The sequence below is a fragment of the Streptomyces krungchingensis genome, from assembly GCF_054729265.1.
This window is the reverse complement of record NZ_JBPUKY010000001.1, coordinates 3,769,735-3,827,405: the sequence shown is the minus strand read 5'-3', so window position 1 is coordinate 3,827,405 and position 57,671 is coordinate 3,769,735. Positions and strand designations below refer to the sequence as shown.

Annotated in this window: 40 protein-coding genes and 1 pseudogene (2 of these 41 only partly in view); 11 read left to right on the top strand and 30 right to left on the bottom strand. The window is 72.9% G+C overall.

What is annotated here, in order from left to right; genetic code table 11:
- The 10 genes from fxsBH to ACSYGO_RS16950 form a co-directional block, all read right to left on the bottom strand.
- Positions 1 to 1,687, bottom strand: the 5' portion of a protein-coding gene (fxsBH, locus tag ACSYGO_RS16995; RefSeq protein ID WP_432186585.1) for a radical SAM/SPASM protein FxsBH, inactivated beta-hydroxylase extension form. 470 nt of this gene lie to the left of the window's left edge; only the first 1,687 of its 2,157 coding nucleotides appear in the window; its start codon is at positions 1,685 to 1,687; its stop codon lies off the left edge, out of view.
- Positions 1,688 to 1,830: 143 nt separating this feature from the next.
- Positions 1,831 to 2,013, bottom strand: coding sequence for a hypothetical protein (locus ACSYGO_RS16990; RefSeq protein ID WP_028800985.1), 183 nt, complete (start codon positions 2,011 to 2,013; stop codon positions 1,831 to 1,833).
- A 222-nt stretch (positions 2,014 to 2,235) separates the two neighbouring features.
- The gene (locus ACSYGO_RS16985; protein WP_460386999.1) at positions 2,236 to 2,652 is read right to left on the bottom strand and encodes a hypothetical protein; all 417 of its coding nucleotides are present in this window, start codon (positions 2,650 to 2,652) and stop codon (positions 2,236 to 2,238) included.
- A gap of 65 nt (positions 2,653 to 2,717) precedes the next feature.
- Positions 2,718 to 3,203 carry a hypothetical protein gene (locus ACSYGO_RS16980; protein ID WP_432186583.1) on the bottom strand — a complete coding sequence of 162 codons (486 nt, stop codon included), beginning with the start codon at positions 3,201 to 3,203 and terminating at the stop codon, positions 2,718 to 2,720.
- Positions 3,204 to 3,673: 470 nt separating this feature from the next.
- Complete coding sequence (locus ACSYGO_RS16975) at positions 3,674 to 5,251, bottom strand: GAF domain-containing protein (protein ID WP_460386998.1); 1,578 nt, start codon at positions 5,249 to 5,251, stop codon at positions 3,674 to 3,676.
- A 24-nt stretch (positions 5,252 to 5,275) separates the two neighbouring features.
- Positions 5,276 to 6,313, bottom strand: coding sequence for a rod shape-determining protein (locus ACSYGO_RS16970; RefSeq protein ID WP_426680519.1), 1,038 nt, complete (start codon positions 6,311 to 6,313; stop codon positions 5,276 to 5,278).
- A gap of 138 nt (positions 6,314 to 6,451) precedes the next feature.
- Positions 6,452 to 11,311 (bottom strand): SAV_2336 N-terminal domain-related protein, encoded by a 4,860-nt coding sequence (locus ACSYGO_RS16965; RefSeq protein ID WP_460386997.1) that lies wholly within the window; start codon positions 11,309 to 11,311, stop codon positions 6,452 to 6,454.
- Positions 11,301 to 12,314, bottom strand: a complete 1,014-nt coding sequence (locus ACSYGO_RS16960) for an AAA family ATPase (RefSeq protein WP_435223016.1) — start codon at positions 12,312 to 12,314, stop codon at positions 11,301 to 11,303. Before ACSYGO_RS16960 ends, ACSYGO_RS16965 begins: the two co-directional genes overlap by 11 nt.
- A gap of 43 nt (positions 12,315 to 12,357) precedes the next feature.
- Positions 12,358 to 14,145, bottom strand: coding sequence for a VMAP-C domain-containing protein (locus ACSYGO_RS16955; RefSeq protein WP_460386996.1), 1,788 nt, complete (start codon positions 14,143 to 14,145; stop codon positions 12,358 to 12,360).
- Positions 14,142 to 14,495 (bottom strand): CU044_2847 family protein, encoded by a 354-nt coding sequence (locus ACSYGO_RS16950; RefSeq protein ID WP_432176897.1) that lies wholly within the window; start codon positions 14,493 to 14,495, stop codon positions 14,142 to 14,144. The genes ACSYGO_RS16955 and ACSYGO_RS16950 overlap by 4 nt, the downstream gene beginning before the upstream one ends.
- 276 nt (positions 14,496 to 14,771) lie before the next feature.
- Between ACSYGO_RS16950 and ACSYGO_RS16945 the strand changes: the two genes are divergently transcribed.
- Positions 14,772 to 18,392, top strand: coding sequence for a S8 family serine peptidase (locus tag ACSYGO_RS16945; protein WP_460386995.1), 3,621 nt, complete (start codon positions 14,772 to 14,774; stop codon positions 18,390 to 18,392).
- A 95-nt stretch (positions 18,393 to 18,487) separates the two neighbouring features.
- Here the strand turns inward: ACSYGO_RS16945 and ACSYGO_RS16940 are convergent, their stop codons facing one another.
- The 4 genes from ACSYGO_RS16940 to ACSYGO_RS16925 form a co-directional block, all read right to left on the bottom strand.
- On the bottom strand, positions 18,488 to 19,828 hold the full coding sequence (locus ACSYGO_RS16940; protein ID WP_426675558.1) for a carboxyl transferase domain-containing protein: 1,341 nt from the start codon (positions 19,826 to 19,828) through the stop codon (positions 18,488 to 18,490).
- Positions 19,821 to 21,314 carry an acyl-CoA synthetase gene (locus tag ACSYGO_RS16935; protein WP_460386994.1) on the bottom strand — a complete coding sequence of 498 codons (1,494 nt, stop codon included), beginning with the start codon at positions 21,312 to 21,314 and terminating at the stop codon, positions 19,821 to 19,823. Before ACSYGO_RS16935 ends, ACSYGO_RS16940 begins: the two co-directional genes overlap by 8 nt.
- 162 nt (positions 21,315 to 21,476) lie before the next feature.
- Positions 21,477 to 22,688 (bottom strand): MAB_1171c family putative transporter, encoded by a 1,212-nt coding sequence (locus tag ACSYGO_RS16930; protein WP_426675560.1) that lies wholly within the window; start codon positions 22,686 to 22,688, stop codon positions 21,477 to 21,479.
- 6 nt (positions 22,689 to 22,694) lie between these two features.
- On the bottom strand, positions 22,695 to 23,306 hold the full coding sequence (locus ACSYGO_RS16925; RefSeq protein ID WP_426675561.1) for a toxin-antitoxin system, toxin component family protein: 612 nt from the start codon (positions 23,304 to 23,306) through the stop codon (positions 22,695 to 22,697).
- A 310-nt stretch (positions 23,307 to 23,616) separates the two neighbouring features.
- On the opposite strand from ACSYGO_RS16925, the gene ACSYGO_RS16920 reads away from it, so the two are divergent.
- Positions 23,617 to 24,510 (top strand): ATP-grasp domain-containing protein, encoded by an 894-nt coding sequence (locus ACSYGO_RS16920; protein ID WP_426675562.1) that lies wholly within the window; start codon positions 23,617 to 23,619, stop codon positions 24,508 to 24,510.
- On the opposite strand, the gene ACSYGO_RS16915 is transcribed toward ACSYGO_RS16920, so the two are convergent.
- From ACSYGO_RS16915 to ACSYGO_RS16875, 9 genes are all read right to left on the bottom strand, one after another.
- On the bottom strand, positions 24,494 to 25,087 hold the full coding sequence (locus tag ACSYGO_RS16915; protein WP_426675563.1) for a hypothetical protein: 594 nt from the start codon (positions 25,085 to 25,087) through the stop codon (positions 24,494 to 24,496). The genes ACSYGO_RS16920 and ACSYGO_RS16915 overlap by 17 nt on opposite strands.
- Positions 25,088 to 25,126: 39 nt before the next feature.
- Complete coding sequence (locus ACSYGO_RS16910) at positions 25,127 to 25,354, bottom strand: Trm112 family protein (protein WP_095934094.1); 228 nt, start codon at positions 25,352 to 25,354, stop codon at positions 25,127 to 25,129.
- On the bottom strand, positions 25,351 to 26,256 hold the full coding sequence (locus ACSYGO_RS16905) for a hypothetical protein (RefSeq protein WP_426676036.1): 906 nt from the start codon (positions 26,254 to 26,256) through the stop codon (positions 25,351 to 25,353). The genes ACSYGO_RS16910 and ACSYGO_RS16905 overlap by 4 nt, the downstream gene beginning before the upstream one ends.
- A 15-nt stretch (positions 26,257 to 26,271) precedes the next feature.
- Complete coding sequence (locus ACSYGO_RS16900) at positions 26,272 to 27,006, bottom strand: class I SAM-dependent methyltransferase (protein ID WP_095934093.1); 735 nt, start codon at positions 27,004 to 27,006, stop codon at positions 26,272 to 26,274.
- Positions 27,003 to 28,715: a condensation protein gene (locus ACSYGO_RS16895; protein ID WP_426675565.1), complete on the bottom strand. Its 1,713-nt coding sequence runs from the start codon at positions 28,713 to 28,715 to the stop codon at positions 27,003 to 27,005. Before ACSYGO_RS16895 ends, ACSYGO_RS16900 begins: the two co-directional genes overlap by 4 nt.
- On the bottom strand, positions 28,712 to 33,307 hold the full coding sequence (locus ACSYGO_RS16890) for an alpha-(1->3)-arabinofuranosyltransferase (RefSeq protein ID WP_426676037.1): 4,596 nt from the start codon (positions 33,305 to 33,307) through the stop codon (positions 28,712 to 28,714). Before ACSYGO_RS16890 ends, ACSYGO_RS16895 begins: the two co-directional genes overlap by 4 nt.
- Positions 33,304 to 34,011: a class I SAM-dependent methyltransferase gene (locus ACSYGO_RS16885; protein ID WP_426676038.1), complete on the bottom strand. Its 708-nt coding sequence runs from the start codon at positions 34,009 to 34,011 to the stop codon at positions 33,304 to 33,306. The genes ACSYGO_RS16890 and ACSYGO_RS16885 overlap by 4 nt, the downstream gene beginning before the upstream one ends.
- A gap of 329 nt (positions 34,012 to 34,340) precedes the next feature.
- Positions 34,341 to 35,492: a glycosyltransferase family 4 protein gene (locus tag ACSYGO_RS16880; RefSeq protein ID WP_426675566.1), complete on the bottom strand. Its 1,152-nt coding sequence runs from the start codon at positions 35,490 to 35,492 to the stop codon at positions 34,341 to 34,343.
- 269 nt (positions 35,493 to 35,761) lie between these two features.
- The gene (locus ACSYGO_RS16875; RefSeq protein WP_426675567.1) at positions 35,762 to 36,739 is read right to left on the bottom strand and encodes a PorA family protein; all 978 of its coding nucleotides are present in this window, start codon (positions 36,737 to 36,739) and stop codon (positions 35,762 to 35,764) included.
- A 264-nt stretch (positions 36,740 to 37,003) separates the two neighbouring features.
- Here ACSYGO_RS16875 and ACSYGO_RS16870 point away from each other — a divergent pair, with 264 nt between their 5' ends.
- The 8 genes from ACSYGO_RS16870 (at position 37,004) to arfA (ending at position 45,209) form a co-directional block, all read left to right on the top strand.
- Entirely contained in the window at positions 37,004 to 37,156 is a 153-nt protein-coding gene (locus ACSYGO_RS16870; protein ID WP_199791397.1) for a hypothetical protein, read from the top strand.
- A gap of 41 nt (positions 37,157 to 37,197) precedes the next feature.
- A complete protein-coding gene (locus tag ACSYGO_RS16865; RefSeq protein ID WP_460389725.1) occupies positions 37,198 to 38,442 on the top strand; it encodes a PucR family transcriptional regulator in 1,245 nt (414 codons plus the stop codon).
- A 224-nt stretch (positions 38,443 to 38,666) separates the two neighbouring features.
- Entirely contained in the window at positions 38,667 to 39,440 is a 774-nt protein-coding gene (locus tag ACSYGO_RS16860) for an IclR family transcriptional regulator (RefSeq protein WP_460386993.1), read from the top strand.
- A complete protein-coding gene (locus tag ACSYGO_RS16855; protein ID WP_460386992.1) occupies positions 39,437 to 40,288 on the top strand; it encodes an SMP-30/gluconolactonase/LRE family protein in 852 nt (283 codons plus the stop codon). Before ACSYGO_RS16860 ends, ACSYGO_RS16855 begins: the two co-directional genes overlap by 4 nt.
- Before the next feature lie 232 nt (positions 40,289 to 40,520).
- Complete coding sequence (locus tag ACSYGO_RS16850; RefSeq protein ID WP_432186572.1) at positions 40,521 to 41,870, top strand: extracellular solute-binding protein; 1,350 nt, start codon at positions 40,521 to 40,523, stop codon at positions 41,868 to 41,870.
- Positions 41,867 to 42,808 (top strand): carbohydrate ABC transporter permease, encoded by a 942-nt coding sequence (locus ACSYGO_RS16845; protein WP_426675571.1) that lies wholly within the window; start codon positions 41,867 to 41,869, stop codon positions 42,806 to 42,808. Before ACSYGO_RS16850 ends, ACSYGO_RS16845 begins: the two co-directional genes overlap by 4 nt.
- Positions 42,805 to 43,668, top strand: a complete 864-nt coding sequence (locus tag ACSYGO_RS16840) for a carbohydrate ABC transporter permease (protein WP_426675572.1) — start codon at positions 42,805 to 42,807, stop codon at positions 43,666 to 43,668. Before ACSYGO_RS16845 ends, ACSYGO_RS16840 begins: the two co-directional genes overlap by 4 nt.
- Positions 43,669 to 43,703: 35 nt before the next feature.
- A complete protein-coding gene (gene arfA / locus ACSYGO_RS16835) occupies positions 43,704 to 45,209 on the top strand; it encodes an arabinosylfuranosidase ArfA (RefSeq protein ID WP_426675573.1) in 1,506 nt (501 codons plus the stop codon).
- Between the two features lie 90 nt (positions 45,210 to 45,299).
- Here the strand turns inward: arfA and ACSYGO_RS16830 are convergent, their stop codons facing one another.
- Positions 45,300 to 48,284 carry a beta-galactosidase gene (locus ACSYGO_RS16830; protein ID WP_426675574.1) on the bottom strand — a complete coding sequence of 995 codons (2,985 nt, stop codon included), beginning with the start codon at positions 48,282 to 48,284 and terminating at the stop codon, positions 45,300 to 45,302.
- An 877-nt stretch (positions 48,285 to 49,161) separates the two neighbouring features.
- On the opposite strand from ACSYGO_RS16830, the gene ACSYGO_RS16825 reads away from it, so the two are divergent.
- Positions 49,162 to 50,070 carry a sulfite exporter TauE/SafE family protein gene (locus tag ACSYGO_RS16825; protein ID WP_460386991.1) on the top strand — a complete coding sequence of 303 codons (909 nt, stop codon included), beginning with the start codon at positions 49,162 to 49,164 and terminating at the stop codon, positions 50,068 to 50,070.
- 73 nt (positions 50,071 to 50,143) lie between these two features.
- On the opposite strand, the gene ACSYGO_RS16820 is transcribed toward ACSYGO_RS16825, so the two are convergent.
- The 6 genes and pseudogenes from ACSYGO_RS16820 to ACSYGO_RS16795 form a co-directional block, all read right to left on the bottom strand.
- On the bottom strand, positions 50,144 to 51,862 hold the full coding sequence (locus ACSYGO_RS16820; protein WP_426675576.1) for a pyridoxal phosphate-dependent aminotransferase: 1,719 nt from the start codon (positions 51,860 to 51,862) through the stop codon (positions 50,144 to 50,146).
- A 161-nt stretch (positions 51,863 to 52,023) separates the two neighbouring features.
- Entirely contained in the window at positions 52,024 to 53,178 is a 1,155-nt protein-coding gene (locus tag ACSYGO_RS16815) for an aldose epimerase family protein (RefSeq protein WP_435227498.1), read from the bottom strand.
- Positions 53,179 to 53,304: 126 nt separating this feature from the next.
- Positions 53,305 to 54,549 (bottom strand): multiple monosaccharide ABC transporter permease, encoded by a 1,245-nt coding sequence (gene mmsB, locus ACSYGO_RS16810; protein WP_426675578.1) that lies wholly within the window; start codon positions 54,547 to 54,549, stop codon positions 53,305 to 53,307.
- Positions 54,546 to 56,096 carry a multiple monosaccharide ABC transporter ATP-binding protein gene (gene mmsA, locus ACSYGO_RS16805; protein ID WP_426675579.1) on the bottom strand — a complete coding sequence of 517 codons (1,551 nt, stop codon included), beginning with the start codon at positions 56,094 to 56,096 and terminating at the stop codon, positions 54,546 to 54,548. The genes mmsB and mmsA overlap by 4 nt, the downstream gene beginning before the upstream one ends.
- Positions 56,097 to 56,138: 42 nt before the next feature.
- On the bottom strand, positions 56,139 to 57,245 hold the full coding sequence (gene chvE, locus ACSYGO_RS16800) for a multiple monosaccharide ABC transporter substrate-binding protein (RefSeq protein WP_432175314.1): 1,107 nt from the start codon (positions 57,243 to 57,245) through the stop codon (positions 56,139 to 56,141).
- A gap of 141 nt (positions 57,246 to 57,386) precedes the next feature.
- A pseudogene (locus tag ACSYGO_RS16795) lies at positions 57,387 to 57,671 on the bottom strand (hypothetical protein) (it continues 688 nt past the right edge of the window).

Below are 57,671 nucleotides of genomic sequence, written 5' to 3'. Positions count from 1 at the left end.
CGTCGAGCCGGCCGGGGCCGAGCGGCGGCGCGACGGGCACGGGGAAGCAGTCGCGCAGCGGATCGGCGTCGTCGAGGAGCAGGACGGTGCCGTCCGTCAGCGTGGTGGCGGGCAGCGGGCGCCATACCGAGGGGCCGTCCTCGGGCGCGCGCTCCTCGCCGGTGTGGGTGCGCACCCGCAGCCGGCCGGCGGTGACGGAGACCTCGATGCGTCCCGGTTCGGGGAGGGCGAGGGTGCCCAGGGTGGGCAGATGCAGCTCGCGGGTGCCCTGGTGCCAGCGGAGTTTGAGGTCGGTGCCGGCGCGGACGGCGACGGCGGCGATCGCCGAGGCGAGCGGCGCCGGGCCGTCGAGCCGGTCGTGCAGGCTCTCCTTGAGCGCGGTGGACAGATAGGGGTGGGCGAGGACGTCGTCGACGTGGGCCGGGCCCTGCGGGCTGCCGTCGAGGTCCAGCAGGGCCCGCCACATCTCGTCCCAGTCCTCTTCCCCGGTGTGCCGGGCCACCGCGCGGGACAGCGCGTGCCGGATCGACTCGCCCTGCGCGAACCACAGCTCGCCGCTGTCGTGGACGGCCGGGCTCAGCGCGCGGTCGGTGGTCCGCTCGGCGATGCCGTCGACGAGCGCGCGCAGGTCGGCGCAGAAGACGGACGGATTGTCGAAGCCGCGGCCGGTGCTGTACCGGTGGGCGTAGAGCCCGCCGCCGCACGACTCGACGACCGGGCAGCGCCTGCAGGTGGAGCTGATCCCCGCCAGGCCGAGCTGTCGCGCGCGTACGCCGTGGTGCCGGGCGAGCTCCCCGAAACTGTGCTCGAACACGTCGTAGCCCGTGGCGGGCGCTCCGGCGTAGGCCGTCTTCAGCGAGTCGGCCTGCTCGAAGCTGCCGTCGGTCTCCACCACCGCCAGGTCGCTGGGCGCGAGCCCCATGGCCTCCGTCAGGCTCGGACCGCCCCGCAGGGTGCTGAGGACCGACTCGAAGGTGCGCACCGCCACGGTGCGGCCCTGTTCGTCCCACCGGTCGAAGATCCGGAGCAGCCACCGGGCGTACGCGGTGGGCGAGTCGACGGGTCTGTGCGGTGGGCTGTCCCAGGTCGAATGGGGCAGCAGGTAGTCGATGCGCGGCGGCTCCAGCGCGACCAGCGCGTCGTGCACCGCCACGGGGTCGTTGGCCACGTCCACGGTGCACAGCAGGCCGCTGTAGAGGTGCCGGTACTCGGGTCTGCGTAACAGGGCCAGCGCGCGCAGCACCCGGTCGTAGCTGCTGCGGTGCCGGCGGTCGAGCCGGTGCCGGTCGTTCGCGGCGCGGTCTCCGTCGAGCGAGACACTGACCTTGACGCCGAATTCCCTGAACACGTCGAGATGCCGGGTGTTCAGCTGGACGCCATTCGTGTGAATGCGGAGATCGAGTTCCGTGACCTCGCTGAGAGTGCGTGTGAGTTCCGCACAGATGTTTCTCATGCGAACGGGTCCCACGAGAAGCGGTTCGCCACCGTGAAGGATCACGGAAACGGACGGGAGTTTCTGCTCCTCGGCATACTCCGCGAATCTTTGGGCGACAATCCCGAGTGTTTCCTCGGAAATAAAGGTGGGTCGCCCTTTCCAGCTCTGGTCCGCATGCTCGTACACATAACAGTGATCACAGGCGAGGTCGCATCGACTGTGGATCTTGAGAACCAGCTGCTGAAGCTTCACTTGGTGAAGGGTAGTGCCGACGGCGGGCCGCTTGTACCGCGAACTCCCAGATCTTTCAAGCCGGTTGACGCCTCCGGCGCACGCGGACGGGCGCACCGGGCGGCTTCTGCGCCGCCGGATGCGCCCGTCCGAAGTCTGTGGGGCTAGAGAGCCGAGTCGAAAGTGATCGGCTTGGTGGGGCGCCGCCCGGGGATGTCCGTCACTCGTCCGGCCGACCTCACCGCGGCGGTGCCGAGCGGGTCGATGGCCGACAGGGGGGTGTGCTGCTTGCGCACGGGCCGGGCGGCGACGGGGCGGCGCGTCGTCGGCATCACCGAAACGTTCATTTGAGGATTGTCCACTCTTGGATAGGGGAATACTGCGTCCACCGCGGACCCTACCTGAGATCGGCGGACCCTACCTGAAAAGAACGACAAGAGACCAGCACTTCGTCGCAAGCGGCCTAAAAACGCCTTGGCCGGTCGGGACGTATGCGCCGCGACAAGTCGTAGCGGGCGGTTGGGCCGTCCGGGGCATTCGAGGACGTCAGTTCGCCGGGTGCCAGGCCGTCACAGTGGTGACTGCCAGGTGACGGTGGTACCCGCCCCGTCCCCGCCCGCGCCGCGCCCACCGGCCGCGGCCTCGCCGCCACCCTCCTCGCCGCCGCCCCGGCCCTCCCCGCTCGTGCGGTCCGTGCCTGGGGGGAAGCCGTGGGCGGCTTCCGTGGGGGTGCCGTGGTCCGCTCCCGTGGGGATGCCATGGTCCGTAATCGTGGGGGAGCCGTCCTCGTCGACGCGCTGGCGGCGGTAGGCCACGATGAGGGGGACCAGGGTGGCTGTACCGGCGATGATGCCGAAGGAGAGCTTGGCCAGGTCGAACAGGGTTTCGAAGTCGATGCGTCGTTCGGACTCCACCTCGCGGGCGCGCCGAGGGAGGTCCCAGCCGGTGGAGAGCCCCCCAGCCATCTGGGTCCGCTGCCAGGCCAATGCCTAAAGGATGGGGGAGGGGTGGTCCCGTTCCGGATTTCCGCCCCTCGGCCGGGAAAATCGAGCTACCGGCTTCGCAGTTCGCGGACTCGTTCCCTGGCGGCATGTGCAGCCTTCCTGATGGCGCCGGCGCAAGCGCCCAGTTGCTGTTGGCGTTGGTCGCGCTCACGCCCGTTGCGGAGGGCTAGGGCCGCTCGCGCAGGCTCCTGTGCGGCTTCCAGCGTGCGGCAGAGCTCTGCGAGCAGTTCCCGCAGCTTCCGCTCGTTCCTGCCCGCCGTCTCGAACACGGGCTTGGTATCAACGGCCTGCTGCAGATCGCCGGTTGTGATGGGGCGTGCTGGATGTGGTGTGACGGTCGCCAGAAGCGATGTCAGTTCGTCCTCCAGGGCTCCGAGTCGATGGCGTGCTCGTCGGGCGACTGTGCTGTGGACTGCCAAGGCGAGACCAATCGTGCCCGCTGACGTGCCTACGACGCTGATGAGCACGGTTCCTGTCTCGGTGATCGCCGTGATCGACTGATTCGCCAGGCAGACGGGAATGCTGGGGCTCATTTTGCGGTTCCTCCCCTGGATCGGTGCAGGGACTCCTGTGGCTTGCCGGCTCGGTGTCCCTTGAACGGTTCGTCAGGCACGCCGGGCGCTGGAACGTCGCGGTGTGCGTCAGGCCTGTGGTCCTGAGGGTGGCTTCTCAGGACCGCAGGTCGTTCTGGGGTCCGCGCTCCCGTTTTGGGCATGGAGGTGCCGTGGCATCGGGTAGCTCCATGAGTGGTAGGGGAAGTTGGACCCCTGAGGCGTGGACAGGCTGCGAGTCGCTAGCCGATGTTGCACATGCTCCTTTCAGACCAAGTGGACAGCTGCTAGCTCTCATTCAGGCTCAGCCTGCGTGAGCGTAGCGCGTCCTGTCCTCACTCTGAATTTTATCGTTCCGGCCGTTGCCTGCCCCGAAAGAAGCGCAAGGCGGGGCACTTCGATTGACTCGGCCTGAAAACGAGGAGGCCTGTGGTTCGCCCGGTGCCAGGCCGTCACAGTGGTGACTGCCAGGTGACGGTGGTACCCGCCCCGTCCCCGCCCGCGCCGCGCCCACCGGCCGCGGCCTCGCCGCCACCCTCCTCGCCGCCGCCCCGGCCTTCCCCGCTCGTGCGGTCCGTGCCTGGGGGGAAGCCGTGGGCGGCTTCCGTGGGGGTGCCGTGGTCCGCTCCCGAAGGGGCGCCGTCGTCGCACACGGTCAGCCGGACCCCGGGGCGGCCGTCGGGCAGCCTCGCCGTCACGTCGACCGTCACCTCGATCCACGACACCCCGGTACGGCGCGTGGCCGCCGCCAGCGCCCGGCGCAGCGCGGCCAGGAGCTGACCGGCCACCGGCTCCGTGAGCCGGCTCTCGACGGGACCGGTGAACCGCGCGGACGGCTGGAAGCCGACCACCGCCGCCGCGCCGGCGGCCTCGCGCAGCACCTTTCCGCGGAACGTGGTGGGGGCGTCGGCGGGCGGCTGCTGCAAGGCGAAGATGGCGGTCCGGACCTCCTGGACGGTCGCCTGCAACTCGTCGACCGCCCGGCCGAGCATCACGGACACGTCCTCGCCGCCCGCCGCCGCGCTCCTGCGCCGCGTGGACTCCAGCATCATTCCGGTGGCGAACAGCCGCTGCACGACCAGATCGTGCAGATCCCGGGCGATGCGGTCGCGGTCCTCGTACACCGCAAGCCGCTGACGGCGGTGCCGGGCGTCCGCGAGGACCAGTGCCAGCGCGGCCTGCGAGGCGAACTGCGTGGCGAGCAGCCGGTCCACCGGGGAGTACGGCCGGCCGCCGCGCGTGCGCGGCAGGGCCAGCGTGCCGATCAGGCGGCCCTCCGCCTGGAGGGGGAGCATCATGCTCGGCCCGAACCGGGTGCGCACGTGCGTCGTCATCCGTGGGTCCGTCGCCGAGTCGTCGATGAACACCGCCTCACCGCTCAGGAGCTGGTCCAGCACGGGGCTGCCGGGCGCGATGGTGGCGCCCACGATGTTCCCGGGATCGCCGAGCATGGACGCGGTCACGATCTCCATGCCGCCCGCCCTGTCGGGCTGGAGGATGACGCCCGCCGTGGCGCCGGCGAGGACCCGGGCCCGTTCGGCGACGATCGCCAGCGCGTCCGACGCCTCGTCGGCCGTCAGCAGCGCGGTCGTCACGGCGGCGGCACCCTCGATCCAGCGCTCGCGCTGCCGTGCCGTCTCGTACAGGCGGGCGTTGGCGATCGCGATACCGGCCTGGGTGGCGAGGACCCGCAGCAGTTCCTCGTCCTCCTCGGTGAACGGCCCGTCCGGCTTCCCGGCGAGCCAGAGGTCGCCGAACACCTCGTCGCCGATGCGCAGCGGAACCTCCAGGCGGTCACCGGCCGGGACCGCGGGACCCTTCTCGGTGCCGGGCGCGTAGGGACGCGCCGCACGGATCTCGACGAGCCCGTCGCGGCCCGGATCGGTCATGCCCAGCACCGCGTAGCGCGCGCCCGTCAGCTCCGCCGCGCCGTCCACGATGCGCTGCAGCGTCGCGCGCAGATCGAGGTCGGTGCCGACGCTGAGGACGGCCTCCAGCAGGGACGGGAGGCGGGGGACCGGGTCGGTCATGCGGCGCCCTCGGCCGTCGGGCCGTCAGCCCGCCAGCGGGTCCAGGACCATCGGCTGGATCATGCCCTCCAGCATGTAGCCCAGCCCCTGCACGGCACAGACGTCCGGCCTCTCCGCGATGTGGACGGGCATCCCCGTCGCCTCCCGCAGCATCTGGTCCAGCCCGGGGAGCAGCGCGCTTCCGCCGACCATCATGATGCCGCGGTCGGCGAGGTCGGCCACCAGGTCCGGCGGGCACACGCGCAGCACCTTGCCGATGCCGTCCAGCACGGCGGTCAGCGGGGTCTGGATGGCGTCGCGCACGGCGGCGGTGTCGACCCGCACGGAACGGGCCAGGCCGGTCGCCACGTCCCGGCCGTGGATCTCCGTGGACGTCGGGCCCTGCGCGGTGAGCCCGTTGCCCGAGAGGGCCAGCTGGAGGGGGCGTACGGCCTGGCTCGGCAGCATCAGCTCGTGCTGGTGACGCAGGTGCTGCACGATCGCGTGGTCGACGGCCTCGCCGCCCACCGGGACCCGCTCGGCGGTGACGATCGAGCCCAGCGACAGCACCGCGAGCTGCGTCGCGGCGGCACCGCACACCATGACCATGGTGGCCTCGGGCTGCTCCACGGGCAGTCCGCAGCCCACGGCCGCGGCGATCAGCGTGTCGACGAGCTCGACCCGCCGTGCGCCCAGCCCGACCAGCGTCTCCACGGTGGCGCGCTGCGCCAGCGGGTCCGCGTCGTGCGGGGTGCACGCGGCGGCCCGCAGCCGCGGCTTGCGGCGCAGCGTGCGGCGGACCTTGTCGCCGAGCAGCTGGCGCAGCATCCGCTGGGCCATCTCGATGTCGACGACCGTGCCGCCCGACACCGGCCGCACCACACGGATGTAGTCGGGCGTACGGCCCGTCATCTTCTCGGCGAACTCGCCCACCGCGATCAGCGCGCCCGTCTTCGTGTTGATCGCGGCGACACTCGGCTGGTCGACGACCAGGCCCGCGCCCTTCACGTACACCCGGGTCCGCGCGGCGCCCAGGTCGACGGCGAAGTGACAGCGGCGCAGCTGCTCCAGACTGGCGGTCATGGCAGGTCCTCCGTGAGCGCAGAGCGTGGGCCCCGCCGGGCGGCGGTCCTCCTTCGCATCGTGCGCGGGCCGCCGGGGCGTCGCCTTCTGTGGGGGGCCGGGCGGGGTGCCGCTGGACGGGTGACTCGGGGGACGGTCTCAGTCGGCGCGGACGGCGTCGAGGACCGGTTCCAGCGAGGTCACCGCCTGCTCGCACCCGGCCCGTGCGAGCTCCGACCTGAGCCGTGCGTCGGGGGCGTAGCCGAGCACCGGCAGGCCGATGGCCACAGCCGCGCCGACCTCGGCGACGGAGGAGGTGACGAGCAGCGCGTCCGACGGAGCCGTGCCCAGACTGTCCAGGGCGCGCCGCAGGCAATCGGGGGCCGGCATGAGGAGGGCGAGGTCGTCCGCGCGGCCGTGGGACCCGCCTGCCACCGAGTCGGTGAGGCCCCGTTGCGCCAGGTACGCGGTCAGGGCGCGCGGGGAGAGATCCGAGACCACGGCCGCCCGCGGACCGAGATCACCGAGTGCGTGGAGAAGGGCGTCGGCGTGCCGAGTGGGCCGCGCCGTACGGACGGCCCGCTCCTCGATCAGGTCGAGTTCCCGGCGCAGGTCGTCGCTCAGCCGGTGCCGCGCCAGTGCGCGCAGCAGGTCCAGCGGATTGGCCGCCGTGTGCAGAGGCGTCTCGCCCGACAGGAGTCGCTGTCCGCCCAGAGCCTCGTCCGGATGGCGGAGTTCGACGAAACGCGCGACGAGGTCACGGGTGACCTGCTTCGCCGTCTCCGTGGAGTAGAGCCGGACGAGGGGGCCGTCGAACCCGAGCAGCAGTGTTTCGGCGGCGTCGACGGCGGACGACGTCCCGGCGGTCGTCGGCGCCTTTGCGGCCGGCGTGGGCGTCGGCCCGGCCGGCGTGTGGGAGGAGCGCGGCCCGGACGGCGGCGCCGCCGGTTCGCCCTCGGGGGTCAGCGCGACGGACCACGTCACCGACAACCCCGGCACCGGCCATCTGCGCAGCGCACTGTGCACCGCGTGCTGTGCCGCGCCGGCCCGGCGCAGTGGGTGGCGCCGCGTGATCCGCCCGGCCTCCTTGAGGAAGTGGGCGAGCAGGCGAGCGGACACGTCGGTCGTCCTGCCGCGCACGAACGCGACCGGGTCGCCCACGTGCCAGGACAACCAGAGCGACGCGGCGAAGGCGCCGCCGCCCGAGCTGGGCAGGGACAACTCGTGGGCGGCCTGGTGCACGGCGAGATCGACCTCGTAGTACGTGACGATCGGCCACAAGGCGCGTCGGCCCGGCGGCCGGTGGAGCTGGACCGGATCCAGGAGGGCCAGTGCCCCGTCCGGCCGGCCGTTGTGCACGATGGCGGTGAGGGAGGACTCCGCGGTGACGACCTCCTCCAGATTGCGCGTGGTGAACGGGCCGCGCACCAGGTCGCGTCGCTCGGGCTCGGTCTCCGGCGCCCGCTCCGGCAGGTCCAGCGGGCAGTACCAGGCCACGGGCGGGCCCGATCCCTCCCAGCGCAGGGGGAGGAAGGAGGCGTCGGTGACGGCCGTGTCGCCGCCCATCAGCTCCTCGTGCAGCGGAGGGGACAGGACGATGACCACGTCGCGGCCGGAGCCGACCTCGGCGGTCAGGGTCGCGGCACGGTCCGCGGGCGTGAACTGCGCGGTGTGCCAGAAGGTGACCGACAGCCGCGGCGGATCCTCCATCTCCAGCAGGGCGCCCGGCAGTTCACGCATGACGGCGTGCAGCGCGGTCAGTACGGACGCCTCGGGCTCGGTGATCACGAGGTAGCCGTTGTCGCGGGCCAGCAGCTCGTAGTCGCGGGGGGCCATGTCGCTCAGCGAGAGCAGCCAGGCCAGGGTGCGGCCGACGGCGCTGTGACTCCGGGGCTGCAGGGCCTGCTCGCCGGGATCCAGGTACTCGACGACGATGGTGGGCCGGGCGCGTTCCGGGGCGCCGCGCAGCTCGCGGTACAGCTCCAGCATGGTCGCGCTCGGCTCGCCGTAGGGCTCGCTCGCCTCCTCGAACGCCTCGTACGACTCGATGGCCTCGGCGATCCGGCCCTGGCCCTTGAGCGCGAGGATGTGCAGCCGCCGGAAGTCCTCCCGCCGGGGGTGGGACCGGAGCAGTTCGGTGAGGTCGGCCGCCGCGCGTTCGAAGCGGCCGAGCTCCAGGTCGAGTTCGGCGCGGGTGGCGCACAGCGTGAGGCGCAGGGCGCGCAGCCGGCCGCGGGTCGTCTCGGCGGCGGGTCCGGGCACGCCGTCGACGGGCTGGCCCTGCCACAGGGCCAGCGCCTCCCGGACGGCGGCGCGCGCTCCCGCCGGGTTCTGCTCGTCCCGGAGGGCCTTCGCGCGGGCGATCAGCTCCTCGCAGCGGTTCAGGTCGACGCCCCCGGGGTCCGCGAGGAGGGCGTAGCCGTCCGCGGTGGTGGCCAGCACGCCGGGGCCCAGGGTCTTGCGCAGACCGGCCGCGTACGTGGACAGCAGCCGTGCCGCGCGCTGCGGGCGCCGGCGCCCCCACAGGCCCTGGATCAGTTCCTCGTGCGTCACCGTCCGCGCGCGGCGCAGGAGCAGCATGCACAGCAGCGCCTGTTCCCGGGGCGCACCGGCGGCCAGGGGGCGGCTGCCCTGGCTGACCCGCACGGCGCCCAACAGGCGGAACCGGAACCGGGAGGCCTCCCCGGCCTGGAGGACCTGGGCGAAGGAGGGGGTGAGGAAGAGGTCCCTGCCGCGTCGCTGGGCCTCCAGGTCCGAGGAGGTGAGCGGGGTGAGGGCGTCGTCGAAGAATGCCCTGAACTCGCCGGGGATCGCGCCGAGTTCGGGTGCCGAGTCGCCTCCGGCCAGCCGCCGCAGCAGATGGCCGAACCGGCGCAGGTCCTGCGACTGGTCGGGAGGCTGTTCCGCGTCCAGCGCGAAGTGGGTGATCTTCACGGTGCCGTCCGGGGCGACGAGCAGCGCGTTCGGGGTGAGCCGGCCGTGGGCGACGCCCTTCTCGTGCGCGGCCCGCAGCCCGTCCGCCACCTGCTGTGCCAGGGGCGCGAGGAGCGAGAAGGGCAGCCCGAAGCCGCCCTCCGCCGTCAGCTCGGCGACGGTGAGTCCCTCGACGAACTCCGTGACAAGACAGGGCAGTCCGTCGTCGATGCCGTAGTCGCGCACGGCGATCACATGGGCGTGCCCGACGCCGGCGAGGGCCCGTGCGCGCTCCAGGAAGAGCTGGTGCCGTGCGGGAGGCGCGGGGTACTGGTGCACCGTCACGGTCCGGTCCGCCTCGGTGTCCAGCGCCTGCCACAGCGCGTGCCCGCCGCTCGTCCCGAGCCGCCGCACCAGCCGGTACCGGCCGAGCGCCAGACCTCCGGAGCGCGCCGGCGTCGCACCGCCCAGCCTCCTGAGACTCTCCTCCCGCACCGTCGCGATCGGCTCGCCGCCGCCCCGCTCGTCCCCGCGCCCCGGGGCGAGCACGGGGAACTCCCCGGCGGCCACCCCGGCCCGGACGTCGATCAACGCGCCGACCCGGGAGAGGAGTTCGGCCGTGCGGGTGTGTGCGGTGCGCGGCAGCGTGCCCAGCAGGAGCTCACGGACGCCGGGGCGGAAGGCGTACGAACCGGGCGGACCCGGTGTGCTGCTGAGCACTCCGCTGAGGATGACCTCCGCCAGGTGCTGCGGCTGCGGGCTGGGCTCGATCGCGGCCTGCACCAGCCGCATGACGGGCAGTTCGGCCCGCCCGACGGCGAGATGCCCGGCGAGGCGGAAGGCCTCGGGCGACGCGATGGACCGGAAGCGGAGGACCAGTTCCTCCGGGGAGAGCTGCTCGACGTCGCCGCGGCCCTGCTCGTCCAGCGGGGCGGGCGGGGGAGCGGCGTCCAGCAGCGCCACCGAACCGGGGAGCTGGCCCGAACCGGCCACCAGCGCCGACCAGTTCGCCAGCCAGGGCGCCGAGGGTTCCAGGACGGGCAGCGGCAGCGGCGCGGAGCCGTGCGGGTCCGCGACGGCGTAGGAGTCCACGGAGTAGGCCGAGTTGGGGGCGGCGGGCCACGGGGCGGAGATCCGGGCGGCCGTCGCCGGGAGGGCGGTGGTGCGCCACAGGCGTTCGGGCAGCGGCTGGAGCACGGCCACCGGCATCCGGGCCGCCCAGCGGCGCAGCGTGCGGTACCAGCGGGTGCCCGGCGGCCCGCCCCGCCACTGAGGGCCCATGCAGTCGCTGACCAGCAGGGTGACCGTGCGCCCGTCGGCGTACGCCTCCTGCGAGCCCGGCCGCCGTACCGTCCCGCCGGCGGTGAGCCGGTGCAGCTCCACCGTGCGGAAGACGCCCGACTGGGCCAGTGCGGTGTGCAGTTCGCGGACGAGCGGGCGCCAGACGGGCATGGTGGGGCCGGTGTCGTGCACCAGGTGCAGGGTCAGCCAGCGTTCCGTCGCCGGGCGCAGCACGGGCATCCACCAGGGCGGTGCGGCGCCGAGCCGGGCGATGCGGTGCGCGGTCTCCTCCTCGTCGAGTTCCTGGCCGACGGGCGCGGGCACCCGGCGCTTGAGGGGCCGCAGGGTGCGCTGGAGCGCGAGCGGGTGGGCCAGCATCGGGGGCGCGGGGGCGAGGAGCGTGGTGTGCGGGCCGTCGTCGTCGCCGGGTCCGCCGCTGCCGGCCGCGTCGCCGCTGCCGGGCAGCAGGAGGGGGACACGGCCCTCGGAGTGCCCCGGCCCCGCGGGCGGTTCGGCCCCCGGGCCCGCCGGAGGCGCGGGCGGCGGCGGGCCGGCCGGCGGGGGTGCCCCCGGCGTGGCCGGGGTGCCGGAGGGCTCGCGTCCGGCGGACTGCGGCCGGGGCGCGCGCACGGGCGCCGAGTCCCCTTCGGCATGCCCCGCGAGCCACAGCAGTTCGGCCAGTTCCACGGAGCCCGGCGGCTCCCCGCCGGTGACCTCCCCGAGCAGCCGGGCGAGCGCGGCGGGTCCCGCCGCGGGCCCCTCGCCGGCGGCCGTGCCGTCCGGGGCGCCCGGCGTGCCGGTCGCGTCGGCGGGGTCAGAACTCATCGTCGTCCTGGGTGCGGCTCAGGTACGGCATCAGCTGCTCCGCCAGGTCGTCCCGTGACGCGGCGTCGATGCCCGCGGCCCCCGTCAGGTAGATGGCGTTCAGGAGCTGGTCCGTGGCGAGTTCACCGCCGGTGCCGCGGGAGAGGAAGCGGGTGATCAGCTCCCGGGCGTAGGCGTCGGGCTCGCCGAGGTGGGCACGGACGATGGCTTCCAGGTGGGCGTCGCGCGGCTGGTGGAGTTCGAGGCGGACGCAGCGGCGCAGGAAGGCGGGCGGGAACTCGCGCTCGCCGTTGCTGGTCAGCACCACGAAGGGGAAGGCCCGGCAGCGGACCCGGCCCCGCAGGACCGGGACACGGTCGTCCGTACCGGCGATCATCACCTCGGCGGCGGGTGTGTGCCGGGCCGCGCGGACCAGCTCGGGGATCTCGTACTCGCCCTCCTCCAGGATGTTCAGCAGGTCGTTCGGGAGGTCGAGGTCGCTCTTGTCGATCTCGTCGATGAGCAGCGCCCGGGGGCGGCGGTAGGGCAGGAGGGCGGTGCCGAGGGGGCCGAGGCGCAGATGGTCCTGGAGTCCCTCGTCCGCGGACGGTTCGTGCGCGGCGGCGCGGCCCGCGGCGTACAGGCGGGACAGCGGATCGTACTGGTAGAGCCCGTCGCGCAGGGTGGTGCGGCTGGTGATGTTCCAGCGCAGCACGGGCCCGAGCCGCAGCTCGCGCGCCACCGCGTACGCGAGGCTCGACTTCCCGCTGCCCGGCGGGCCGGTCACCAGCAGCGGCCGGCGCAGGTACAGGGCCGCGTTGACGAGCTGGACGGCGCGGTCCGTGGCGCGGTACGTGCGGGCGCGGTGCCTGCGGTCCGGGGAGGCCGCCGAGGTGTCGTCGTCCACGGCGGGCGTGTCCAGCTCGGGGCCACCGTCGAAGTCGCGCCACGGCGGCGGCGCCGGCAGCTTCGCGATGCCGTCGTGGGGCTCGCTCCCACCCGTGTAGACGGGCCACAGGGACATGGTCTCTCCTCGTTAGCGGGCCGGCCGGACGGCGGGCGGGTGCTCAGCCGACGGGCGAGTGCAGATAGCCGACGGGGTCGGGCAGGCATCTGGGGTCCTCCCACAGCAGCGCCAGGTCGTACGCCCAGTGCGGTTCGGGCGCGTCGGAGGCGTACGCGGCCTCGCGCAACTCATGGATGTGCGACGGCAGTTCGGACGGCGGAAGGTCCGCGAGGTGTTCCGCGAGCCGGTCCAGGAACGCGGCGCCCGTGCAGTCCTCGTGCGCCGCCCCGCGATGGTCCCCGCGGCACCCGGTGCGGGGCCAGAACATCACCGGCACCGCCGCGTTCAGGCTCGCCTGGAACAGCCGCCGGGTGCCGCCCGCGCGCGGCGGGGCCGCGAACCCCACCATGTCCGCGCCGCGCCGCAGCCCGATCGTCAGCCGTACCGGGTCCTGGCCGAGGGCCCCGCAGCCGATGCGGTGCAGGCGTGCCGCGGGCTGCGCGTCGAGGCGCTGCCACTTCTGCAGCAGCTTGTGCTGGAGTCCGCCGCTGCGCCGCCGCTCCAGGTCCATCACGACGAGCGGGGCGAAGGAGCCGAGCGGACTGTCGTCGTCGGCGCTGCGCTGCCAGTGCGCCACGTCCGTGTTGAGCCAGCGGCGGGGCAGGACGAACGCGATCAGCTCCCGGGCCTCCGGCTCCAGTTCGTGGTAGGCCTCGTCGATGCGCTGGAGGGCGTAGCCGCGGACCCGGTCGGCGGGCAGCGCGCGCGAGCCGACGACCCGGCGGTGCCGGCCGGTGTACGCGGACACCTCGACCAGGAAGTGGTGGTCGCCCGAGCCGCTCGGCGCGATCTCGACGAGGATCGGCGACCAGGGCTGCCGGTCCGCCGCCGGGCGGTGCGCCGCCCGGGGACCGGGCAGCGGGGGCCGGGGGTGACGGTCGTGCGGCCGGGACGGCCAGGCCCGCAGCGCGCCGCGGGCCGGCGCGTCCTCCACGAAGTCGGCGAGCCGCGCGGCGAACCGGGCGACGGCGCCGGTGTCGGGGACCTCGGAGAGCAGGTACCAGGCCGCGTCCCACAGCGAGCCGAACCGCCGGGCCGGCAGCGGCGGCCCGAACGGCCCCACCGCGTCGCTGTAGAGCCGCTCGGGGCTGCACTCGGGGCGGCCCTCGAACTCCGGGCCGCGCCCCTGCACCAGTTCCCGCAGGCGTTCCTTGTCCGCCCGCCCGTACTCCGGCGTCGGGATCAGCTCGCCGAGCCGCGGCCAGTAGCGGGCCATGACGTGCGCGGGCAGCATCCGCCCGTTGCGGACCTGGGGATCCCGCGCGGCGGCGGAGACCATGCCCACCACCCGGCCGGTGTCCGCGAGGGTGACCGCGGCGCCGCTGAACCCCGGTACCAGGGGCTGGCCGTGGGCCGCCCACGCCTCCAGCTGGACCCACTCGCCCGCGATCAGCTGGTCGGCCGTGGCCCGGTACTCGGCGAGCGTCCCCTCCTCGTACCGCTTGGGGAAGCCGTACGCCAGGAGCCTGCGCGGCGGGTCGCCGTACGCGTCGGCGGGGGGTGCGAACCGCGCGGGCTCGACGGTCATGGCGCGGTCGAGTTCGAGGACGGCGACGTCGCCGGGGTCCGTGTCGCGGCCGTCCCAGCCGCCGTGCGCGACGACCTTCGCGGGCAGCCCGTCGCCGTCGTGCCCGTCCGGCACGCCCGGTCCGAAGCGGACGCGCACCTCCTCGGTGCCGCTCCGCGCGACCACGTGCGCGCAGGTCAGCACGTGCCGCTCGGTGACGAGGAAACCGGCACCCGTCTCCCGCCCGCAGCTGATCCTGACGTGCCACGCGGCGCTGCTCATGACTGTGCGGCGGTCTCCGCGGAGCCGGAGCCCCCGGACTGTCCCGGCGACCAGGAGAGCTTGACGACGAGATGGCCCTCGACGGCGCTCTTGGCGATCAACGCGCCCGCTTCCGCGGTGAGTTTGACGCCGAACTCGATCTCCACGGCATCGGGGTTCAGGCCGTCGCGGAACACCCGCAGCGCGGAGCGGGCGGCGGCCCGTACGCCCTCCAGAGAACCCTCGAAGGTGCGGGCCGCCTGCACGGTCCCGTCGTCCCGCGCGACCAGCCGCGATCCGGTCTCGTCGTCGACGCCCTCGACGACGACCAGCGCGCCCTCTTCCGTCTTGAACTCCACCAGTCCGTCCATGGCGTCGGCTCCCCCGTCCGTCGTGACCCCCGGCCGTCCCCATTGTTACGGACGGTGCTCGGGGCTGTCCCGGTTTCTGCGGCTCGTACCCGCCTGTCCTGGCGGGAAGCCGCCAGGGCGCCTTCCCGCCAGGTCGCGTCAACTCCCCCGCAACACAAGCCCCCTGACACTCTTCGCAACGCCCGCCCCGCACGGGGAGGCAGAGCGGGGGCGGCGCCGGGCACAGCGGAAGCGGAGTACGGACCCAGCCGGAGCAGAGCCGAGGAGAGGGCAGAGATGACGACCAGAGGACCAGCGAGACGCGGGGCGGCGCTGTTGTCGGCCGGGCTCGTGCTCGCCCTGCTGCCCGCGGGGCGGGCGGGCGCGCTCGGCACCGGGAGCGCCACCCCCGAGCCGGCGAAGGCGGCGTCCGCCGCCCGCACCGTCACCCTCGTCACCGGCGACAAGGTGACCGTCACCGACCTGGGCGGCGGGAAGAAGACCGTGTCCGTCGAGCGCCCGCGGGGCGCGACCGGCGCGGTGCGTACCCAGGTGGCGAACGGCGGCGTCACGGTCGTACCGGACGAGGCGCTGCCCTACCTGCGGGCGGGCACCCTGGACCGGCGCCTGTTCGACGTGAGCGAGCTGATACGTCAGGGGCTGACCGACCGGCAGACGCACGAACTGCCGCTCATCGTGACCTACGACCGCAAGGCCCGCGCGGCCACCCCGTCCGGCGCGGAGCGGACCCGGGAGCTGCCCAGCATCCGCGGCGCGGCCGTCGACGCGGACAAGGGCCGCACCTTCTGGCGGTCCGTGACCCGGCAGGCGGGCATCGGCAAGGTCTGGCTCGACGGGCGCGTGAAGGCCGACATGGCCGAGAGCAACGCCCAGATCGGCACCCCGAAGGCCTGGGAGGCGGGGCTCACCGGCAAGGGGGTCACCGTCGCCGTCCTCGACACCGGTGTCGACGCCGACCATCCCGATCTGGCCGGGCGCGTCTCCCGGAGCAAGAGCTTCATCGAAGGGCAGGAGGTCGCCGACCGCAACGGGCACGGCACCCATGTCACCTCGACCGTCGGTGGCAGCGGAGCCGCCTCCGACGGCAAGGAGCAGGGGGTCGCACCCGGCGCCACGCTCGCCGTCGGCAAGGTCCTCAGCGACCAGGGCTCAGGCAGCGAGTCGCAGATCATCGCGGGCATGGAGTGGGCCGCGCGTGACGTGCACGCGAAGGTGATCTCCATGAGCCTCGGCTCGACCGAGGCCAGCGACGGCACCGACCCCATGGCCGAGGCCGTCGACACCCTCTCCGCGGAGACCGGCGCGCTGTTCGTGATCGCCGCGGGGAACACCGGCGCGCCCTCCTCCATCGGGTCGCCCGGCGCCGCCGACTCCGCGCTCACCATCGGCGCGGTGGACTCCGCGGACGAGGCCGCCTACTTCACCAGCGCGGGACCGCGCTACCGCGACAACGCGCTCAAGCCCGACCTCTCCGCCCCCGGCGTCGACATCCTCGCGGCCCGCTCCGGGCTGGTCGAAGGCAGCGGCCCCTACACCTCGATGAGCGGTACGTCGATGGCGACACCGCACGTCGCGGGCGTGGCCGCACTGCTCGCCGAGAAGCACCCGGACTGGTCCGGCGCCCGGCTCAAGGACGCGCTGATGTCGACGTCGGAGCAACTGGACGCGTCCGCCTACGTGCTGGGCGCGGGCCGGGTCAGCGTGCCGGACGCCGTCGACGCGGAGGTCACCGCCACCGGCAGCGCCGACCTCGGCTTCCACGGCTGGCCCTACGAGGACGACAAGCCCGTCACGAAGACCCTGACCTACGCCAACTCCTCGGACCAGCCTGTCGAGTTGACACTCGCCGTGCAGGGCGGCCCCGACGGCGTGGCCTCCCTCGCCGACCGGGCGCTCACCGTGCCCGCGCACGGCACCGCCTCCACGACGGTGACCGGCGACGCAGGCAAGGCGCCCGTGGGCAACACCTCCGGGCAGATCGTCGCCTCGGCCGCCGGAACCCCCGTCGCCCACACCGTGTTCGGGCTGGTCAAGGAGGAGGAGCGGTACACGCTCACCGTCCACGTCAAGGACCGCGACGGGGCGCCCACGGCGGCCGACCTCGCGGTGCAGCAGCTGGCGCAGGGCGTCGACCCCTATCCCGTGACGGTCGGCGACTCCGGCACCCTGGAACTCCGCCTGAAGCCCGGCACGTACAGCCTGACGTCCTTCCTCGACGTGCGCGGCAGCCGCGGCGCCGACTCCCTCGGCCTCGGCTTCCTCGCCGCCCCCCAGATCCAGCTCGACCGGAACCGCGAAGTCACCCTGGACGGACGGCAGCTGAAGGAGATCAGGGCGAAGGTCGACCGGCGCACCGAGACCCGGCAGCTGCTGATGGAGTACGACCGCAGCGGCGGCGGCTCCGACCTGTTCGGCGCGGTCCAGGTGCCCGTCAAGTACGACAGCGTGTTCGCCGCGCCGACCGGGAAGGTCACCGAAGGCGGCTTCGAGTACCGCACGGTGTGGCGGCTGGGCAAGCCGCTGCTGGAGGTCGACGGCGTCCGCGAGGCGGTCGTCCAGCCGGGCGGCACGCTGATCGAGGGACGCAGCAGGCTGCCGCTGACCGACGTGGGGACCGGGCCGTTCACCGGTGTGCGCGGCAAGGCCGTGCTCGCCCGCCTCGCCGACGGGGTCGAACCCGCCGCCCTCGCCCAGGCCGCCCAGGACGCGGGAGCCGCGGCCCTGTTCGTCACCGACGACACCGCCGGACGCCTCAACGCCTGGTTCGGCACGGACGACAACACGGACCGGCCGCTGCAGATCGCCACGGTCGACGCCGCGGACGCGGCACGGCTGCGCGCGGCCGGCCGGGTCGACATGACCGGGACGCGCAACACGCCGTACGTGTACGACCTCGCGCAGGGCCACCCGGGCGGCGTCCCGCGCGGAGACCTCACCTACGAGCCCGGCGCCGGTGAACTCGCCACGCTGAACACCCGGTTCCACGCCGCGAAGCCCGTGTCGGGCAGCGAGTACCGCTACTCGATCACCGGCACCTTCCCCATCGGCATCGGCTTCCAGGAGCGCATCGACTACCCGGCCGAACGGACCGACTACGTCTCCACCGGGACCGGGCAGCTCTGGCACGAGTCGGTGAACGCCGGCGCGGGCGCGCTGGAGGAGCGCAGCGGAGTCATCGCCTACCGGGGCGGCACCCGGACCCCGCTCGACTGGTTCAAGCCGGTCTGGCACCCGTACCTGGGCACCGGGCTCGGCTGGGGGCAGCAGCGCTCGGGCAACGTGATCCAGTTCAACACGCCCGGCTGGGGCGACTCCGGCCCCGACCACACCGGCTTCGGCGACGTGTGGAGCGACGACAGCGGGATGACCCAGTTCACCGAGGTGTACCAGGACGGCACGCTGGTCGACCGCAGGACGAGTTCCGGCGCCTACGTCTGGGACGCGCCCGCCGACGAGCACACCTACAAGGTCGTCACGGACACCACCCTCGACCCCGACCGCTGGAAACTGTCCACCAAGGGCCACTCCGAGTGGACCGTACGGTCGGCGGCCACCCCCGACGACCGCTGGACCTTCCTGCCGCTCCTCAACCTCGGCTACGACATCGACACCGACCTCGCGGGAGACGTGCGCGACGGCCGGGTGCCGGTCGGCCTGCACGCGGAGTACGTGAAGGGCGCGCCGGACACCGGGACCATCGGCGGCGCGAAGCTGGAGGTGTCGTACGACGACGGCCGGACCTGGAGGACGGTCCCGCTGTCGGGCGGCACGGCGTCGTGGAAGGGGACGTTGAACGTGCCGCGCGGCACCGCGTACGTCTCGCTGCGGGCCTCCGCCGCCGACGACCGGGGCGGTTCCGTGAGCCAGGAGATCATCCGCGCGACCGGGGTGCGCTAGGGGGTTTCGCCACGACCGGGTTGCGCCGGCCGCCACCACCCATGCACGGGCGGCGCCGGCTCCCCTCGGAGGGGAGCCGGCGCCGCCGTGTCCGCTCAGACCGCCGCGCTCTCCACGATGCCGCGGACCACACCGAGCTCCAGCAGATCCTGCGGACGCACGCGGAGCTGGTCCGCGGTGCCGCGCACCTCGTCCGGGGACCGCTTCAGGATGGCGGCCGCGAGCTCCGGGGCGATGACGGAGAAGTAACTGTCCGGCGTGGCCCAGGTGTTGCCGGGCGCCGCCAGCGCGAGCGCACCGCCGGATCCGCCCTCGCCGATCACCAGCGTGGTCACCGGCGTCCGTGCCGTCGCCACCGCGGCGAACAGATCCGCGATGGCGGCACCCGCGCCCTGCCGTTCCGCGTCCGCGTCGTTCGCCGCACCCGGCGTGTCCACCAGCGTCAGCACGGGGATGCCGAGCCGGCCCGCGAGACGGACCAGCCGGGCGGCGGTGCGGTACCCGGCCGGCCGGGTCGCGGTCCCGCACTGGGCCGCGAAGGCGACGGACCGTCCGTCGTGCGTCAGACCGACACCGCACAGCATGCCCTCGTCGGTGCCTCCGCAGCGGTCCCCGCGGAGCGCGACCCGGTGCGTGAAGTACGCGTCCAGATAGGCGTGGGCGCGCGGCCGCCGCGGGGAACGGGCCCGGACCACCGCGTCCCATCCCGTGGCCGGCAGCCCGGCCGCGCCCAGCGCCCGGGGCGGCGGCGCCGCCCCGGCGGAGGGCCGGGTGAGCAGGTCGAGCCAGAGCGCGAGCGTGCCGCGCAGCTCCGACGCGGGCACGACGTCGTCCACCGCGCCCGCCGCCAGTTGGGCCTCCGCCCGGTACGCCGCCGGGTCCGCGTCGGACGGCCGGACCCGGGAGCCCGCGAACCCCACCTGGGCGCCCGGCAGCGCCAGCGTCACATCGGCGCCCGCGCCCAGCGTGGCCCAGCCGCCGCCCGTCGTCGGGTCCCGCAGGACGGCGATCTGCGCGAGCCCCGCCTCCCGGGTGAGCGCCGACTGCCGTGCCACCCGCTGGAGTTGGGTGAGCGCGAGCATGCCCTCCTGCATCCGGCTGCCGCCCGTCGCGACCAGCGTGACGACGGGCAGCCGCTGCGCGCGGGCGTGCGTGTACGCCGCCTCCAGCCGGTCACCGGTGCGCACCCCCAGCGAGCCGCCGAGGAAGCCGAACTCGAAGGCGACCAGCACGGCCCGCGTGGCACCGACGAGCGCGGTGCCGCAGACGACGGACTCCTCCTCGCCGGTGCGCTCCCGGGCGCGGGCGCGCGCGTCGTCGTATCCCCGCCAGGACAGCGGACCGTCAGGCGGGTGCGCCCCCTTGGGAGCGGGGAAGGGCACGAAGTCGTCGGTGAGCAGGGCGACGGCCGCGCGGGCCGGGATCCGCTCAGCCACGCTTCAGCTCCCGCTTCAGGATCTTGCCCATGTCGTTGCGGGGCAGCGACTCCAGGACGTGCACGACGCGCGGCCGCTTGTGGGGAGCCAGCCGGTGGGCCACCTGGTCGGCCAACTCGGCCGCGGACGGCGGGGACTGCGGGTCCGTGGGCACGATCCAGGCCACCACGCGCTCGCCCAGGTCCTCGTCCGGCTCCCCGGTGACGGCTGCCTCACGCACCCCCGGGTGTTCGAGCAGCGCGTTCTCGATCTCCCCGGCGCCGATCTTGTATCCGCCGCTCTTGATCAGGTCGGTGGCCTTGCGGCCGACGATGCGCACGGAGCCGTCGGTGTCGAGGACCGCCATGTCGCCGGTGCGGAACCAGCCGTCCTCGGTGTACGCGGCGGCGGTCGCGTCGGGCCGGTTGAGGTACTCGGTGAACAGGTTCGGCCCGCGCACCTGGATCTCGCCGACGCTCTCGCCGTCGAGCGCGCCGGTGGGGGTGCCGTCGGCGTCGTACCCCGCGATCACGGAACCGTCCTCCTCGACGAGCCGCAGGCCGACCCCCGGCAGCGGCACCCCGACGGTCCCCGGCCGAGGCTTTCCGTCCGCCCGGACACTCGTGTTCATCAGGGTCTCCGTCATGCCGTACCGCTCGACGACCCGGCGCCCGGTGGCCGCCGTGATCCGCTCGTGGTCGTGCACCGGGAGCGCGGCCGACCCCGACACGAGCAGCCTCGCCCGGCCGAGGGCCTCGGCGGCCTCCGGGTCCGCGTCGAGCGTCTCGGCCAGCCGGTGGTACATCGTCGGCACCCCGAACAGCATGGTCGCCCCGCCGTTCAGCTCCCGGACCACGCCCTCCGCGCTGAACCGCCCCAGATGCCGCACCGAACCGCCGCGCCGCAGCGGCCCCAGAACGCCGAGGACCAGCCCGTGCACATGGAACAGCGGCAGCCCGTGCACGAGCACGTCGTCGCCCGTCCACTGCCAGGCGTCGGCCAGCGCGTCCAGCGTCGAGGCGATCGCCCGGCGGGGGATGACGGCGCCCTTCGGCGGGCCGGTGGTGCCCGAGGTGTACACGACGAGCGCGGGGTCCGCGGGTCCCGCCGGCTCCGGCGGCAGCGCCGGCACCGCCCCGCCGCCGGCCGGCTCGGCGACGACGTCGATCCGCCGCAACGCCCGTACGGGACCCGGCAGTTCGTCCCCCGGGGCGGCGAGCACCGCGGACGGCGCGCTGTCGGTCAGGATGTGCTCCAGTTCACCTTCCCCGGACTTCGCGTTGAGGGGCACCGCGGGCACTCCGGCGAGCAGCGCGGCCACCACGCCGACGGCCGTCTCCAGGGTCGGCGTCGCCCACACGGCGACCCTCCCGGCACCGTCCAGCCGCGCGGCCAGGGCACCGGCCGAGGCGGCGAGCTGCGCGTACGTCAGGGACCGCTCACCGAAGCGCAGCGCGGACCGCTCCGCGACCGAGCCGCCCACCAGGGCCGGGAAGAGGGAGGACACGTGTGCTCCTTTGCCAGTAGGGACGTTCCGCCTGAGACCGTCACCACCGTTCCTACACGATGACGCCGTGCCCACGGGTGGCCGTCCGGCCGCAGCGGGGACGTGGGGCGCCTGTCGAGGCCCGTGCCGGTACGCCGTCCGGCCGGGCGGGCCCGGCGGCCCTCAGCCGAGGCGCGCGGGTGCCGCCGCGGCCACGCGTGCGCGGACCGCCCTGATGTCGTCGGTGCGGCGCAGCGCCCGGGACACGGCCTCGATCTCCTCCAGCAGCTCCTCGATGTCCGGGCTGTCCAGCGGCGCGGGGGCCTCCGTGCGGGAGCGGCGTCTGGCGTCGACGGCGGCCTGGATGGTGACGGCGTGGGCGAGCGGGCGGGCGCGGCGGGCGTCCCGGCCCAGGTCCACGGCCGCGCCGTAGGCACGTCGGTCCAGGTCCTGGTCGATGTACCGGGCGAGGTGGAGCAGCGCGTCCCGGATGAACGTCTCGCGGCGGGTGAGGCGCAGCTCGGGGGTGGCCCGCAGCGTGAAGGGGACACGGCTTCCGGTGGCGTTCCGGGTGAGCCGGTACAGCGGTCGCAGACGCCAGTGGCTGAGCCGGGTGCGGCCACGGCGGTGCAGGTACTGGCCAGTGTGCGGGAGGATGAAGCCCGCCGCGATGAGGATGGCGGAGACGCAGGCGACCGGCGGTGCCAGCGAGGTGCTCAGCCAGTCCAGGTCGTGGCCGGTCCACCGGGCGCCGACCGCCGCGGCCTTGGCGGCGTCGTAGACCAGGTTCGTCGCGTAGCCGACGCCGAGGAGCTTCAGGCCGCCGCGCAGCCAGGCGTCGAGCCCGTCGGCGCGGATCCAGTTCCGGATGAGCCGGCAGCTGATCAGACAGGCCACGGTGTGCGCGAGCAGATAGAGCACGATCAGTTCGCGCATGAACGCGGTGGTGGCGTAGTAGGTGTCGAGGTCGCGCACCCGCTCGACGGGCGCGTCGGCGAACGCGAACAGCACCCACAGCGCGACGACCACGCAGGAGTAGACGCTCACCACCCACCGGGTGGCGCGGCGGGTCGTCGCGGAACGGTCCGAGATGCCGTCGCGCCAGGCGGTGATGAGCAGCAGACAGCACCCGCAGAAGGCGGTGATGAGGCTGTAGACCAGGGGCGCCGAGAAGTTCGGCACGCCGGTGGCGCGGTTGACCCGGGCGATGGTCGGCGGCGCCGCGAAGACGAAGACGGCGCAGGCGAGGACGAGGAGACCGCCGACGGCCCGCAGCAGCGGGTCCTTCCACAGCTTGATGATGCTGGGCAGTTTGATCGCGAGCGCGGCGGTGAGCACCGCCGCCGGTATCCAGAAGGAGATGTACAGGCCGTCGGCGAGGCGGGCGGGGCTCATCGCGGGTCAGCCCCGGGGGCCGCGGTAGCCCAGGGAGGCCTGGATGGCGCGGCCCACCGGGTCCACGGGCCCGCCGGCGCCCTTGCTCCGGGGGCCTGTCAGCCAGGAGCGGAAGACGCTCGCGAGATGCAGGCCGAAGTCCTCCGCCTGCGCCTCGTCCGCCGCGTGGGAGCCGTTGCGGGCGGCCACGGTGAGCGCGGCCGCCTGCCAGTCGGGCCGCTCCGACAGGGCGTGCGCGGCGGCCGCGGCACCGGCGACGTGGTGGTCGCGGTGGCCCTCCTTCATGTGCCACAGCTCGTGGCCGAGGATGACGAGCTGCTGCACGGCCTCGGCGCGCTCCTCGACGATGACGAGGTCGAAGTCGTGGAACTCCATCCACAGACCGGTGACCTCGATCTCGTCGGGGAAGCGCTCGAAGCGGAGCTGGACGGGGCGGCCGTCGCGGCGTTCGCTCATCTCCGCGCACAGGGCGTCCGCCAACTCCCGTACGTCGACGGGGGCGTCGATCCGCCCGCGCAGGACGCGGCTGAGCTCCACGGCGAGGGCGTGCATCTCGGAGCCGGCCACCGGCGAGCGCAGGGCCGCCGCGAGCCTCCGGATGCCCCCGGCCAGTCTCATCGTCCCGGCTCCGCACGGCTCACGCGTGGACGTGCGAGCGTCTCGCGCAGGGTCGGCGGGGACTGGCTCACCAAGGGGCTCCCGGCTGTTGACGCGTCAAGTTCTCACACGTCACCGAGAGTACGGGCCCCCTCCGGCCCGTGCCAGGGTTTTCCGGACGATCTTCCCCGACCGCGCGACGGCCCGCCCCGGCACCGGCCCGCGGGTGCCGTGGCGGCCCCGCCGAAGGGGGAGGTCACAAGGCCTGGGGCGGCAGCCCGGGTGGTTGTTAGCCTCCCCGAGGACCAGTCGTACGAAGAGGGAGTCCGCCGTGGCCCGCACAGCCGACCGCGCCCGTATCGCGCTCGCCACCTACCGGCCGGAGGAGGGGGAGACCAGCACGGACCGGGACCTGCCCGTGCTCAGGGCCGCCCTGGAGGAGGCCGGTGCCGAGGCCGCCGTCGTCCACTGGGACGACTCCGCGGTCGACTGGGCGGCCTTCGACCTCGTCGTGATCCGGTCCACCTGGGACTACAGCCGGCGCCTGGCGGAGTTCGTGGCGTGGGTCGAGCGCTGCGCGAAGGTCACCCGGCTGGCCAATCCGGCGGACGTCGTGCGCTGGAACTCGGACAAGCGGTACGTCGGCGACCTCGCGGCGGCGGGGGTGCCCGTCGTGCCCACCCGGTATCTCGCGCCGGGCGACCCCGTCGAGCTGCCCGGCGACACGGAGTTCGTCGTGAAGCCGACCGCCGGGGCCGGCGCACGGTATGCCGCCCGGTACCTGCCCGAGGAGCGGGAGACGGCCGTGCGACAGCTCGCGCGGATGCACGCGGAAGGCCTGACCGCGATGGTGCAGCCGTATCTGAAGGGCGTCGACGTCCGCGGCGAGCGGGCCCTGCAGTTCTACGGCGGACGGCTGCTGCACGCCAGCCGGAAGGGCGCCGTGCTGGAGCCGGGGACGCCCTTCGACGGCGACAAGGTCCCGCATCCCCGGCTGGAGGTCTGGGAGCCGTCCGCCGCGGAACTGGCCGTGGCCGGACGGGCGCTGGACGCCGTGCCGGGCGGGCCCGGCGCGCTGCTGTACGCCCGGGTCGACCTCGTCGACGGCGACGACGGCGAGCCCCGGGTGATGGAGCTGGAACTGATCGAGCCGAACCTCTTCCTCTGGCTGCACCCCGGGTCGGTGCCGGCCGTCGTGGCGGCGGTCCTCAGCGCCGCTCTCTGACGGCGACGCGCTGCAGCAGCCCCCAGGTGAACTCCGCCGCGCACTCCCGCGCGGCCCCCGACGCGTCCGGTGCCGTGAACGCCAGGCCCCAGCGCGTCGGCGCGGTGCCCTCCAGGGGCCGCGCGGGGGCGAACGCGCGGGCCGCCTCGTCGACCGTGCAGGACCAGGGGAGAAGGTCGTCCACGGTGCGGAGTTCGGGGCCCGGCGCACCGGGCGCACGCACCAGCCACTCGTTCCAGGCCACGCCGTTCGCGGCGACGAGGACCTCGAAGCGCAGCTCGGGCCAGAGGGGGACGGGCCACAGCAGGGCCTCGCAGTCCAGATCGCCGATCCGGCGCGGGGTGACGGACTCCGGCTCGCCGAGCACCGAGCGGTAGCGGGCGACCGCCGAGCGGGAGCGCGGGGCGTGCAGCATCGCCTGCCAGCGGCGGTTGGCCTCGCGCATGTCGGCGACACCGGCGCCGAGCCGGTGGCGGGCGTCCTCGACGAGTCCGGGGTTGTGGTCGGCCATACGGCGCAGCAGGACCAGCTGGAAGTCGAGCGGGGTGAAGGGGGCGGTGGGACGTTTGGCCGGCATGGGTCCATCGTCGCCCACCCGGACCGCTCCGCGGCCGGTTCAGGGGGCCATGCGCTTCAGCAGCTCCTCGTGCTCGTCCTCGGTGACCTGCACCCCGGAGGACGGCAGCAGCTGCGGGATGCCGTCGACGACCGGATAGCGGCGGCGCAGTCTCGGGTTGTACAGCGCTTCCTCCGCCGCCACCGACTCGTCCGGTACGAGCAGGTGGAGCGGCCCCTTGTCCAGTGGGCAGGCCAGGATCCTCAGCAGCGGGTCGTCCGGGTTCATGGGGGTGTCAACTCCTCGGCACCGATGGGGGGTCGGGGTGCTTCGTCGTGCTTGGGCATGGCGAGCAGGACGGTCACCGCGAGAGCGGTGCCCGCCAGGCGCAGGGCGAGCCGGACCGGGTCGTGCGGCAGCGCCTCGCCGAACGCGAGCGTGCCGAGCACCGCGGTGAACAGCGAGGTCACCGTCGTGCAGACCGGCACGATCAGCGAGGCCCGGCAGCGCTGCAGCGCCGCCTGCGACATGACCAGGCCGAACGCGCCGGTGAACACGAGCAGGTACGGGTAAGGAGAACGGAGCAGGGCGAGGACGGCTCCTCCCGGGTCGTGGGCGGTCAGGCGGCTCGACACGCCCTTGATGGCCAGCGAACTCACCCCGTACAGCAGCCCCACCGCCACGCCGTACTCGACGCCGGTGGTCGGCATGCGGTGCCGGCTCCGTGACCGGCGCTCGGCCGCTCCGTACAGCCAGACGCCCAGCGACAGCGTCGGCAGGCAGACCGTGAGGATCAGCGGGGCGGGCGCGCCGCGGCCGACCGTGTCGGAGTCCTCGTTCAGGGACAGCACGACCATCAGCAGGGCGGCGAGGATCGCGCCGAGCGCGTACCGCTCGCGGCCCGTGGTCTCCTCACCGAGCAGCCGGGAGGAGAGCAGCACCAGCAGGACGAGCCCGGAGACGAAGATGCCCTGCGCCGCGGCGATCGGCAGCGTGCGGTAGACGGCGAGCTGGGCGGCGAACCCGGCGGCCAGGGCCAGTGAGCCGCCGATCCACAGCGGGCTGCCCAGCACCAGCCGCAGCAGCCGGGCGGGGCGGCGGATGTCCACGTCGGGCAGGGCCGCCAGCGCGCGTTTCTCCAGGACGAATCCGGTGCTGTACAGGACGTTCGCCAGCAGTGCCGCGGCCACTCCCCACCACATGGGCTACGTCCTTCGTGCGTGCAGGAGCAGGATGGACGACAGGGACGGCGCGGCGCAGGCCAGCCGGTCCAGGGGGCGCAGCGGACGCGGTACGCCGTGGAAGGGGGCGCCCGCCAGCCGCACGACCTCGAATCCCGAGGCGGTCACGAACTCCCGCAGCGCGCGCGCCGTGTACAGCCGCAGGTGGCCCACGACCTCCTTGCCCGGGCGGCCGTGGATCGCGCGCAGGCTCACTTCGGAGAAGACGGGCTGGACCCCGGCGAGGAGCAGGGCCCGGTTGTACCAGGCGGCGAGGTTCGGGGTGGAGAGCATCAGGTGGCCGCCGGGGCGCAGCACGCGGCGGATCTCGTCCAGGGCGGAGTCCGGGTCGGCCAGGTGCTCGACGACCTCGCTGAAGAGCACCGCGTCGGCCGAGGCGGTCGCGAACGGCAGCCCGCCGTCGCCGAGTTCACCGCGGACCGCGTACGGCAGCCGCGCGTGGGCGCGTCTGAGCGCGTCCTGCGACCAGTCGACGCCGACCAGGCGGTGCCCGGCGAGCAGCGGGGCCGCGGTCGCGGCGGCGGTGCCGTCCCCGCAGCCGATGTCCAGGACGGTCCGCGGGCCCGCCGTGGCCGGGCCGAGCGCGGCGGCCAGCATGCGGGCCTGCCGCAGGCTGCGCGGCGTCCCGGAGGCGACGGGGACGGAGGGGTCCTCGTAGAAGTCGCGCAGTCCGCCGGGGGCCGGTGCTGTCGTCGTCATGCGCCGTTCGCCTCTCTCAGCTCCGTGGCGTGCAGATAGTGCTCGAAGAGGTCGCGCAGATGGGCGCCGTCGCCGTGGCTGAGCAGCGTCCGCGACCAGCGCAGCGCGAGGTGCAGACGGCCCGCCGTGGACGCCGTCGTGACGGTCAGGCCGCGCGGCATGCGGGCGGGCGCCGAGAACCAGACCGCGTGGGCGCGGCCGGCCGCCGCACCGAAGTCCAGGGCGTACGGGATGCGGCCGATGTTGCTCAGCAGGACGGTCGACGTCCAGGGCCCGGCGGCCCGGCGCAGCCCCCGGGTGACCGCGGCGCGCCAGGCGACGGGGACCACGGGAGCGGTCAGCAGGGCCGCTCCGTGGCCGAGTTGGGGGCGGTCCAGGGACTTCAGCGCACGGGTGCGGTTCGCCGTGCGGCGCAGCAGCTCGGCCATCCGGTCCGCGTTCACCTCGTCCGGCGAGAAGGTGACTTCGACCAGCCGTGTGCCGTTGCCGATCGGCATGTCCGCGTCCCTCGTGCGGTCGTCGACCGGCATGGTGACGCGCAGCGGGCGGGGCCGTGCGCCGTGCTCCCGGTTCCAGTGGGCGACCATCAGCACCGTCGCGGCCATGAGCTGGTCGTTGACCGTGTACGGGGAGCCCTTGGGGCGGCGCGGCACGCTCAGTTCGGTGACGAGCAGGCCGTTGCCCGCGGACGGCTCGGGGGTGCCGTGGGCGACCCGGGCGGGCGGGGTCCAGGTGGAGGGGCCCACCGCCTCCTCCGCCCCCGGCGCCTCCGGCGTCCGCACCGGGGGTGCCGTGGGGGTGTTGTCCCGGCCGCCGTACAGCTCGGCCGCCGTCGCCAGGATGCGCAGACAGGCGGGGCCGTCCAGGGCGGTGTGGTTGATGGTGAGGAAGAGGACGGTGCCCTTCCCTTCCGGCCGCCCACCGCCGGCACCGGCTGTCGCACCGGTGCGGTCACCGGTGGCGCCGGCATCCGGACCGCCGTCTCCCGCCCCGGCGCCGCTGCCCGCCGTGGCGCCGGGGCCGCGGCTGTCGTCGCCGCTGCCCGCGCCGGTCGTGGTGCCGCCGGTGCCTCTCGCGGCGGCGCGGCCGGCGACGTCGCTCCCGTCGCCGTCCGGGCGGGCCGCGGTGCCGTGGGCCGGGCCACCGGCACCGTCCCCCGGCGCGGGGGCGCCTCCCGCCGCGGGACCGCTGTCCGCCCCCGCGGGGACGGCCGTTCTCGTGGGGAGGGCCGTTCTCGTGGGGAGGGCCGCGCCCGTCCGGCCGACCGCGTCGGTCGCCTCGCTGCCGATCGCCGGGCCCGCGCCGTCGACCACCTCCAGCCGGATCGGCGGGGAGGCGGTCAGCGGCGGCGCAGTCAGCAGCGCCCGGGTCCGCGCGTCGCGCAGCGCGTCCCGGCTGGGGAGCGGGAAGGCCACCACGTCCAGGTCGGGCTCGGAGGTCAGCTCCCACTCGTAGCGCCGTCGGTACCAGGGGCGCGGGGCCTCGCGCATCAGGATGCGGGGATGGCGGCGCAGCGCCTGGGCGAACGCCGCCCTCAGCCGCGCCGGTTCGAGCCGTCCCGGCAGGTGGACCTCGATGTGGACCGTCTCCGGTTCCTCCTCCTGGAGGCAGTGCCGGGCGACCTCGTCCACCACCGGGAACGGGACGCGTACGGGCGGCCGGGCCGGGCCGCCCGTGCCGTCCCGCGGGGGATGCTCCACAGCCGTCATGGGGTGTCGCCCCTCCCTGTGCCCGTGCCCGAGCTCGAGCTCGTGTCCTGGCCCGTGCGCGGACCGGGCTCCTCGGGCGGTGTCACCCTGAACCGCGGCTTGCGCAGCGCGATGCGCGCGGTCGGCGGGTCGGGCTCGGGCCGGTCCGCCCCCGGCCCCCGGGCGGAGACGGTCGGACCGGACGCGACCCGGCGCTCCCCTCCCGCACCGGACCGCCCCCCTTCCGCCGCACCGGACCGCTCCCCGCCCGAAGCGGACCCCTCGGCCGTTCCCGGCTCCACAACGGCCGAGCCGGCACCCGGCTCGTCGGCCCGCGCCTTCTTCTCGAAGCCTCCGGGCAGCGGACCGTTCGGGGTTCCGCTCCCCGGCCCCCCGCTCGCCCCGCGCACCCGGTGCGGCAGCGGTGCCGTCGGGGCCTGTGACGACGCCGGCGGCTGCGTCGGCCGCGCGGCCGGGACGGTGCCGGACCCCGGCTCCCTCACGCTCACCAGGCCCGCGAACAGCCCGATCAGCGCCAGCAGTTGGGCGGCCGGCCCGAAGGCTCCCCCGTCCGCGGACACCGGCGAACCGGCGCCCGTCGCCGCGGCGATCCCGGCGCCGGCGAGCGCGAGGAACGCGATCGGGACGAGCAGGGTGTGCCGCCGTCGCGCGAGCAGGGCAAGCGCCGGCACCAGCAGGGCGAAGAATCCCGCGACGACCACACCGACCAGGGTGAGCGCGACCAGCCCCGGCCAGAGACCGGGCAGCGGGGGCTCCGGCTGCGGTGCGTCGGGGTTGGGTGCGCGGCGCCGCCACAGCACGAGGCCCACCAGGGCGGCCACCGCGACACCGCCACCGATCAGCCCCGCCTCGTACGTCGTCGACGGCTCGTACGACAGCGTGACCGTGCCGCCCGCGCCGGACGGGATCTGCCAGCCCTGCTGCCAGCCGTCGAGCCGTACCGGCGTGAGTTCCCGGCCGTTCAGGGTGGCCTTCCAGCCGTCGTTGTAGTTCTCGTACGTCGTCAGGTACGAGGCCGCGCCGGAGCCGACCGTCACCGTGCGGCGGTCGCCCAGCCAGTCCCGTATCGTCAGCTCACGTCCGACGCCGGCCGCCTCGTCCACCGTCCCGCGCGTCAGCGTCACGTCCGTGAGCGCCAGCGGCCCGGCGTCCCCCGACTCGACGCGGTGGGAGCCGTCGGCGAAGTCCAGCGCCGTGTCCGCGCGCCCCTCCTGACAGAGCGTCACCTCGACGGCCCGGCGTTCGACCAGGTCCCGCACCGTGCCCTTCGCGGCGGTCTCGTACAGCTTCCCGTCGACCGCGACCACCGGACCCTTCCCGCACGGGAGCGTGAACGGGCGGGTGCCGGACGGCTGTGGGGTGCGGTACCGGTCGAGCGCCGGGACGTACGCCTCGGTGAGGCCGACCGGCAGCTGCAGATCGGCGTCGGCGACCGGGTTGTGGACGGTCAGCGGAGCGGTCTCGGTGACGGTGATGTCGAGGCGGTCGGTGGTGATGGGGTCGAAGCGGGCCCAGCCGTTCTCGTCGACGCCGACGACGGCCGCCCCGTCCGGGGAGCTGATCTCGACCTTGGTCGGCCGGGTCGACAGACCGCCCGCCGGGGCCAGCACGAGGGACGAGACCGGCTGCTTGTCCGGCCAGCTCAGATGGATCGTCGGGTTGCCGCCGGCGATCCACGCCGTGGTGAGGTCGCCGTCGGTGAGATTGCGCGCGGACAGACCGGCCCCGAGCCGCGCGGTGGAGTCCGCCGTCGCGGTGATCCGGCTCTGCTGGTCGGGCGCCACCTCGTAGAGCAGCTCGTCGAGTTCGGCACCGGGGACCGGGACCGCGCTCGCCTTCATGGCGTACGTCCCCGCCGTCGAGGTGGCGAAGCTGCGGTGCAGTCCCGCCTCCGTGCCGGTGGCGGAGAGCCCGGTGGGGTCGGTGGTGCGGTGCAGGGAGACGATCTCGGCCGAGGCCGCGGACGCGTCCGGTCCCGAGGCGTCCGTGGGCAGCCGCAGCAGACGGGTGACCTGGACGTCCGGGAGGGCGATCTCGGAGAAGCCCGCGCCGGTGAGACCGGCGTGCTGCCGTGTCGAGTCCACGATCGTGATCTTCAGCCATCCCGTGGGTCCGGGGCGCGCCCCGACCGTCTGCTTCATGCCGTTCGGCTGGAGATAGCTGGTGACGGAGCCCTTCTCCGTCTCCACCCGGATCCGTGTCGCCGCCGCGCGCACGCCGTCCTGCGGCAGCGGTGTCACCTCGAACGACGTGGGCACGTCCACGGACCCGTCGAAGCGGATCCGCAGCCACTGCCCGTCCGCCGAGCCCGCCGCGCCCTCGGCCCAGGCCGTGCCGGGGTTGCCGTCGAAGGCGTTCACGGGGTCGTACTGCGGAAGGTGGAACAGCCAGTTGCCGGTCGAGGACGCGGTCACCGAGCGGGCGCCGCGCAGCTGAGCGACCGTCTGGTGCTCGATGCCCTTCGTCGGCAGGATCTGGTGCGGCGTCTTCCCCGCGTCCTGCACGCTGTCGCTGTCGTTGCGCTGGTCGCGCGTGTACGTGTACGAGGTGTTGGCGTCGACCAGGCCGAACCGGGTGTCGGCGCGCCGCAGCCCGTCGCCCACCACCTGGACCTGCGGGGTGCCGAGGCCTGGGTGGTTGTCGCCGGTCAGCACGGCGGCCCGGCCCCGTGCCGCCGGGTCGGCGGCCAGCGGAAGCAGTGCCTCGGGACCGCCGGAGACGACGGCGGTGTCGGCGATCGGTTTCAGTCCGGCCTGGCCGGGCCGCGGCACGTCCCGGTCGGCGGGCTCGTAGATCTCCACGGCCCGCCCGCGCGGGTACAGACCCTCCACCTGGAGGGGCGTGTCGTTCGCGATCCGCCCGCCGGTCGTGACCGGACCGAACCCGGTCACCCGCCGGTACCCGGACTGCTCCAGGGTGCGGCGCACCGTGGCGGTGGGCACGTACCCGAGCTGGTCGGGGTCCAGGTCGTTGCGTACGACGACGTAGTAGAGGCCGGCACGGCTCAAGTAGTCGGCGAGGCCGGGGACTTGGCCGCCGGTCGTCAGCGCCTGCTCGACCGCGTCCATGGCGCGCCGGTTGCCCGGGGTGCCGAAGGGCACGTAGTCGCGCTCGGCCCAGCGGGAGTCGGCGAGTACGTCCAGGGGCTCGTCGATCGGGGAGCCCCACGTGTAGATGCCGTGCGCGGTGGCGGGCACGACGAGGGCGCGCGAGTCCGGCGAGTACTTCTCCAGCCAGTCGGCCGTGGTCTGCCAGTACTTGGGCAGTTCCTGGAACGAACCGGGCTGCAGGATCGACCCGTTGAGGTACGGCCAGGCGAGCCCGGGCAGCACCAGCACCGCGGCGATCAGCGGGGCGAAGCGACGGCCGCGCACCGGGCGGGCGCCGCGTGTCTCGGCCGCGACCGCGACCAGATGGGCCAGGCCCAGGACGAGCGCGAGCGCGAGTCCCGTCTGGAACTTGTAGATGTTGCGGAAGGGGACGAGCCAGCCGTTCAGCCAGTCCTGGACCACTCCGTGGAACGGCGCGCCGAACGAGCCGCCGTACCCGGCGAGGGTGACGAGCGCGACCGTGAGCACGGTCAGCACCAGCCAGCGCCGCTCGGGCATGTCCCGTCTGGCGAGTCCGGCCAGGCCCAGACCGGCCGCGAGCGCCGAGCAGACGATCACGACCACGGAGGACGCGACGGTCCAGCCGGCCGGCAGCCAGGCCTCCCCGAAGTTCAGGTAGGCCACCCAGTTGCCCGCGCCGCGCAGCGACTCGGTCGCCGACATGGTGGCGGTCGTCGTCGCCGAAGTCTCCACGTAGGGAAGGAAGTTCTCGCCGTAGACGCCGAGCACCAGCAGGGCGATCCACCACCAGGCCGTCGCCAGGATCACGCCCGGCACCCACCAGGCGAGCAGCTTGCGCTGCCGGGGCCCGCGCGGGCGGGACAGCAGGTACAGCCCGGCGGGGAGCAGCGACGCCAGGGTCGACGCCGCGTTCACCCCGCCCATGAAGGGGACGACGAGCGCCGAGCGCAGGGCCGCGATCCGGGCGGCGTACCGCTCGTCGGCGAGCGGCAGCAGCACCCAGGGGAGGAAGGCGCCCGGCAGTGCCGCCGCGGAGGTCGAGCCGACGACGACCGTGAAGACCGGCCACAGCGCGTACGCGACGGCGGCGAGCAGCCGGGAGGCGGCGCTGCCCACGCGCAGTCGTTCCGCCAGCCGCAGCGCGCCCCAGAAGGCGACGGACACCACGATCGACAGCCACAGCCGCTCCGCGAGCCACACCGGCAGGTGGATCAGCCTGCACAGACCGTAGAACGGCAGCATCGGCCACGCGTAGCCGACGTACTGGTCCTGGAGGCCGCCGAAGCCGCCCCGGTCGTGCCACAACTGGCCCAGGTCCGACAGGAACTGCCACGGATCGAGTGCCACGCCGAGCTTGGTGTCGAACGTCGCCCGTCCGGGATGCACGGCCAGGAAGAGGACGAACACCACGGCCCAGAAACCCAGCAGCCAGCGGCGCGAGCGCGGCCCCTGCGGGGGGCCGGCCGCGGTCGTGGCGGGGCGGACGGCTGCCGGGGGAGGAGCCTGGACCGTGCTCGTCATGGTGGACACCGCCGGAGGATGAGGAGGAGGTTCCAGGTGGCGAACTCGCGCAGTCCGGGCGTCTTCGCGACGGCCGACGCGAGGAACGGCCAGTAGCGGGAGCGGGCCGCGACGACCGTGACGTCGTCGCGGGCGCGCACCTGCCGCAGGGTGCTGCCGATGTGCACGGCGAAGAGGTTCTCGCCGAGGGTGTGCTTGGCGTCCCTTCCGGTTCGGCGGCGGTAGCGGGCGCGGGCCCGCTCGGCGCCGAGGTAGTGCCAGGGCGCCCACTCGTGGCCGCCCCACGGGGACAGCCAGTTCGTGAACGACACATAGATCAGGCCGCCCGGGCGGGTGACCCGGACCATCTCGCTCAGGAACGTCTGCGGGTCGGCCACGTGCTCCAGCACGTTGGAGGAGAAGCAGACGTCGGCGACACCGTCCGCCAGCGGCAGCAGATAGCCGTCCGCGACGACCGTCGAGCCGGGGGATCCGGGCCCCAGCTCCCTGACGTCCGGCTCGAACAGGTAGGCGTGGGCGCCGCGCCGCCGGAACTCCTCGGTGAAGTACCCGCTGCCGCCCCCGACGTCGACGACGACGCGGTCCTCCACGGGGCCGTACGCCTCGACCTGGTCCGCGGCGTCCCGGGCGAGCAGCGTGTAGCAGGACCCGGGGTCCTCCTGCTCACGCAGAAAGGCCCGGAAGAGCGCGAGGGAGCGCCGCAGCGAGGGGTCCTTGAACCCGGTGGCCCGGCTGCGCCCGGCCCCGCCGCCCTCGACGTCCGCCGCTCGCCGGTCCCCGGCGTCCCCGCCCGGCAGTGCCCCGGGTACGGCTCTCCCCGGGCCGTCCGCGGCAGGCGGAGTCTTCGGGGCGTGCACGGGCTTCGGGGCCGCCGGGACCACCGCCGCTCGCGAGGCCTGTGCCGCCCCGGTGGCCTCCGGGACCCCCGAGACGTGCGGCGACCCGGCGGTCCCGGGGTCCGAGGCCGGTCGCCCCGCCTGCGGGGTGTGCGCCGCCCCGGCCGCCTGCGCGTCGGGCCCGGTCCAGGGGGACGTCATGGTGTCCAGCCCCTCACCGCCTCCGCGGCCACCGCTCCGAACTGGCGGACCGTGTGGTTCCAGCGGTAGCGGGCCGCGTGGTCGCTGGCCGCCCTGCCCATCAGGGTGCGACGCTCCGTGGACAGCGCGAGGGTGCACCAGGCCGCGGCGAAGGAGGACTCGCCGCGCGCCAGCAGGCCCGTGCGGCCGTCGACGACGGAGTCCCGCAGCCCGGGCACGTCGAAGGCGATCGCCGGGGTCTCGCGGGCGGCCGCCTCGGTGACCACCAGGCCCCAGCCCTCGACGGCGGACGGGTGGAGCAGCAGCCACGCCGCGCACAGCAGCCGGTGCTTCTCCGTCTCCGAGACATGGCCGGTGAACTCCACCTGGGGACCGGCGAGTTGTTGGAGACGCTCCCGCTCGGGCCCGTCGCCGACGATCACCAGCCGGCCGCCGGTGACCGGACGCACCCGCTCCCACAGCCGCAGCAGCAGATCGATCCGCTTGTACTCGACGAGCCGGCCCATCGCCACGAACAGCGGTTCCGGCGAGCGCAGGGCACGCGGCCCGGGCTCCTCGACGCCGTTGTGCACGACACGGATGCGGTCCCGCTCGACGCCGATCGCGCGCAGGGCGTGTGCGGTCGACGGTGAGACGGCGACGAGCAGACCGCCGCGCTGCGCACCGGCCAGGGCCCAGTGTTCGAGTCTTCGTCCGAGTCGGGCGGCGGGGGCCAGCGGTCCGCCGAACCGCATCCTCCACAGGTCGGTGTGGACGTGGTTGACCAGGCACAGGGTGGGCCCGCGGTGCCACAGCGGGGCCAGATAGGGCAGCCCGTTGCACACCTCCACCAGCAGGTCGCAGTCGCCGACCTGGCGGTGCAACGCAGGCCGTGCGCGCAGGAAATGGCCGAGATCGCCGCCCGCGGACACGACCCGGTAGTCGCGGTAGGCGGCCGGGCCGCCGCACAGCAGTGTGACCTGATGGCCGAGCCGGGTCAGTCCTCCGGCCAGCCGGTCGACCAGGAGTTCGGAGCCGCCCGCCGCCGGATTGCCGAGGTCGCGGCGGGCGAGGAAGACGATCCGGCGCGGATGTGGGGGGAGCGCCGGTGGGTACTGCGCGGAGCGCGGGAACGCGGCGCGCAGCGGGGAGGGCACGTGCTGGGGCATGGGTGCTCCAACTCGTCTCAGGGTGCGGAACTCAGCGTGGGGGGTGGGGCTCGGTGCGGATTCACACCTTCCGGTCCGGTGACGCGTCCTCAGCAATTCCTCCTGCGGACGACGCGCACGATCCGACGAACTGTGGGGGATGTGGGAGTTCGCTGTAACGGGGATGTGGGTGGGCTGTGCTCGGGTGGGGTGGACAGTTTTCGCCCAGCCGTTCCCCGCGGCTACTCACCGGGGTGACAATTTCCGGCCTTTGTGGAGCTGACGGAACATCACATCGTGAGAGAAGGGTCGGACGAGTCGGGCGTATCCGGACCAGATCGTCCGCGTACCACCAAAACGGCTCCCACGGCGGCGAGGACGAATCCCAGCACACCGGCACCGATCGGCACCGTCTGCCCCACCATGCGCAGTTGGCCGCTCTCGCTCTTCGCCTGCTTCACCTGGTCCTTCTGCGTCGCGGTGTCGAACGCCAGCTTCCGGCTGTCGAGGAGCACCGCGGCGTCCTTCGTGCCGCCGGGGGCGCGCAGCGTCCGGCGCGGACCGACCTGCGCGTAGATCACCCGGCCGGTGCGCTGGTCGACGACCAGCTCGATCAGGTGGTTGGCGTACCACTCCTCGGCGAGCACCTGGCTGCGCTCGGGCTCCCCGACCAGCGCCCCCGGCACCTGCCGGGTCCCGGTCCGGGTGGCCGGGACGGTTCCGGTGAACCGGTAGCCCTCGTACCCGCGGATCTTCTTGGTGCCCCGGTAGTGCAGCGTGACCGTCGCCCCGAGGGAGTTGTCCCACCAGCGGTAGGCGCGTTTCTGCACGTCGAAGGGGAACTTGAGATAGGCCTCGCCCTCGAAGTACGGGTGCTCCTTGCAGCAGTGCGCGGGAGCGTTCGTCCGGCGGTCGGTCACCCAGCGGCCCGGCACGAACTCCAGCGCGTCGTGCGGGTCCGCCGCCGGCAGCGACTTGTCCGTGTCGACCGTGGTCGTCACGTCCCAGACCGCCTTCCCGCTGCGCTCGCTGTCGGCGACGTCGCCGCGCACCTGCTGGGTGACGGTGATCCGCCGGTCGGTCACGGTCTTGGCCTCGTCCACGTCGAAGACGCTGCCGGTGCCGGTGTAGACGGCGGTCGTGTCGATGTCGATCGGGTTGACGGCGGCGCGTGGTTCCACGTACCAGGCGAGCATCGGGGCCAGCACGAGCAGGAAGGTGCCGAGACCCAGGAGGATCAGCGAGAGGGGTGAGACCTTGCGGCGCATCCGGGCACTCCAGGGGCGTGAGGAGGCTCGACGCACGGGAGGTATCGGGTGGTTCGAGGCGATACGGGTGCGTCGACACCGGGAGGGAAAGTGCACGTGCGGTATGGGCCGGGAACCGTAGGCGCACCCTTGACGGGTGTCAATGCATTGTCGAGACTGGCTCTGCCGGACGGGGCCGGCGTGGGCAGTGACCGTGGGACCACTCGACCGGTGGCCGCACGGGTCCGGGTGGGGACGACCTCCGACAGAGAGGCTGACCCTGCGATGTCCAGACTGCTCGCCGCCGCGCTGACCGTCGTCGCCGCCGCCCTGCTGGCGGTGGGTGCCGCGCTCGGGATCGTCGCGCTGCTCGACGCGACGCCCGACCAGCCCAACACCCCGTTGATCACCTATGAGCACGCCGGCCAGGAGCGCTGACCGTGCCCGGCCGCAGGAGTGCGCCGGAGGCGGAGCGCGTGGTGCCGATACGCCCGGGGCCCCGCGCCGTGCGCTCGGCGTGGCGTGACGTCCCCCGGCTCCAGGTGCGCCAGTTCGCGGCGATCGCCATGGCCGAGGCGCCCGCGCTCGCCGAGGAGATCCTGCGCGAGATCCGCCGCGAGTACCCGCATCTGCCGCTCGTGCTGGACGACTCCGGCGAGCCGATGGCCCTCGTCGGCATCCGGCGTGCCATCGAGGTCTTCGTGCAGCAACTGGAGGCGGCCGAGGGCAGGCCTCGGGTCCCCCCGGAGGTGTTCCAGGAGTTCGGCCGGGGCGAGGGCCTGCACGGCCGCAGTCTCGACTCGCTCCAGGCGATCTACCGGCTGGGGGTCAGGCTCGCCTGGCGGCGGTTCGCCGAGATCGGGCAGCGCGTCGACATCCCGCCACCGGCGATGTACGAGCTCGTCGACGCGGGATACGAGTACCTGGACGGCCTGGTGGACCAGTCCGTACGGGGCTATGCCGAGGCCGCGGCGCGGCAGGCGGGGGAGCGGCTGCGTCTCCAGCGGCGCCTGATGGAGCTGCTGTTCTCCGAGCACCATCACCGGGGCGACCCGGCCGAGGCGCTCGTCGAACGCGCGGCCCGCGTCGGCTGGCCCCTGCCCGACCGGGTCGCCGTGGGCGTGCTGCTGCGTCCGGCCAGGGAGGCCGTCGCGCCCGCCGTGGGGCAGGGCGTGCTGCTCGACATGGAGTACGAGCAGCCCCGCATGGTGGTGCCCGAGCCCGACGCCGCCGGCCGGCCGGAGCTGCTGGACCGGGCGCTGACCGGCTGGGCCGGTGCGATCGGGCCGCCGGTGCCGCTGGCCGAGGCGGCGAAGTCGCTGCGCTGGGCGGAGGCCGCCGTAGGGCTCATGGAGCGGGGGTTGCTGCCCGACGGAGAGGTGCTGCACTGCACGGAGCACACCGAGGCGCTGGTCCTGCTCCAGCCCGAGGAGCTCATCGACGACCTGGCGCTCAGGTGCCTCGCCCCGCTGGAGCACTGCGGACCCACCCACGGCCGCCGTCTCGCCGAGACACTGCTGGCCTGGCTGGAGACCCGCGGCGGGGCCCCCGAGGTGGCCGCCCGCCTCGGCGTCCACCCGCAGACGGTCCGCTACCGCCTGCGCCAGATCAGGGAGCTGTGGGGCGACGAGATCGACGACCCGGACCGGCGCTTCGAGCTGGAGCTGGTGCTGCGGGCCCAGCGCCTGCGCGGCGAACTCGGTGGCCCTCGAGCCCGCCGCTAGGTGTATTGGCCCGCAGCGTTGTTCACGCGGCACCGCCCCGGCCGGCCGATCATGCCGCGCGCCGCCGTCGGGCCGGTGTCCACGCCGCACCGACGCACCGGCCATGGCCCGGCACCGGTGTCGTACCCCCGCACCGGCCATTGCCCGGTCAAGCCCACTGTGACTAGCCTGTGTTCGTCATGCCGATCGTCTGTTGAAATTTCGAACATAGGGAGGGGTCGGCCGTGGGACGCCTCGTACCTGCCGTGACCCGGGCTCTGGACATACCGGAGCTCTTCCTCGACGGGGACGGGACTCTTTCCGCCCCCGACATCGTGCGCAAACTACAGCTGCCCCGCACCACCGTGCACGAGCTGGTCACCACGCTCGCCGCGCGTTCGTACATCGTCCAGGTGCCCGGGCAGCCGGGACGCTACCGGCTCGGTGTGCGCCCGTACCAGCTCGGCAGCCGCTACGCCGAGCAGCTCGACCTGGCCGCCGAGGGGCAGCAGGTGGCCCGTTCCGTCGCCGAGACCTGCGACGAGACCGTGCATGTGGCCATCCTCGAAGGCACCGACGTCATCTACATCGCGAAGGTCGACTCCACGCACGCCGTGCGGATGGTGTCCGCGGCCGGCCGCCGGCTGCCCGCGCACTGCACCTCCGTGGGCAAGATGCTGCTCGCCGCGCTCTCCGAGCCGGAGCTGACCTCGCGGATTCCCGACGACGCCGAACTCGTCGCGATGACGCCCAACAGCATCACCGATCCCGCCGCCCTGCGCGGGGCCCTCGCCGAGATCCGCCGGCGCGGCATCGCGGTGGAGAGCCGCGAGTCCAACCCGGACGTCAGCTGCGTCGCCGCCCCGGTCCGCGACCGCACGGGACAGGTCGTCGCCGCGCTCTCCATCTCGGTCCCGATGATCCGCTGGAGCGACGAGCGCCGCGGCGAGCTGGAGCAGCTCGCCGCGAAGGGCGCAGCCGAGCTGTCCGAGCGGCTCGGTCACCGGAGCATCGGATGAGCGCCGCCGAGGTCGCGGTGCGCGCGGACGCCGCCCTCGGCGAGGGCCCCACCTGGGACGCGGAGGCCCAGCGGCTCGTCTGGGTCGACATCCTCGGATCCCGGGTGCACACCTACGCCCCGGCCTCCGGGCGCCGCACGGTCATGACCACCGAGCAGCACGTGGGCGCGGCGAAGCCGCGCGCCGGCGGTGGCCTGGTCGTCAACCTCCGTGACGGCGTCGGGCTCTACGGCCCGCCCGGCTCGGGGGAGGCCTTCCGCTGGCTGCACCGGGAGCCCGTCCCCGGCCGCCGCGCGAACGACGCGGCGGTCGCTCCCGACGGCTCGCTGTGGTTCGGCACCATGCGCTACGACGAGGCGCCGCGCGGCGGCACGCTGTCCCGGATCACCCCGGACGGTGCCGTGCGCACGGTCCTCGACGACGTCGCCGTCAGCAATGGCACGGGCTGGAGCCCGGACGGCCGGCTGATGTACTACATCGACTCGCCGACCCGCCGCATCGACGTCTTCGACGTGGACGCGGACGGACTGCCGTACGGCAGGCGGCAGTTGGCGGCCGTAGAGGACGGCTTCCCGGACGGCCTCACCGTCGACGCCGAGGGCTGCGTCTGGGTGGCCCTCTGGGACGGCGGGGCGGTCCACCGCTACGCCCCCGACGGGACCCTCGACCAGGTGATCGCCCTGCCCGTCCGCCGCCCCACCGCCTGCGCGTTCGGCGGCCCCGGCCTGACCGACCTCTACATCACCACGGCCCGCACGGGCCTGGACGCCCCGCACCCGCTCTCCGGCTCGGTGCTCGTCGTCCCCGGCGCCGGAAAGGGGCTGGCGCAGGCACCTTTCGCGTACTGACGCGCAGGTCCGCGTCCCCCCTCCGGGGTGGCAGGCGGTGGGATCCGACGATCTCGCGGTCTGCCGATCGGCTGGGGGGACCAGGTGTCCGGCCGGACCCAGCCCAGGCCTGCCGGGTTCCTCTCCCGTCACCCGAGTTCTGCGCAAACCATTGACGTGCAAGCGCTTCCTATCTACGGTCCCGTTCGAAGTTGCGATCGCTTATCGAAATCTCGAACAGTAGGGGCGGGGTATGGGACGACCTGGCCTGAATCGCAGGCAACTCCTGGCCGGAGCAAGCGGACTGGCCGTGGCGGGCAGCCTCGGCTTCGCCGCGCTCGGCACCGGCGCGGACGCGCTCGCGTCGGGAGCGGACACCCGGGTGCGCTACTGGAACCTCTTCAGCGGCGGCGACGGGTACAACATGATCGCGATGCTGGACGCCTTCCGAAAGGCCAATCCCGGCATCGACGTGAAGGATTCGACCCTCCAGTGGGGCAACCCCTTCTACACCAAGCTCGCCATGGCGGCCGCGGGCAATCGCGCGCCCGACCTCGGCGTCATGCACATGGGCCGGGTCACCGGGTTCTCGCCCGGCCGCCTCCTGGACCCCTGGGACGTGGACCTGCTCGCCGAGTACGGCGTGCGGCAGGCGGACTTCAACCCCGCGCTGTGGAACCGCGGGGTCATCGACGGCAAGCTCTACGCCCTTCCGCTCGACGTCCACGTCCAGCTCTGCTTCTACCGCAAGGACGTGCTGAAGAAGGCGGACCTGCTGGGCGACGACGGCAGGATCGTGCCGGTCACGTCCACCGACGAGTGGTTCGACGTCCTGAAGAAGGCGAAGAAGGCCACGAAGACGGGCCTGCAGACCATCGGCCTGTGGACCAACGACCAGAACTTCCAGTGGTGGTTCTTCGTCGCCTTCTACACCCAGCTCGGCGGCGAGTGGTTCGACGACGCCCGCACCGAGGTCCTCTTCGACGTCGACAAGGCCACCCAGGTCCTGGAGTTCCTCCGGCAGCACGTCACCGACGGCTACGTCATCCCCGGCGCCCCCACCGGCGAGCAGTTCATCAACGGCGCCCCCTTCACCTGGGAGGGCAACTGGTCCGTACCGGTCTTCTCCGGCGCCGAGCTCGACTACGGCGCGACCCCGCTGCCGCCCGTCTTCGGCAAGCAGGCCACCCACGCCGAATCGCACACCTTCGTGCTGCCGCACCAGGCGGGCCGCGGCGGCGCCGCCGACAAGGGCGCGCACCGGCTCGCCGCCTACGTCGTCCGGCACGCCCTGCAGTGGGCGGCCGGCGGCCACATCCCCGCGTACACGCCGACGCTCTCCACGGATGCGTACAAGAAGCTCACCCCGCAGAACGAGTACGTGAGCGCCATGGACCACCAGGCCAACGAGCCGAAGGTGTGGTTCGCGGGCTCCACCGGCGTCCTCGCCCAGGACCTCGGCCCGATCGTCGTCTCCTCGACGATGGGCTCCGCCCAGCCGGCCGCCGCCGCGCGGCGGATGAAGAACGACCTCACCGAGCTCCTCGCCTCGAAGAACCCGATGGACGGCAGGACCGCCGCGCAGGGAGGTGCGGTCGCATGACCACGACCAGTGCCGAGACCGTCGTCGCACCGGCGCGCGCGAAGACCGCCGCGGCCGGCGCCACCGTCCGCCGCAACCAGGGCCTCCAGCACGGAGGCTGGTTCGTCGCCCCGTTCCTCGTCCTGTTCACGCTCTTCGTGATCTGGCCGCTGCTGCGCGGCGTCTACCTCAGCTTCACGGACGCCAACATCTCCGGCGAGGGCGCGAGCTTCGTCGGCCTCGACAACTACCGCGAGGCCCTGGGCGATTCGGCCATGTGGGACGCGCTCGGCCACAGCGCGTACTTCACGCTGCTCGTCGTGCCGTGCATCACCGTGCTCGCGTTCCTGCTCGCGATGCTGGCGCACAACATCGAGCGCGGCAAGTGGCTGTGGCGGCTGTGCTTCTTCGCACCGTTCCTGCTGCCGTCGACCGTCGCGGGCAATCTGTTCCAGTGGCTGTTCACCCAGGGCATCGGCATGTTCAACCACGTCCTCGGGACCGGCACGCCCTGGCTGACCGACAAGTCGTACGCGATGCTCGCCATCGTCATCGAGACCCTGTGGTGGACGGTCGGCTTCAGCTTCCTGCTCTACCTCGCCGCGCTCCAGGGCATCCCCGACCATCTGTACGAGGCCGCCAAGCTGGACGGTGCGGGCGCCTGGCACCGCATGGTCCACATCACGCTGCCGATGCTGCGCCACATCACCGGCCTGGTGATCGCGCTCCAGGTCCTCGCCTCGCTCCAGCTCTTCGACCAGGCCGTCGTGATGATGGACTTCGGGCCGGGACCGGAGCTCAGCACCAGGTCGTTCGTGCAGTACACCCTCGAACAGGGCTTCACCAGCTACCGCGTGGGCTACGCCTCGGCGATGTCCATCATCTTCTTCGTGATCATCGCAGTCGTCGCCCTGGCGCGGATGTGGCTGCTGCGCAACCGTGAGGAGGGCGGCCGATGACCACCGCCGCGACGACCGTGACCACCAAGTCCCGCAAGCCCTGGACGCCCGGCCAGATCGTTCTCACGCTGATCGGCGTCGCCGTCTCCGCCGTCTTCGTGGCGCCGATCGCCGCGGCGCTGTTCACCTCGCTCAAGTCCGAGGCGGAGGCGGCCGAGATCCCGCCGCACTGGCTGCCGAAGGTCTGGACGGGCCAGGCGTGGAAGGCTCTCTTCGAGACCGGCAACATCACCGACTGGTTCGTCAACTCGCTGGTCGTGTCCGTGCTCGTGACGGCCGTCGTCCTGACGGTCGCCGCGCTCGCCGGATACGGCTTCGCCCGCACCGAGTTCCGCGGCAAGGGTGTCCTGATGGGCGTCGTGATGAGCGGCCTGATGATCTCCCCGGCCGTCCTCGGCGTCCCCCTGTTCACCACCGTCCAGCAGATGGGGATGGTCGACACCTACTGGGGCATGATCCTCCCGCAGTGCGCGCCGGCCGCGATGGTCTACATCCTCTACAAGTTCTTCCAGGGCGTCCCCCGCGAACTGGAGGAGGCCGCGTTCATCGACGGCGCCGGCCGCTGGCGGGTCTTCTTCACCATCGTGGTCCCGCTCGCCCGGCCCTCGCTGTCCGCCGTCGGGATCTTCACCTTCATCGCCTCGTGGAACAACTTCCTGTGGCCGTACATGGTGACCAACAACCCCGACCTGATGACCATGCCGAACGGCATCGCGACGGTCATGAACTCCTACGGCATCCAGTGGGCCCAGCTGATGGCCGGGGGCCTGATGGCCGGACTCCCGCTCATCGTCGTCTTCGTCTTCTTCCAGCGCCAGATCGTCGCCGGTGTCGCCCACACCGGCCTCGCCGGCCAGTGAGACCCCACCGTTCGTCAGCTCTCCGGAAGGAAGCCATGCCCCGCACCGCCCGCTTCGCCCTCGACCCCTCCTTCACCGTCGGCGCGGTCGACCCCCGGCTGTTCGGCTCGTTCGTCGAGCACCTCGGCCGCTGCGTCCACACCGGCATCTTCGAGCCGGGCCACCCCTCGGCCGACGAGGCGGGGCTGCGCACGGACGTGCTGGAGCTCGTCCGCGAACTCGGCGTCACCGCGGTCCGCTACCCCGGCGGCAACTTCGTCTCCGGCTACAACTGGGAGGACTCGGTGGGACCGGTCGAGGAGCGGCCCCGCCGCCTCGACCTCGCCTGGCGCTCCACCGAGACCAACCGCTTCGGGCTCGGCGAGTACATCGCCTTCCTGAAGAAGATCGGCCCGCAGGCCGAGCCGATGATGGCGGTCAACCTCGGCACGCGCGGTGTCGCCGAGGCCCTGGCCCTCCAGGAGTACGCCAACCACCCTTCCGGCACGGCCCGTTCCGACCTGCGGATCGCGCACGGGGACAAGGACCCGTACGGCATCCGGCTGTGGTGCCTCGGCAACGAGATGGACGGACCCTGGCAGACCGGCCACAAGACCGCCGAGGAGTACGGCCGTCTGGCGGCCGAGACCGCCCGTGCGATGCGGCAGATCGATCCGGACCTCGAACTCGTCGCGTGCGGCTCCTCCGGGCAGGGCATGGAGACCTTCGCCGCGTGGGAGGCGACGGTGCTGGAGCACACCTACGACCTCGTCGACCACATCTCCCTGCACGCCTACTACGAGGAGACCGACGGCGACCGGGACTCCTTCCTCGCCTCCGCCGTCGACACCGAGTCCTTCATCGAGAACGTCGTGGCGACCTGCGACCACGTCGGGGCCCGGCTGAAGTCCGCCAAGAAGATCAACCTCTCCTTCGACGAGTGGAACGTCTGGTACCAGAGCCGTCCCAACCCGCACCCCGTCGAGGACTGGCAGGAGGCCCCGCGCATCCTGGAGGACGTCTACTCCGTCACGGACGCCGTCGTCTTCGGCTCCCTGCTCATCGCACTGCTGCGGCACGCGGACCGGGTGACCGTCGCCTGTCTCGCCCAGCTCGTCAACGTCATCGCGCCGATCATGACGGAGCCGGGCGGACGGGCCTGGCGGCAGACGACGTTCTTCCCGTTCGCGCAGGCGTCGAGGCACGGGCGCGGCGAGGTCCTCGACGTGCGGGTGGACTCGCCGACGTACGAGACGAAGAAGTACGGCGAGGTGGACCTGCTGCACGCCACCGCCGTGCGCGCCGAGGACGGCTCGGTCACCGTGTTCGCCGTCAACCGCGACCGGACCGCGCCGCTGCCGCTCGAAGTCGTCCTGAGCCGGCTGGACCTGACGACGGTCGTCGAGCACACCGCGCTGTCCGACGCCGACCCCGACGCCGTCAACACCGCCGACGACCAGGAGCGGGTCACCCCGCACCCGGTCGACGGGGCGGTGCTCCGGGACGGGACGCTGACCGCCGTCCTGGAACCGCTGTCGTGGAACGTGATCCGGCTGCGATAGGGGGTGTCCGACCATTCCCGGCGCCGCCGGGCAGGCGGGAACGGTCGGACAGGACCCAGGGCCCGCCAGCCCGGCCCGCGCGGCCGGGGATCACCGCCGGGCGCGCCGCTTCGCGGGGCCGGGGGAGTCGACCGGGGCCACCGGCACTCCTCCGGCCGCGCTGCCGAGCAGCGTCAGCCGCACCTCGCCCGGCCCGGCGGGCGTCGTCCCGTCGGACAGGACCGCCAGGGCCAGCGTGTTGCTCCCCCTGGTGCGCAGCAGCCCGTTCGGCAGGACGAAGGTGTGCTGGGGGCCGACGTCGTTGATGTACTGGCCCATGTTCCAGCCGTTCAGGAAGATCTGCACCCGGTAGGCGCGGGCCGGGTCGTCGGTGAGGGTGAGCCCGATCGACGCGTCCACGCCGGTGTCGACGGCGAGCCGGAAGTCGCAGCGGTACCAGACGACGCCCTGGCGCCGTTCGGCCCGCGGGAGATCGACGACCTTCCAGCCGGCGTCCGCGAAGCCGGGCAGGTGCCAGCCGTGGCGCTCCCCGTACAGGCCGCCGTTGTTGAGCGGGCCGCGCACCGGGTCGGGTGCGCCCTCGCCCCGGATCCGCCAGGTGAGTGCCGGGGAGGCGCCGGCGAAGCTCACCGCGGTCAGCCCGCGGGCCACCTTGTGGGTGTCGCGGGCCGCGCCGTCCTCGTCGTGCTGCATACGGCGCACCAGGACGGACAGCACGTGCGGGCCGCGCGTCCCCGGCTCGACGGGGAAGGTGGCGGTGGCCTCCCAGGTGCCCTGCCGGACCGTCTTCTTGTCCGGCACCGGCATGCGGTGGGTCCCCAGCGGCTCGCCGTCCAGCCAGGCCATCAGCAGCCCCTGCGCGCCCGCGACGTACGACAGGGAGACGGACTCCGCGTCCCCCGCGGACGCGAAGTGCCCCCGGTACCAGACGTCTCCGTAGTGGAAGCCGTAGTCGTCGGCGAACAGCACGGGCTGACCGGCGGGGACCGGGGTGACGCTGAACGAGGACTTCTTGTCGGCGGTCCTCCACGACGAGTCGTCGAAGCCGGCCGCGGACTCCGGATTCTCCTCGGCCCGGCGCCAGTTGGTCAGCGCGGGCAACGGCACGGCGGGCACACCGGGCAGTTGCTGCACGGCCAGCAGACTGCCGGACTGCGTGGCCCGCGTCTTCACCGTGCCCTGGTTCCAGACGACCTCGGTCGTCCCCCGCGGACCCCACACCTCCAGGTCCGCCGCCTCGACGGTATCGCCGGTGAGATGGACGGCGGTACCGCGCAGGGCGGCCGAGCGCAGCAGCGCGGGCCCGTGCACCAGCACCGGTCCCGACGGGGTGTCGTACCGCCACAGCCGGCCCGACGCCGTGTCGTCGGCGAGCAGCAGCAGGAGGGGCGCCGCGGTGCCGCCGCCCTCCACGAGGACCCGGGTGATCCCGTCGAGGGGCGCGTCCACGCGGAGCACGCCGTCCGCGTACTCGTGTCCGGCGTTGCCCTCCAGCACGGTGACCGTCGGCTCGCTCGCGCACTCGATCGCGGTCTGCGTCGGCTCGCCCGGCCGTCCGGTGAACACGGCGATGTCCTGGCGGCCGGCGGTGAGCCACAGCATCGGCTGGGCGCTGGAGTGGCGCAGGGTGCGGCGTCCGAGGGAGATCCCGGTGGCGACGAGGCGCGCGTCGAGCCCGGACACCGGCACGGGCACCGTCGATCCGGCGAGCGGCACCTGGACGACGGTATCGGAGGACGCGTCGTTGCGCAGCACCAGGAAACGCGCCCCCGTGTCCGGGTTGACCAGCGGATACACCTTGACCGCCGTGTCGTCGCCGACCGTGACGTCCGGCGCCCGGTCCAGTTTGGCGAGGTCGGGCACACAGTGCAGGAGCTGGCCGATCTGGTGCATCGGGATCAGCTTCTCGGTGGGCCGGCGGGCCTCGTCCAGGGCGGCCCCGTAGTCGTACGAGGTGTAGACGATCGGTGCGGGCAGCCAGCCCCAGGACGTGCCCCCGAACGTCATGTAGACGTTGTGGATCTTGATGCCGTTGGCGAGGTTGGTGAGGTAGAAGCGGCGCTCGTACGCGGCGTCCCGGGTCCGGCGTGATTCGGCGTAGCCCTTCCCGTCGAACTCCGCCCCGCCCCACGGGTCGAACCAGCCGCCGCCGAACTCGGCCATGAAGCCCGGGGTCTCGGGGCTCGCCGTCGAGCCGCCCTTGGTGCCGCCGATGCCGAAGTAGCCCCAGTCGGGCGGCTGGCCGACGGGCGAGGGGTAGCCGTCGAAGGCGTACAGGTAACGGCCGGTCTCGCCGGCCGTGTCGAACGTGCCGGGCGCCCAGTGGCCGTTCCTGCCCTTGTCGTTGTGGAACAGCGGCACGTCGATGCCGTCGGCGCGGACCTTGGCGTACAGATGGGTCATGTAGTCGCGGCCGAGGGGGCTCGTGACGTTGTTCGCGTACTCGTTCTCCAGCTGGTAGAGGACGACGGTTCCGCCGCCGTGGGTGTAGAGGTGCCGCACGGCGATCCGGTCGACGGCGGTCAGCCACTCGTCGACGTACTTCAGGTACGTCGGGTCGGAGGTGCGGGCCGTGCCCGGGGTGACGGTCAGCCAGCCGGGGAAGCCGCCCGCGTCGACCTCGGCGTTGATGTAGGGGCCGGGGCGCAGGATGACGTACAGGCCGGTCTCGGCGGCCGTCCGCAGGAACAGGTCGAGGTCGCGGACACCGGTGAAGTCGTACGACCCCGGGGCGGCGGAGTGGTAGTTCCACGACACGTAGATGCTGATCGTGTTGTAGCCGTGGGCGCGCAGCTTCTCCAGGACGTCGCGCCACAGGGACGGGCTGGGCAGCCGGAAGGGGTGCACCTCGCCCGACCAGAGCACCAGCCGCCTGCCGTCGACGAGCATCGAGTACCGGTCGAAGCCGACGGTGTGCGTCCTGCCGTCGGCCGCGGGCGGGCCCGGTGCGGGCCCCGTGGGAGCGAGGGGCACCCTTCCGGCGGCGGACGCCTCACTGCTCACGCTGCCGCCCAGGGAGAAGCCGAGCGCGGCCGAGCCGGCGAATGCGCTGAAGGTACGTCTGCTCAACACCATGCGGGTCCTCCCGGGGACGGCGATGGGTATCCCCCTGTCCTGGCTTGCCCGATCCTGTCCGGGCACGGCCGGGGACGTGGGGGAGGGTGCGGCCATTGTCCACAGCGGTGCGTCCCACACTGGTCATATGAGGATCCGGCGTGGGGGGATTACGCGGTACGGGCGGTACCGGTGGCCGCCGGGCGGCGGGTCGGCGGCCGGCGACGGGCGCGGCCTGCCCTTGTCTTGCACGCCTCTGCACACCCCCGCGCGCCTCTGTATGCCTCCGCACACCTCTGCACCGCCGAGAGCCAGGCGGAGCTGACGGCGCCGTAGCTGTGGCTGTGGCTGTGGCTGTGGCTGTGGCCGTTTCGCCTTCGGTCCGGTGGGTGGGTCGGGTCCGTGCCGGTGATCCGCCCGTTGCAGCCGTCGTGTGGTCCGGTGGTTCAGTGCGGTGGGGTCGTGTTGCCGTCCGCAACGGGCATGTGATGCACCGGCACGGCCCCTTCGGTGAGAGGGCGGCTGCGGGTGCGTCCGGGGTACGGCCCCTTCGGTGAGAGGGCGGCTGCGGGTGCGTCCGGGGTACGGCCCCTGCGGGGAGAGGGCGGTTGCGGGTGCGTCCATCGCGGGTTCCCGCACGCCGCTGGAGCTGGGAGGCACCCTTCAGCCTGTCCGGCGATTGAGGACGAGGCCGTTCAGGCCGATTTCCGCCACCCGCCGGGGGTGTCGTCGTCGGGACGGGGTCGTGTCGGCGGGCGCCGCCTGTGAGCCGTCCTCATCGTGTACTCAGGCTGTCCTCAGACCGGCGTCCTAGCCTCGCCTCCCGATCATCCCCACCCGGCCGGTGGGAACCGGGGTTCCGGGCCCGGCGGTCCGGAACGACGACGGGACGCACCACATGCGCACGCTGATACTGCTCGCCCTCGCGGGCCTCGGGGCCCAGCTCGTGGACGGCAGCCTCGGCATGGCCTACGGGGTCACCTCGTCCACGCTGCTGCTGGCGATGGGCACCAACCCGGCCGCGGCGTCCGCCACGGTCCACCTCGCGGAGATCGGCACCACGCTGATGTCCGGCGCCGCGCACTGGCGCTTCGGCAACGTGGACTGGAAGGTCGTCGCCCGGATCGGTGTGCCGGGCGCCGTCGGCGCCTTCCTCGGCGCGACGGTCCTGTCGAAGCTCTCGACCGAGGTCGCGGAGCCCGCGATGTCCCTGATCCTGCTGGCCCTCGGCGTGTACGTGATGTCCCGCTTCACCTTCCGCGGGCTGCCCGAGAACCGGTCGGACAAGCCGCTGCGGAAGCGGTTCCTGGCGCCGCTCGGGCTCGTCGCCGGATTCCTGGACGCCACCGGGGGCGGCGGCTGGGGCCCCGTCGGCACGCCCGCCCTGCTGGCCAGCGGCCGGATGGAGCCCCGCAAGGTGATCGGCTCGGTCGACACCAGCGAGTTCCTGGTCGCGATCGCCGCGAGCCTCGGATTCCTCTTCTCGCTCGGCTCGCAGGGCCTGTCGTGGACCTGGGTGCTGGCCTTCCTGCTCGGCGGTCTGGTCGCCGCGCCGGTCGCCGCCTGGCTGGTCCGGCTGGTGCCGCCCCGCGTGCTGGGCTCCGCGGTGGGCGGCGTCATCGTCGTCACCAACGTGCGCACGCTGCTCGGGAGCGAGTGGGCCGGCGTGCCGGACGCCCTCGGTACCCCGGTCTACGTCGCGCTGTTCGTGCTGTGGGCCGCCGCCCTCGGCCACTCGGTGCGCGCCCACCGCAGGGAGCGTGCCGCAGGGCCGCGGACCGAGGAGCGGGAGCCCGTGGCGGTGTAGCCGCGCGCCGCGGCACCGATGGGGATCGGTGCGGGACGGCGCCCGGCCGGATGTGTGTCCCGGGCCTCGGGTGTCAGCCGGCCCGGTTGTAGAGCATGGCGCCCACGGCGGGCCAGCCGGTCGTCTGCGGGGGCTGTGACCGGGGTGGTGGTTCCGGCTGGGTCCGGCCGCGGACCTGAGCCGCCGTCAGCCCGCCCTGCGCGCCGAGGGGGGAGGCCGCCCTGTTCATCCCCGGCATGCCGGTCTGGCCGAGGGGCTGGAGCCCCTCGACCGGGGCGGGCATGGCCGGCGCGGGGGCCGGTGCCGGGCTCGCGACGGTGCCGGGCAGCTGCGCGGCGGCGGGCGTCGGCCAGGCCGTCGACTGGGCGGGGAACTGCGGGCCGGGCTGCGCGGCCGGGAAGTTCGACGCCACCGCGGCAGCCGGCTGGGGAGCGGGCTGCGGCTGGGGCAGTGGCTGGGGCAGCGGCTGCGGTGCGGGCAGGCTCGGGGTGGGCTGGGGAGCGGGCAGGCCGGGCGGCGGACCGGGCTGCGCGGCGGCGGCCGGGCCCGGCCAGGCGTTCGCCTGCGCGGCCAGCCCCTGCATCCCGGCCCCGTTGGTGGCGCTGACGAGGCGGTCCACCGCCGCCGTGCCCGAGCTGTAGCTGGTCCCTGTGCCCAGCTCGGGCACGGCGGCTCCCCTCCTGGTCCCGTAGAGCACCTGTTCCAGGCCGGACACCAGGCGACGCACGTCCACCTGGGGGCGCACCACGAGTCTCAGGAAGCGGCTGGACGATCCGATCTTGTTCCCGCACTCGCGGACCAGGATCCGGTGCTCGGTGAGCAACCGGTCCCGGACCACGGTGCCCTCGGCGCCCACGGGCAGGCGTACGAAGAGGAAGTTTCCCTGCGAGGGGTAGACCGTCAGACCGGGGAGCTGGGAGAGCTGCTGGGCCATGTCGAGCCGGTCGCGGCGGACCATGTGCAGGCTCTGCATGTACTCCTGACCGTGCTCCTTGAGCATGAACACCACGGTCTCCGCGAAGGAGTTGAGGTTCCACTTGGGCAGCATCGAGCGGACCTTGCCCGCGAGGGCGGGGTTGGCGACGAGGTAGCCGAAGCGGATGCCGTGCAGGCCGAAGTTCTTGCCGAGGCTGCGCAGCACGATGACGTTGGGCCGCATCACCGCGTCCTCGACCACGCTGGGGTCGGACTCCGCGTCGGCGAACTCCAGGAAGGACTCGTCGATGACGATCAGGTCCAGGTCCGCCATCGCGTCCATGAACTGGATGACCGACTGGCGGGGGAGGAAGCCGCCGTCGGGGTTGTTCGGGTTGCAGATCACGGCGACGCGCGTGCCGCGGGCGCGGATGAACTCGGCGTACTTGGCGAGGTCGAGGGAGAACCCGGCGGATTCCTGGAGCGGGAACATGTCGACCCGCTTGCCGGTCTCCATCGGCTGGTCGGTCCAGCGGCCGAAGGTGGGGACGGGGATCGAGAGGGACTCGCGGACGAGGAGGTGGTCGATCCACGTGATGAGCTCGGTGGAGCCGTTGCCCATCGCGACGCACTGCGGCGGGAGCTGGAGCAGCGAGCACAGTTCGGCGGTGATGGTGTCCGCGCTGCTCGGGTAGTAGGTGATGATCTCGCGCAGCCGGCCCGCCAGTTCGTCGAACATCGCGGGCGTGGGGAAGTACGGGTTGCAGGGGATGCAGAAGTCCACCGGGCCGGCGCCGTCACTTTCCCGCGTCAGTGCGGCCATCGACGGGCTGTGCGCCGCGGTGCCGCGAAAGAGCGAGGTGACATTGCCGGCCATGGAACCTCCGTAGGGGGCGGACCGTCGGGGAGAACGGGCCCTCCGTCTTGTGGGTGGCCCGCGCGGGGGAGCACGGGCCGCCCTTCCATACGGATACGGGGGTGGCGCTGTTCAATCGATGTGAAGTCGTGTGGAGATTGTGAACCCGCTGTGAAGGCGGGTCACGAACCGAACGAGTGGACCGTGCTCGTCCGGTACGTCCGGCCCGGACGCAGCACCGTCGAGGGGAACGAGGGCTGGTTCGGCGAGTCCGGGAAGTGCTGGGTCTCCAGGCACAGCGCGTCGCCCTGCCGGTAGACGCGGCCGCCCGTCCCGACGAGGGTGCCGTCGAGGAAGTTGCCGGAGTAGAACTGCAGGCCCGGCTGGTCGCTGGCGATGCTCAGGGTGCGGCCGGAGGACGGGTCGCGCAGGGTCGCCACGTGCTCGGGCCGCGCCGTGATGCCCTTGTCCAGCACCCAGTTGTGGTCGTAGCCCTTGGCGGTGACCTGCTGCGGGTGCGCGGCCCGGATGTCCCGGCCGATCGCCTTGGCCCTGCGGAAGTCGAAGGGGGTGCCGGAGACCTTCGCCAGCTCACCGGTGGGGATCAGCCCCGAGTCGGTGGGCGTGTAGCGGGAGGCGGCGATCGTGAGCTCGTGGTTCTCGATCGAGCCGCTGCCCTCGCCGGCCAGGTTCCAGTAGACATGGCTGGTCAGGTTGACGACGGTGGCCTTGTCGGTGGTGGCCTCGTAGTCGATGCGCCAGTCGCCGTTGCGGGTGAGGGTGTACGTCACCTTCGTGCGGAGCGTGCCCGGGTAGCCCATCTCCCCGTCGATGCTGACGTAGTACAGGTGCAGGCCCACGTCGGAGCCCTCGGTGAACGGCTCGACGTCCCAGACGTGCTTGTCGAAGCCCTTGGTCCCGCCGTGCAGGCTGTTCACGCCGTCGTTCACGGACAGCTGGTACGCGGTGCCGTCCAGCGTGAACTGCCCCTTGCCGATGCGGTTTCCGTAACGGCCGATCAGCGCGCCGAAGTACGGGGTCTTCGCCACGTAGTCGTCGATGTTGTCGAAGCCGAGGGAGACGTTGGCGTAGTGGCCGTGCCGGTCGGGGAGCTCCAGGCTCTGGACGACACCGCCCCAGCTGAGGACCTTCAGCCGGGTGCCGCCGTTCTCCAGGGACCAGCGGTGGACCTTGGTGCCGTCGGCGAGCTTCCCGAAGAGCTCCTTGACCGGCTTCCTGCCGCCCGGGGCGGCCTCGGCCGAACCCGTGCCGAGAGTGGTGGCGGCGAGGCCCGCGGCCGCCGCGCCTGCAATGACCGTGCGTCTGTTCAGTTCCATTGTGCGGCTCTCCCTTTTTGTGGCTCGGTTCGCCTCAGGGGTGTCCGTGCGGGGTGCCGACGGCCCTTCGGCTCACGCGCCCAATGAAGGTCGGGCCCCGCACCGTGGTGCGGGGCCCGAGCTGACTTATGAACCGGACTTGCGCTTGTTCCACACGTCGAAGCCGACCGCGGCCAGCAGGGCCAGGCCCTTGATGACCTGTTGCCAGTCGGTGCCGACGCTGAGGAGGTTCATGCCGTTGTTCAGCACACCGAGCACGAGACCACCGATGATCGCGCCGAGGACGGTGCCGACACCGCCGCTCATGGACGCGCCGCCGATGAACGACGAGGCGATGGCCTCGAGTTCGAAGTTCAGGCCCGCCTTCGGCGAGGCCGCGTTCAGACGGGCGGCGACCACCAGACCCGCCAGGGCCGCGAGCACGCCCATGTTCAGGAAGACGTAGAAGGTGACCTTCTTGTCCTTGACGCCGGACAGCTTCGCCGCCGGCAGGTTGCCGCCGATCGCGTAGATGTGGCGGCCGAAGACCGCGTTGCGCATCACATAGCCGTAGCCGACCACCAGCACGCCGAGGATGATCAGCACGATCGGGGCGCCCTTGTAGCTGGCGAGCAGCATCGTGACCACGAGGATCGCCGCGACGATGGCGACGAGCTTCAGCAGGAAGATGTTGCGCGGCAGCACCTCCAGCGAGAACTCCTGCTGCCGCTTGCGGTCACGGACCTCCTGGAGGACCGCGAAGACGATCAGCGCGAGGCCGAGGAGCAGCGTGATGTTGTGGTAGTTGGTGTCCGGGCCGGCCTCCGGCAGGAAGCCGTTGCCCATCTTCTGCAGCCCGTCCGGGAAGGGGCCGAGGGTCTGGCCCTTCAGCAGGATCTCCGTCAGGCCGCGGAAGAGCAGCATGCCCGCGAGGGTGACGATGAACGACGGTATGCCGAGATAGGCGATCAGGAATCCCTGGACCGAGCCCGCCACCGCGCCCACCACCAGGCACAGCACGAGGGCCAGCGGCCAGGCCACGCTGTGCTGCACCGTCAGCACGGCGGCGAAGGAGCCCACGAACGCGGTGAGCGAACCGACCGACAGGTCGATGTGGCCCGCGATGATCACCAGCATCATGCCGATCGCGAGGATCAGGATGTAGCTGTTCTGGAGCACCAGGTTGGAGACGTTGCGCGGCAGCAGGAGGTCGCCGTCGGTCCAGACCGCGAACAGGGCGACGATCAGGCCGAGTGCGATCAGCATGCCGTACTGGCGCATGTTGCGGCGCAGTCCGTCCAGCATCAGCTGGAGCAGGCCGCCCCCGGCCGAGTCCCCGCTCTTCCCGGCCGGCGCCGGGGCCGGGCTCTTGGCGGTCACATCCGTACTCATCGGGTTACCTCTTTGTCCTTCGTCATCTGGCGCATCAGCACTTCCTGCGTGGCCTCGGCCCGCGGGACCTCGCCGGTGAGCCGCCCGGCGGCCATGGTGTAGATGCGGTCGCACATGCCGAGCAGCTCGGGCAGCTCGGACGAGATGAAGACGACCGCCTTGCCCTGGGCGGCCAGCTGGTCGATGACCGTGTAGATCTCGTACTTGGCGCCGACGTCGATGCCGCGCGTGGGTTCGTCCAGGATCAGCACGTCCGGACCGGCGAAGATCCACTTGCTGAGGACGACCTTCTGCTGGTTGCCGCCGGACAGCTTGCCCACCGGCTCGAAGACGGTGGGCGCCTTGATGTTCATGGACGTGCGGTAGCCCTCGGCGACCTGCCGTTCCTCGTGCTCGTCGACCACTCCGCGCCGGGCGACCTTCTTCAGGGCCGTCAGCGAGATGTTGCGGTTGATGGTGTCGATGAGGTTGAGGCCGTAGTGCTTGCGGTCCTCGGTGACGTACGCGATGCCGTGTCCGACCGCCTCGGCGACGGTCTTCGTGCGGATCTCCCGGCCGTCCTTGAGGACCGTGCCGCCCGCGTGCCGGCCGTAGGTGCGTCCGAAGACGCTCATCGCCAGCTCGGTCCGCCCGGCGCCCATCAGTCCGGCGATGCCGACGATCTCCCCGCGGCGCACGTTGATCGACACGTTGTCGACCACCTTGCGCTGCTGGTCGATGGGGTGGTGCACCGTCCAGTCGCGGATCTCCAGGGCCGGGGCCGCCTCCGCCTCACCGTCGTACGCGGTGCGTTCGGGGAAGCGGTGGTCCAGGTCGCGGCCGACCATGCCGCTGATGATCCGGTCCTCGGTGGTCTCGGGCGCCTTCACGTCGAGCGTCTCGATGGACCGGCCGTCGCGGAGGATGGTCACCGAGTCGGCGACCCGGCGGATCTCGTTGAGCTTGTGGGAGATGATGATCGAGGTGATGCCCTGGTTCTTCAACTCCAGGATGAGGTCCAGGAGTTTGCCGCTGTCCTCGTCGTTCAGGGCAGCTGTCGGCTCGTCCAGGATGAGCAGCTTCACCTTCTTCGACAGCGCCTTGGCGATCTCGACGAGCTGCTGCTTGCCCACGCCGATGTCCGCGACGCGGGTCTCGGGGTGGTCGTCGAGACCGACCCGGCGCAGCAGCTCGGTGGCGTGCCGCAGGGTCTCGTTCCAGTTGATGAGCCCGCCCTTGGCGTGCTCGTTGCCGAGGAAGATGTTCTCCGCGAGGGAGAGGTACGGCACCAGCGCCAGCTCCTGGTGGATGATGACGATGCCGTGGTGCTCGCTCGCCCGGATGTCCTTGAAGCGGCAGAGCTCCTCCTCGAAGAGGATCTCGCCTTCGTAACTGCCGTGCGGATGGACGCCGGAGAGCACCTTCATCAAGGTGGACTTGCCGGCGCCGTTCTCCCCGCAGATGGCGTGGACCTCGCCCTGGCGGACGGTCAGGGTGACGTCCGACAGCGCTTTGACACCGGGAAAGGTCTTGACGATCGAGCGCATTTCCAGGACGGGTCCCGCCATGGTCGTGCCTTCCAGTCAGTGGGAAATCGAGGGGACCGGCGGTTAGTTGAGCTCGCTCTCCGTGTAGTAGCCGCCGTCGACGAGGATCTGCTTGTAGTTGCTCTTGTCGACGCTCACCGGCTGGAGCAGGTAGGCCGGGACGACCTTGGAACCGTTGTCGTACGTCTTGGTGTCGTTGGTCTCCGGCTTCTTGTCGTTCAGGACGTCGTCGACCATGGTCGCGGCGACCTTGGCCAGCTCCCGGGTGTCCTTGTAGACGGTCTGCGTCTGCTCGCCCGCGATGATCGACTTCACCGAGGCCAGCTCGGCGTCCTGGCCCGTGACGACGGGCAGCGGCTTGCTCTTGGAGCCGTAGTCGTCGGACTTCAGCGCCGACAGGATGCCGATGGAGATGCCGTCGTACGGCGAGAGGACCGCGTCGACCTTCTTGCTCTGGTACGACTTGGTGAGGATGTCGTCCATGCGCTTCTGCGCGGTGGCACCGTCCCAGCGCAGGGTGGTGACCTGGGTGAGGCCGGTCTGGCCGGACTGGACGACGAGCTTCTTGCTGTCGACGTACGGCTTCAGGACGCTCCAGGCGCCGTTGAAGAAGTACTTGGTGTTGTTGTCGTCGTTCGAGCCGGCGAACAGCTCGATGTTGAACGGGCCCTTGCCGTCCTTCAGGCCGAGCTTGTCGACGATGTAGTTGGCCTGGAGCTCGCCGACCTTGGTGTTGTCGAAGGATGCGTAGTAGTCGACGTTCTTGGTGCCGAGGATCAGACGGTCGTAGGCGATCACCGGGATGTCCGCGTCGGCTGCCTGCTGGAGCACGTTGTTCAGCGACTTGTTGTCGATGGCCGCGACGATCAGCGCCTTGACGCCCTGGGTGATCAGGTTCTCGATCTGCGAGACCTGCTGGTCCGGGTCGTCCTCGCCGTAGACCAGCTTGGTCTTGTACCCCTTGGACTCCAGGTTCTTGACGACGTTCTTGCCGTCGGCGATCCAGCGCTCGGAGGACTTGGTCGGCATCGCGATGCCGATCGTGCCGCCCTTCGCGCTGCCCTTGTCCTCGTTGCTGCCGCCCTCGCTGTCCTGGCCGCAGGCGGTGAGGGTCAGGGCGAGGGAGGCGGCTCCGGCTACGGCGGCGAGTGCAGCTCTGCGGTTACGCATGATCATCATCCTTGATGTGTGTGCAGGGCTCGGTCTCGCGGTGCGAAGACGCTCCCGAGGGTGGCGCCGGAAAGACCGAGGACAGGTGTGTGGGATTGTGCGCGGCTGTGTCTTCTTTTGTGAAGCGAGGTTTCCGGAACGTTATGCCAGGGGGTCGAACCTGTTGAGTTCGCCCGGCAGTCGAGAGCCGAGCGGTGCCATGTCGCCGTCCGCCCCGTGCCGCGCGAGCAGGTCGAGGGCGAGCCGGCCGCGCCGCACCCGCTCCCGGGCGGTGGACAGGGTCAGCTCCCGCAGGTGGTGCCCGTACGGGTAGATCCCGGGCGCCTTGGACAGGCCGAACTTCAGGTAGAGCGGTGCGCCGCGCCGGATGAGCTCGGCGACCTCGTACATCCGCACGTACCCGCCGAGGTCGTCGGGGGCCTCGAT

Bases quoted from the DNA above. Each gene is read 5' to 3' on its own strand.
- ACSYGO_RS16845 (WP_426675571.1), top strand. From the start codon at position 41,867: ATGACCACGACCAGTGCCGAGACCGTCGTCGCACCGGCGCGCGCGAAG.
- ACSYGO_RS16855 (WP_460386992.1), top strand. From the start codon at position 39,437: ATGAGCGCCGCCGAGGTCGCGGTGCGCGCGGACGCCGCCCTCGGCGAG.
- ACSYGO_RS16820 (WP_426675576.1), bottom strand. From the start codon at position 51,862: ATGGCCGGCAATGTCACCTCGCTCTTTCGCGGCACCGCGGCGCACAGC.
- ACSYGO_RS16955 (WP_460386996.1), bottom strand. From the start codon at position 14,145: ATGAGCAGCGCCGCGTGGCACGTCAGGATCAGCTGCGGGCGGGAGACG.
- ACSYGO_RS16890 (WP_426676037.1), bottom strand. From the start codon at position 33,307: ATGACGAGCACGGTCCAGGCTCCTCCCCCGGCAGCCGTCCGCCCCGCC.
- ACSYGO_RS16925 (WP_426675561.1), bottom strand. From the start codon at position 23,306: ATGAGACTGGCCGGGGGCATCCGGAGGCTCGCGGCGGCCCTGCGCTCG.
- ACSYGO_RS16825 (WP_460386991.1), top strand. From the start codon at position 49,162: ATGCGCACGCTGATACTGCTCGCCCTCGCGGGCCTCGGGGCCCAGCTC.
- ACSYGO_RS16945 (WP_460386995.1), top strand. From the start codon at position 14,772: ATGACGACCAGAGGACCAGCGAGACGCGGGGCGGCGCTGTTGTCGGCC.
- chvE (WP_432175314.1), bottom strand. From the start codon at position 57,245: ATGCGTAACCGCAGAGCTGCACTCGCCGCCGTAGCCGGAGCCGCCTCC.
- ACSYGO_RS16950 (WP_432176897.1), bottom strand. From the start codon at position 14,495: ATGGACGGACTGGTGGAGTTCAAGACGGAAGAGGGCGCGCTGGTCGTC.
- ACSYGO_RS16840 (WP_426675572.1), top strand. From the start codon at position 42,805: ATGACCACCGCCGCGACGACCGTGACCACCAAGTCCCGCAAGCCCTGG.
- mmsA (WP_426675579.1), bottom strand. From the start codon at position 56,096: ATGGCGGGACCCGTCCTGGAAATGCGCTCGATCGTCAAGACCTTTCCC.
- ACSYGO_RS16965 (WP_460386997.1), bottom strand. From the start codon at position 11,311: ATGAGTTCTGACCCCGCCGACGCGACCGGCACGCCGGGCGCCCCGGAC.
- ACSYGO_RS16910 (WP_095934094.1), bottom strand. From the start codon at position 25,354: ATGAACCCGGACGACCCGCTGCTGAGGATCCTGGCCTGCCCACTGGAC.
- ACSYGO_RS16990 (WP_028800985.1), bottom strand. From the start codon at position 2,013: ATGAACGTTTCGGTGATGCCGACGACGCGCCGCCCCGTCGCCGCCCGG.
- ACSYGO_RS16850 (WP_432186572.1), top strand. From the start codon at position 40,521: ATGGGACGACCTGGCCTGAATCGCAGGCAACTCCTGGCCGGAGCAAGC.
- arfA (WP_426675573.1), top strand. From the start codon at position 43,704: ATGCCCCGCACCGCCCGCTTCGCCCTCGACCCCTCCTTCACCGTCGGC.
- ACSYGO_RS16970 (WP_426680519.1), bottom strand. From the start codon at position 6,313: ATGACCGCCAGTCTGGAGCAGCTGCGCCGCTGTCACTTCGCCGTCGAC.
- ACSYGO_RS16915 (WP_426675563.1), bottom strand. From the start codon at position 25,087: ATGCCGGCCAAACGTCCCACCGCCCCCTTCACCCCGCTCGACTTCCAG.
- ACSYGO_RS16880 (WP_426675566.1), bottom strand. From the start codon at position 35,492: ATGCCCCAGCACGTGCCCTCCCCGCTGCGCGCCGCGTTCCCGCGCTCC.
- mmsB (WP_426675578.1), bottom strand. From the start codon at position 54,549: ATGAGTACGGATGTGACCGCCAAGAGCCCGGCCCCGGCGCCGGCCGGG.
- ACSYGO_RS16900 (WP_095934093.1), bottom strand. From the start codon at position 27,006: ATGACGACGACAGCACCGGCCCCCGGCGGACTGCGCGACTTCTACGAG.
- ACSYGO_RS16875 (WP_426675567.1), bottom strand. From the start codon at position 36,739: ATGCGCCGCAAGGTCTCACCCCTCTCGCTGATCCTCCTGGGTCTCGGC.
- ACSYGO_RS16980 (WP_432186583.1), bottom strand. From the start codon at position 3,203: ATGAGCCCCAGCATTCCCGTCTGCCTGGCGAATCAGTCGATCACGGCG.
- ACSYGO_RS16870 (WP_199791397.1), top strand. From the start codon at position 37,004: ATGTCCAGACTGCTCGCCGCCGCGCTGACCGTCGTCGCCGCCGCCCTG.
- ACSYGO_RS16815 (WP_435227498.1), bottom strand. From the start codon at position 53,178: ATGGAACTGAACAGACGCACGGTCATTGCAGGCGCGGCGGCCGCGGGC.
- ACSYGO_RS16895 (WP_426675565.1), bottom strand. From the start codon at position 28,715: ATGACGGCTGTGGAGCATCCCCCGCGGGACGGCACGGGCGGCCCGGCC.
- ACSYGO_RS16975 (WP_460386998.1), bottom strand. From the start codon at position 5,251: ATGACCGACCCGGTCCCCCGCCTCCCGTCCCTGCTGGAGGCCGTCCTC.
- ACSYGO_RS16960 (WP_435223016.1), bottom strand. From the start codon at position 12,314: ATGTCCCTGTGGCCCGTCTACACGGGTGGGAGCGAGCCCCACGACGGC.
- ACSYGO_RS16830 (WP_426675574.1), bottom strand. From the start codon at position 48,284: ATGGTGTTGAGCAGACGTACCTTCAGCGCATTCGCCGGCTCGGCCGCG.
- ACSYGO_RS16930 (WP_426675560.1), bottom strand. From the start codon at position 22,688: ATGAGCCCCGCCCGCCTCGCCGACGGCCTGTACATCTCCTTCTGGATA.